The 47,667-nt window shown below is 69.4% G+C and carries 38 protein-coding genes and 1 pseudogene (1 of these 39 cut by a window edge); 15 read left to right on the top strand and 24 right to left on the bottom strand.

Going from position 1 to position 47,667, the window contains the following annotated elements; all coding sequences use genetic code 11:
- Positions 1-892 precede the first annotated feature (892 nt).
- Positions 893-1,462, top strand: a complete 570-nt coding sequence (locus ACZ6ZQ_RS20500; protein ID WP_469769939.1) for a methyltransferase domain-containing protein — start codon at positions 893-895, stop codon at positions 1,460-1,462.
- Here the strand turns inward: ACZ6ZQ_RS20500 and ACZ6ZQ_RS20495 are convergent.
- The 3 genes and pseudogenes from ACZ6ZQ_RS20495 to ACZ6ZQ_RS20485 all read right to left on the bottom strand — a co-directional run.
- Positions 1,432-1,941 carry a hypothetical protein gene (locus tag ACZ6ZQ_RS20495; protein WP_469769923.1) on the bottom strand — a complete coding sequence of 170 codons (510 nt, stop codon included), beginning with the start codon at positions 1,939-1,941 and terminating at the stop codon, positions 1,432-1,434. The genes ACZ6ZQ_RS20500 and ACZ6ZQ_RS20495 overlap by 31 nt on opposite strands.
- Entirely contained in the window at positions 1,938-3,380 is a 1,443-nt protein-coding gene (locus ACZ6ZQ_RS20490) for a molybdopterin-dependent oxidoreductase (RefSeq protein ID WP_469769922.1), read from the bottom strand. Before ACZ6ZQ_RS20490 ends, ACZ6ZQ_RS20495 begins: the two co-directional genes overlap by 4 nt.
- A gap of 252 nt (positions 3,381-3,632) precedes the next feature.
- A pseudogene (locus ACZ6ZQ_RS20485) lies at positions 3,633-4,277 on the bottom strand (DNA repair ATPase); the annotation flags it as partial.
- A gap of 406 nt (positions 4,278-4,683) precedes the next feature.
- Here ACZ6ZQ_RS20485 and ACZ6ZQ_RS20480 point away from each other — a divergent pair.
- The 3 genes from ACZ6ZQ_RS20480 to ACZ6ZQ_RS20470 all read left to right on the top strand — a co-directional run bounded on the left by ACZ6ZQ_RS20480 (position 4,684) and on the right by ACZ6ZQ_RS20470 (position 8,217).
- Positions 4,684-5,001 carry a hypothetical protein gene (locus ACZ6ZQ_RS20480; protein WP_469769921.1) on the top strand — a complete coding sequence of 106 codons (318 nt, stop codon included), beginning with the start codon at positions 4,684-4,686 and terminating at the stop codon, positions 4,999-5,001.
- A gap of 399 nt (positions 5,002-5,400) precedes the next feature.
- Positions 5,401-7,107, top strand: coding sequence for a multicopper oxidase family protein (locus ACZ6ZQ_RS20475; RefSeq protein ID WP_469769920.1), 1,707 nt, complete (start codon positions 5,401-5,403; stop codon positions 7,105-7,107).
- A gap of 402 nt (positions 7,108-7,509) precedes the next feature.
- Entirely contained in the window at positions 7,510-8,217 is a 708-nt protein-coding gene (locus ACZ6ZQ_RS20470; protein ID WP_469769919.1) for a hypothetical protein, read from the top strand.
- 296 nt (positions 8,218-8,513) lie between these two features.
- On the opposite strand, the gene ACZ6ZQ_RS20465 is transcribed toward ACZ6ZQ_RS20470, so the two are convergent.
- Positions 8,514-9,230, bottom strand: coding sequence for a DUF4142 domain-containing protein (locus ACZ6ZQ_RS20465; RefSeq protein WP_469769918.1), 717 nt, complete (start codon positions 9,228-9,230; stop codon positions 8,514-8,516).
- Between the two features lie 109 nt (positions 9,231-9,339).
- Positions 9,340-9,867, bottom strand: coding sequence for a nitroreductase family deazaflavin-dependent oxidoreductase (locus ACZ6ZQ_RS20460; protein WP_469769917.1), 528 nt, complete (start codon positions 9,865-9,867; stop codon positions 9,340-9,342).
- A 245-nt stretch (positions 9,868-10,112) separates the two neighbouring features.
- On the opposite strand from ACZ6ZQ_RS20460, the gene ACZ6ZQ_RS20455 reads away from it, so the two are divergent.
- Positions 10,113-11,117, top strand: coding sequence for a PP2C family protein-serine/threonine phosphatase (locus ACZ6ZQ_RS20455; protein WP_469769938.1), 1,005 nt, complete (start codon positions 10,113-10,115; stop codon positions 11,115-11,117).
- A 93-nt stretch (positions 11,118-11,210) separates the two neighbouring features.
- Complete coding sequence (locus tag ACZ6ZQ_RS20450; protein WP_469769937.1) at positions 11,211-11,711, top strand: MarR family winged helix-turn-helix transcriptional regulator; 501 nt, start codon at positions 11,211-11,213, stop codon at positions 11,709-11,711.
- A gap of 885 nt (positions 11,712-12,596) precedes the next feature.
- Here ACZ6ZQ_RS20450 and ACZ6ZQ_RS20445 read toward each other — a convergent pair.
- The 6 genes from ACZ6ZQ_RS20445 to ACZ6ZQ_RS20420 form a co-directional block, all read right to left on the bottom strand.
- Entirely contained in the window at positions 12,597-13,232 is a 636-nt protein-coding gene (locus ACZ6ZQ_RS20445; protein WP_469769916.1) for a hypothetical protein, read from the bottom strand.
- Positions 13,229-13,420: a hypothetical protein gene (locus ACZ6ZQ_RS20440; RefSeq protein ID WP_469769915.1), complete on the bottom strand. Its 192-nt coding sequence runs from the start codon at positions 13,418-13,420 to the stop codon at positions 13,229-13,231. Before ACZ6ZQ_RS20440 ends, ACZ6ZQ_RS20445 begins: the two co-directional genes overlap by 4 nt.
- Positions 13,407-14,660, bottom strand: a complete 1,254-nt coding sequence (locus ACZ6ZQ_RS20435; RefSeq protein ID WP_469769914.1) for a cation:proton antiporter — start codon at positions 14,658-14,660, stop codon at positions 13,407-13,409. Before ACZ6ZQ_RS20435 ends, ACZ6ZQ_RS20440 begins: the two co-directional genes overlap by 14 nt.
- Before the next feature lie 218 nt (positions 14,661-14,878).
- Entirely contained in the window at positions 14,879-19,789 is a 4,911-nt protein-coding gene (locus ACZ6ZQ_RS20430) for a DNA repair ATPase (RefSeq protein ID WP_469769913.1), read from the bottom strand.
- Between the two features lie 93 nt (positions 19,790-19,882).
- The gene (locus ACZ6ZQ_RS20425; protein ID WP_469769912.1) at positions 19,883-21,928 is read right to left on the bottom strand and encodes a flotillin family protein; all 2,046 of its coding nucleotides are present in this window, start codon (positions 21,926-21,928) and stop codon (positions 19,883-19,885) included.
- Positions 21,929-21,965: 37 nt separating this feature from the next.
- Positions 21,966-22,577: a hypothetical protein gene (locus ACZ6ZQ_RS20420; protein ID WP_469769936.1), complete on the bottom strand. Its 612-nt coding sequence runs from the start codon at positions 22,575-22,577 to the stop codon at positions 21,966-21,968.
- A gap of 270 nt (positions 22,578-22,847) precedes the next feature.
- On the opposite strand from ACZ6ZQ_RS20420, the gene ACZ6ZQ_RS20415 reads away from it, so the two are divergent.
- The 3 genes from ACZ6ZQ_RS20415 (at position 22,848) to ACZ6ZQ_RS20405 (ending at position 25,592) form a co-directional block, all read left to right on the top strand.
- Positions 22,848-23,909, top strand: a complete 1,062-nt coding sequence (locus tag ACZ6ZQ_RS20415) for a PucR family transcriptional regulator (protein WP_469769911.1) — start codon at positions 22,848-22,850, stop codon at positions 23,907-23,909.
- Positions 23,910-24,110: 201 nt separating this feature from the next.
- Positions 24,111-24,542, top strand: a complete 432-nt coding sequence (locus ACZ6ZQ_RS20410) for an NfeD family protein (RefSeq protein WP_469769910.1) — start codon at positions 24,111-24,113, stop codon at positions 24,540-24,542.
- 3 nt (positions 24,543-24,545) lie between these two features.
- Complete coding sequence (locus ACZ6ZQ_RS20405; protein ID WP_469769909.1) at positions 24,546-25,592, top strand: SPFH domain-containing protein; 1,047 nt, start codon at positions 24,546-24,548, stop codon at positions 25,590-25,592.
- Between the two features lie 434 nt (positions 25,593-26,026).
- Here the strand turns inward: ACZ6ZQ_RS20405 and ACZ6ZQ_RS20400 are convergent, their stop codons facing one another.
- From ACZ6ZQ_RS20400 to ACZ6ZQ_RS20360, 9 genes are all read right to left on the bottom strand, one after another.
- The gene (locus ACZ6ZQ_RS20400) at positions 26,027-26,512 is read right to left on the bottom strand and encodes a CBS domain-containing protein (RefSeq protein ID WP_469769908.1); all 486 of its coding nucleotides are present in this window, start codon (positions 26,510-26,512) and stop codon (positions 26,027-26,029) included.
- 506 nt (positions 26,513-27,018) lie between these two features.
- Positions 27,019-28,317, bottom strand: coding sequence for an ArsB/NhaD family transporter (locus ACZ6ZQ_RS20395; RefSeq protein ID WP_469769907.1), 1,299 nt, complete (start codon positions 28,315-28,317; stop codon positions 27,019-27,021).
- Entirely contained in the window at positions 28,314-28,772 is a 459-nt protein-coding gene (locus ACZ6ZQ_RS20390) for a CBS domain-containing protein (protein ID WP_469769906.1), read from the bottom strand. The genes ACZ6ZQ_RS20395 and ACZ6ZQ_RS20390 overlap by 4 nt, the downstream gene beginning before the upstream one ends.
- Positions 28,759-30,000: a cation:proton antiporter gene (locus ACZ6ZQ_RS20385; protein WP_469769905.1), complete on the bottom strand. Its 1,242-nt coding sequence runs from the start codon at positions 29,998-30,000 to the stop codon at positions 28,759-28,761. Before ACZ6ZQ_RS20385 ends, ACZ6ZQ_RS20390 begins: the two co-directional genes overlap by 14 nt.
- A 557-nt stretch (positions 30,001-30,557) precedes the next feature.
- Complete coding sequence (locus tag ACZ6ZQ_RS20380) at positions 30,558-33,041, bottom strand: SpoIIE family protein phosphatase (RefSeq protein WP_469769904.1); 2,484 nt, start codon at positions 33,039-33,041, stop codon at positions 30,558-30,560.
- A 119-nt stretch (positions 33,042-33,160) separates the two neighbouring features.
- The gene (locus ACZ6ZQ_RS20375) at positions 33,161-33,397 is read right to left on the bottom strand and encodes a hypothetical protein (protein ID WP_469769903.1); all 237 of its coding nucleotides are present in this window, start codon (positions 33,395-33,397) and stop codon (positions 33,161-33,163) included.
- Positions 33,397-33,795, bottom strand: coding sequence for a hypothetical protein (locus ACZ6ZQ_RS20370; protein WP_469769902.1), 399 nt, complete (start codon positions 33,793-33,795; stop codon positions 33,397-33,399). Before ACZ6ZQ_RS20370 ends, ACZ6ZQ_RS20375 begins: the two co-directional genes overlap by 1 nt.
- Positions 33,796-33,850: 55 nt before the next feature.
- Positions 33,851-35,338 carry a sensor histidine kinase gene (locus ACZ6ZQ_RS20365; protein ID WP_469769901.1) on the bottom strand — a complete coding sequence of 496 codons (1,488 nt, stop codon included), beginning with the start codon at positions 35,336-35,338 and terminating at the stop codon, positions 33,851-33,853.
- A 130-nt stretch (positions 35,339-35,468) separates the two neighbouring features.
- Positions 35,469-36,194 carry a response regulator transcription factor gene (locus ACZ6ZQ_RS20360; protein ID WP_469769900.1) on the bottom strand — a complete coding sequence of 242 codons (726 nt, stop codon included), beginning with the start codon at positions 36,192-36,194 and terminating at the stop codon, positions 35,469-35,471.
- A gap of 275 nt (positions 36,195-36,469) precedes the next feature.
- Between ACZ6ZQ_RS20360 and ACZ6ZQ_RS20355 the strand changes: the two genes are divergently transcribed.
- A complete protein-coding gene (locus tag ACZ6ZQ_RS20355; RefSeq protein WP_469769899.1) occupies positions 36,470-36,721 on the top strand; it encodes a DUF6158 family protein in 252 nt (83 codons plus the stop codon).
- 125 nt (positions 36,722-36,846) lie between these two features.
- Here the strand turns inward: ACZ6ZQ_RS20355 and fmdA are convergent, their stop codons facing one another.
- The 3 genes from fmdA to ACZ6ZQ_RS20340 are packed head-to-tail and all read right to left on the bottom strand — an operon-like array spanning position 36,847 to position 39,080.
- Positions 36,847-38,106, bottom strand: a complete 1,260-nt coding sequence (gene fmdA / locus ACZ6ZQ_RS20350) for a formamidase (protein WP_469769898.1) — start codon at positions 38,104-38,106, stop codon at positions 36,847-36,849.
- A gap of 23 nt (positions 38,107-38,129) precedes the next feature.
- Positions 38,130-38,768, bottom strand: coding sequence for an AmiS/UreI family transporter (locus ACZ6ZQ_RS20345; RefSeq protein WP_469769897.1), 639 nt, complete (start codon positions 38,766-38,768; stop codon positions 38,130-38,132).
- A gap of 33 nt (positions 38,769-38,801) precedes the next feature.
- Positions 38,802-39,080, bottom strand: a complete 279-nt coding sequence (locus ACZ6ZQ_RS20340; RefSeq protein ID WP_469769896.1) for an FmdB family zinc ribbon protein — start codon at positions 39,078-39,080, stop codon at positions 38,802-38,804.
- Between the two features lie 725 nt (positions 39,081-39,805).
- Between ACZ6ZQ_RS20340 and ACZ6ZQ_RS20335 the strand changes: the two genes are divergently transcribed.
- Complete coding sequence (locus ACZ6ZQ_RS20335) at positions 39,806-40,969, top strand: NAD-dependent formate dehydrogenase (RefSeq protein WP_469769895.1); 1,164 nt, start codon at positions 39,806-39,808, stop codon at positions 40,967-40,969.
- A gap of 302 nt (positions 40,970-41,271) precedes the next feature.
- Positions 41,272-41,694: a hypothetical protein gene (locus ACZ6ZQ_RS20330; protein ID WP_469769935.1), complete on the top strand. Its 423-nt coding sequence runs from the start codon at positions 41,272-41,274 to the stop codon at positions 41,692-41,694.
- Positions 41,695-41,755: 61 nt separating this feature from the next.
- Here the strand turns inward: ACZ6ZQ_RS20330 and ACZ6ZQ_RS20325 are convergent, their stop codons facing one another.
- Positions 41,756-43,471: an ABC transporter ATP-binding protein gene (locus ACZ6ZQ_RS20325; RefSeq protein ID WP_469769934.1), complete on the bottom strand. Its 1,716-nt coding sequence runs from the start codon at positions 43,469-43,471 to the stop codon at positions 41,756-41,758.
- 565 nt (positions 43,472-44,036) lie between these two features.
- On the opposite strand from ACZ6ZQ_RS20325, the gene ACZ6ZQ_RS20320 reads away from it, so the two are divergent.
- The 3 genes from ACZ6ZQ_RS20320 to ACZ6ZQ_RS20310 all read left to right on the top strand — a co-directional run.
- On the top strand, positions 44,037-46,106 hold the full coding sequence (locus tag ACZ6ZQ_RS20320; RefSeq protein ID WP_469769894.1) for a SpoIIE family protein phosphatase: 2,070 nt from the start codon (positions 44,037-44,039) through the stop codon (positions 46,104-46,106).
- A gap of 143 nt (positions 46,107-46,249) precedes the next feature.
- The gene (locus tag ACZ6ZQ_RS20315) at positions 46,250-46,384 is read left to right on the top strand and encodes a hypothetical protein (RefSeq protein ID WP_469769893.1); all 135 of its coding nucleotides are present in this window, start codon (positions 46,250-46,252) and stop codon (positions 46,382-46,384) included.
- Positions 46,385-46,519: 135 nt separating this feature from the next.
- Positions 46,520-47,667, top strand: partial view of an ATP-binding SpoIIE family protein phosphatase gene (locus ACZ6ZQ_RS20310; protein ID WP_469769892.1) — the beginning only. The gene runs 1,348 nt beyond the window's last position; only the first 1,148 of its 2,496 coding nucleotides appear in the window; its start codon is at positions 46,520-46,522; its stop codon lies beyond the right edge, outside the window.

Below are 47,667 nucleotides of genomic sequence, written 5' to 3'. Positions count from 1 at the left end.
CGCGCACGGCAACCGGCGCTCGGAGTGGGACGCCGGGTGCCGCTACGACTTCCCGAACCCCGAGCACCGCTGAAGCGCGTCCCGCGCGCGGACGGAGGTGCGGCTCATACCGGTGACAGGAAACTGGTGCTCCGCACAACCGCCGCCAGAGCCGGAGATGGCCTGCGTAGAGCAGCGGTGTGCCGAACTACGCGTGACAGGCGGTGATGAGCCAGACGGCCGAGTCGTAGAGCACGCCGCTCGCGGTCTGGTGGGCATCGAGACTCGCGCGCAGATCCGCCAGGCCCGGTCCCGGTCGACATTGTCGTGGCCGTCGAGCAGCCAGCCGAGCCGACCGGAGATGAACCCGTACGCCTGCCCGGCATCCGCCCCGAAGTGCATGGGCGCAGAGAGGCCCTCGAATCGCGGTTCGCCGAAGTCGGCCGCCGTCAGCCGGGTCCGTGCTCGTCGGGTCGGACACCGAGAACGGGCCTGGCGCGCCCGGTGGCGGAGACTCGTCCGCCACGGACTGGCCGACCGGCGTCCGCGGACCGGCGCACCGGGCCGGGTCGCGACACTCGCCGAACTCGGTAACTCGGATATACCTGACTGACCGAGCAGGCGGCGCCAACTGCACAGAGCAACCTGCGGATGCCGCGCAGGTCCCCGAACGGCCGTCCATGTCTGGCCGACGACCGTGCCCCCTGAGCATGCTTGTTCTGGCGTGCTGCGGCCCTGCTGTCGTGAGGTGCCCACTGGTCCATGCCGCATCGAACCCCAATCCGGCAAAGGCTGCCAGGTGTCCAGTGTGAGAAGCGCAGCGGCGGATCCGGACGGTTCCCTGGCCGGCTGGACCAGCCGCACCTACGCCGAGGCCCTGCGCTCCGGTCAAGGGAATCTGTCCCTGCGCGACATGAATGGGTGGCTGCTCCCGTTGGACGTCGCGCGGTGGTGTGCCCGTGCCGATGCCTGTGACCTGGTCGTATTGCGGCGGTGCACAGGTCCGGTGCTCGACATCGGCTGTGGGGCGGGAAGGCTGGTGGAAGCACTTACGCAGCGGGGCCGACGCGTACTCGGGATCGACGTCTGCCAGTCGGCTGTCGACTCGACGGTGAGCCGCGGCGGAGCCGCTCTGCGGCGCTCAGTGTTCGACCCTCTCCCGGATGAGGGCCGGTGGGGGACGGCCATGCTCATCGACGGGAACATCGGCATAGGCGGTGACCCGCAGAAACTGCTGGAACGGATCCGGGATCTGGTGCACGACCAGGGCTTCCTTCTTGTCGAAACCGCTTCCGACGACGTCGACGGCAGGTACCGGGTTCGCATCCACGACGGCAACTACGCACTCGATGCGTGCTTTCCCTGGGCCACTGTCGGGACCTCTGCTCTGACCCGGCACGCCCGGGCGGCGGGCTGGAGCGCAGTGGACCGGTGGACCTCTGCCCGAGGGCGTCACTTCGCCGCTTTGCGTGCTGCACCCTGACCGCGGGCAGCCCGCCGTACCCGCCCGGACACCATCCACGTGCGTACGACGAAGCAGAAGGCAGAGGCGGCGAACAGGAGCGCGGTGATCAGCAGCCACCGGCCCAGGAAGACGTCGGCCGGCAGGGCGGTGGCGGCAGTGAAGTGGCTGACCTGGCGGAGGATCAGGGGCCACCAGACCAGCAGCAGGAGGGCAGAGACGAAGGCGGGGACACGGAGGTAGTTCACGCTCATCACCGGCGGCCTCGGGCCTCGGCTGCCCGACCTCTGGACGACGAGCTGCATCGCCCGGTCGGTCACCGAGTACAACGGCAGCAGCACAAGATCGTGGAGGAGTGCTGCTCCGACGAACCAGATGGCCACTCCCAGGCTGTCGCCCTTGAGCAGTCGCACACCGGCGTACAGAGCGAGGGCGAAAGAGCACAGCACGAGAAGCAGGTGAAGCGGCGAGGCGCCGTAGCGCCGGCGGAAGCGGTTCATGCCGGCTCCCCGAAGCTGAGCCGGGTAACCCACTTGGTGTTGTGGACCCCCGGAGCGCCGGGAACCATGATCCGGGCGGGATAGGCGTGGTCGCGCGAGAGAGTGGCACTGTTGACCCCTACCGCAAGCAGTGAGCGCGGGTCCCGGACCTGGTTGTCCCGCAGGACCACCGAACTGAACGATCCGCCGCGCTGCGCGGACTCGACCAGAAGCTGCGGCGGGTCCGTCCCCAGTCCGACAAGGGCGGCGAGGTCGATGAGCCGCACCCCGCTCCACAGCTGATCGGTGGTGGACCAGCCCTCCACGCACTGGATGGGCAACGCGGACTCGGACTGGGGAAGGGCGAGCAGCTGTTCGCGCGTCAGGATGACCTGGCGGCTGCCGTTGCGCACGCTCAGCCGCCAGGCCGGACCGATGTCACTCGCCCGGATCCCGACCGACGCTGCGGTCTTGTTGATCTGGAATCCGTTCGGCCCGGGGCCCGGTTCCTGGCCGTGGGGTGCGAGCAGAGCCGTCTTCCGGAACCGCCCGCCCAAGCTCTGGCCGACTGTCACGACGAGCAACGCTGCGGATCCCAGGCCCACCAGGCCCAGAGCACCACGGCGGGAGATGGTCGGTGCGGACGGGTCGGGTGAGACGAGCCCCATGCTGTCCGCCGCTTCCGGTGCCGTGGCCCCGCCCGTTGCGGCCGTTTTCCCCGCTTTCCCCTCGCCCCGGCGTCCGATCCCTACCGCCTGGAGCGCGCGCCGCAGCCGGAATGTCACGTGCACGACGAACGCGCCGATGAAAACCCAGGCGCCGTAGTAGTGCAGGACGTAGAAGGAGCCGGGAAAGGTGTAGTGCAGCTGGATGTTGAGGATTCCCGTCACGAACTCGAACCCGGCTCCGCCCACCAGGAAGAGCAGCGAGATCCGCTCCAGGCCGTGGCTGACCGAGCGCACGGGAGGCCACTCGAACAACTTGGGGATCACCGACCACAGTTTGGCCAACAGCACGGGGATCAGCACGATACCGAGCGTGACGTGGACGCCCTGAGTGACCCGGTAGAGCCAGTACGGCGAAGTCGGCCACGAGAAGAGATAGAAGCCCAGCAGCCCCTTGTTGGGCGTCTCGTCATTGATCCGCGCGAGATCGGGATTATAGGAGGCGTACGACAGCAAGCCGGTGACGAACAGGATCGTGATCCCGAACAGCAGAATCAGACCGAATACGGCGGTCAGCCACGGCCCCCGCAGCGGACTGCGCCAGAACTCCGGCCGGGACGGACCCGGCGGCGGCTCCGATGGCACAGCGGAGCGAAGCCGGCCCCGTCCTCGAACTCGGGCAGGGGTCGTCGGGCTGCGCGGCACGTCCTGCCCTTCGTCACCGGCCTTCGGCTCCTCGCCCTTCTGGGGAGCGCCGCCAGGCAGGTGCTTGTGTTCGCCCTCGCTGGCGTCCATGAGACCCCTCTGGTTCGCACGGCGTACCCATCGAAAGGTGGGCACGGAGCAGAACCTGCCGCACCGCGAGCCTCCCGGACCGTGTGACACACCGCGACACCCCAGGGGCGGCGATCCGGCCTGGAAGAAACCCCCGAAGGGACCCAACAGTCGCGCCAGGGCGGTTGCCGATCACGATGAACAGGCCCGCGAAGAAGGCGGCCTGGACCATTCGACCGCTCTGACACCCCGCGTCGGCTCACGGGCGCTCAGTCATTTCTTCCGACCCCCACCCCGCGCCGCGTGTCGCCGGTCCGAATTGACGAGCGCGTAGCGGGGATCGGCAGCGCGCACGATCGCCGACTCCACCGCGGCCACCCGGTCGGCGAGCAGGCCCAGGGCGGCGACCGCGCGGGTGAGGGGGTCCCTTCGGGGCCGCCCAGGGCCTGCCGGCGTACGTACGCGGACGTGACCTCTGCCCAGCGGGTGGCCTGGCGGTGGGTGAGGGTGCCGCGCAGCTCCGCAAGCTTGAGGAGGTCCGCCTCGGCGGCCGTGGTGAGGGTCTGGGCCTCGCCCGCGTAGTGGCCGTCGATGACCGCGGCAAGCTCGGCGTCGTTCATGACGGGCACGATGCGCTGGGCGATCTTGTTCATGTTGCGGTACGAGCCTTGGAGCTGGAAAGTCGGCTCGGTGCGGGTGGTGTCGTCCTGGGCGGCGGAGGCGATGTATGCCTCGTTGACCACGAGGACGGTCGCACGTGCGGTGAGCAGATGGCGCAGCACGGCGAGGATCCGGGGCGTAGGGGGCGAGCCGGTCGCGGAGGGCCGTGGGGTCGTCCTCGGCGAGGCGGACCAGCAGGTCGAGGTCGGCGCGGTCACGGGCGGCCAGCGGAGCCAGGACCGGGTTGCCCAAGGCGGCTCCGGCCGAGCCTGGCCAGGGGCGGGAAGGTCTGCTGGGGCGTCGATGCTGACCGTTTCCAACGGCTGCCAGCGAACGTCTCACATTCAGTTGCACGATCGATCCAGACAGGCACCGTCAGGGCACGGGGGCCCAAGACCAGGCTGGGGATGCACGCCTTGGTTAGAACGTCCGGCTGGTACCGAATCAAGCACCGCCTACCGGCGCCATCGGGAGGCTCTTCGCGATCGACGAGCGCTGACAAGCTCGATTTCGTCGTGCTCGTTCCGCATGTGACTGGCCAACCCAGTGGGTCTACGAAGCCGCATCGTGATCCGGGCGATATCTCGCCGGGCTGGCACAACGTGCCCGCCGGTGTGACGGTAACTGGCACTCTCTACCGATATCGAGGTCCATCATGTTCGGCTTGGCCTTTGTCGCCCCCTGGCTGGCTCTTGCCTCCACGCTCTGGGCGATGCTGCCGCTCGTTTGCCCCCGGCGGCGACGGGCGGGCGTCATCATCGCCATCTCGCATCTCATCGTGACGCTGGCGATCACACGGCCCTGGACCGAGGACTGGTACTGGCGCGACGGTGCATGGCTGATTCTTGTCTTCGGGCAGGGCACCTTTATTGCGCTGGGACGGCTGGCCTTCGAACTCAGCCCGCTCGGCGCCCGTCGCCGCCGCGCAGCGCCCGGCCCCCGGGCATCGACTCGGTGGTGGCCCAGCCCCAGCCATGAGTAGGTGTTCTTCAGCCCTGACGCCTCAGTAGGCCGGCGACACGTCTCACGGACCCCGCACGGCTGCTGGATCATTCCTTTGCACCATGCAATCCTTCCGAGGTGCAGGCGGCTCCATTGAGGTGCGGAAAACGCTCGAAGGAGTCGCCCTCACGACCGGCTTCGGACGGGCGCTCGAGCTTCTCCCAGCCAGCCATACGGGGCCGTCCGGAGCCAGGCTCGCATGCTTCAGTGTGCGCGGACGGGAAATGCGCTGCGGGTGTCCGACAGCGGCGCGGGCCCGGGCCCGAGAAGTAGGGCGAGGCTGTGTCCGCACATCGGCTTTGCTCATGTCCCTGCGTCCAGACCCGCCCAGGGCCGGTCCCCCGACCGGGGTGGCGCATGTTCAACCGACAGGAGGGCCATGTACACGCAGGAACACCCGCGTCCGACCTCTCACCCCCGTCGGGCCGTGCTCCGTGCCGGGATTGCTGCCGGGGGATCCGGACTGCTCGCTGCCTGCTCGGGCGGTGCACCCGACATCGGTCGCCGCGAGGGAGCCCCGGGCGCCGCGCCCGCGCGTTCTGCCCTGCCTCCGGACAGCGAGAAGGCGGCGCCTGCTGGGACGCCGAGCCCCGAGCGTCTGACGCGGGGTCTGACCTTCACGGCCACTCCGAGCACGGTCGATCTGGGTGGCGGGCACACCGTCAGGACGTGGACGTACAACGGCCATCTGCCGGGCCAAGAGGTCAGGATCACCGCAGGCGACACGCTCCAGCTGACTCTGAACAACCATCTGCCCGAGGCCACCACAGTCCACTGGCACGGGGTCGCCGTGCGCAACGACATGGACGGCGTGCCGGACGTGACACAGCGGCCGATCCGGGCGGGCACATCGTTCACGTACCGCTTCCACGTCCCGCACGCCGGAACGTACTGGTTCCACCCCCACCTGGGCCTGCAGCTCGACCGCGGGCTCTACGCACCGCTGATCGTGGACGACCCCAACGAGTCCCTCTCCTACGACCGGGAGTGGGTCATCATGCTGGACGACTGGATCGACGGGGTGAACGGCTCGACCCCGCAGGACGTGTTCGCGCAGCTCCGCAAGGGCAAACCCGCGATGGGGCACGGCTCGGGTCACGAGGACGAGCACCACGACGATCGTGGTTGGCGTGAGCGCGGTGACCAGCCCTCCCGGCCCGCGGGAGGTGTGGACGCCGGGTACGGGCCGGCCTGGGCCCAGCCGCCGGGTCTGCGGGGCCGTTCGGCGCCGCCGTACGGCGGTGAGGGCACGTACCAACTGATGAGTGGTGCCGTCAGTGGGCTGCTCGGCGGGCACGCGGGCGATGTCGACTACCCGCACTACTTGGTCAACGGGCGGACTGCGGACGACCCCACGCAGTTCAAGGCCAAGCCGGGTGAACGCATCCGGCTGCGCATCATCAACGCGGCTGCTGAGACGCCGTTCCGGGTGGCGCTCGGAGGCCACCAGCTCACTATCACCCACAGCGACGGCTTCCCCGTACAGCACCAGAGGGTGGACGCGCTGCTCCTGGGCATGGCCGAGCGGTACGACGCGCTTGTCACGGTGAAAGGCGGGGTCTTCCCGTTCACCGCGCTTGCCGAGGGCAAGCGCGGGGCGGCGATGGCCGTCCTACGCGCTGGCAGCGGCGCTGCGCCGAAGCCGTCCGTGCGTCCGGCGGAGCTGTACCGGAACGTGCTGGTGTCGGCCCGGCGGCTGCGCCCGCACGAGTCGGTCGCGATGGACCGGCGCAGACCGGACCGTCAGCTCAAACTCACCCTGACCGGCAGCATGGAGAAATTCGACTGGGGCATCGACCACATTCCGTATTCGCCGGATCGCATTCACAAGATCGAACGCGGTGAGCGGGTGCGCCTGGTGGTCATCAACGCCACGGACATGTGGCACCCCGTCCATCTGCACGGCCACACCTACGGCCTGGCCGGCATTGACTCCCTCGGCGCCCGCAAGGACACGTCCGTGGTGCTGCCGCACCACAAGCTGGTAATGGACTTGGACGCGGACAACCCAGGGCTGTGGATGCTGCATTGTCACAACGTCTACCACTCGGAGTCCGGAATGATGACGACGCTCGGCTACCGGTAGCCACGAGGCTGCCCCCGCGTGGGCCCCGACCGCACAGCACGGCGTCGGCAATCCCATGCGCGCACCTCCCCTGATCGCAGGTGATCCCCCGAGATGACCGGATGGCCTCGCGCGAACGTCAGCTTTCACTGCCTTTCACCGGCAATCTGTCCGCCCCTTTATTGCCTCTGATGCTGCCCCCGGAGTCCATCGGCGACGAGGCATGCTCAGCTCGGGCCACGGTGGCGGGAGTCGGACGCCGGGGCGGATGGTTCGAGTGACCGGGGCGCTGGAGGCGGCCGCGGAAACCGGGACGGCCTGTCCGGCCAGCGACACGCCCGGTTCCGGTGCGTCCGGCGGTACCAGGCAAGAGTCCGGAGGTCGAGCGGATGTACGCCTTGACTTGTTTTGCATAATGCAGAGATGCAGAGCGGGAGGGGCCGGATCCAGTCACGGCATGCGGGGCCGATCAAGGCAGCGCTGTGGGGGCCGGCCGAGTACTTCGGGGGCCCTCCCGGCTGGCTGATAGCGGAGGGACTGGCGGTTGGGCTGGTCGGTGCCGCAGCCGTCGCCGGGCCCGGTATCACCGGGATCCTGACCAGTTCGCCGGCTCTGCGGACGGGAGAAGCTGGTTTGCTCGTCGCTCTGGGGCTCGCGATCTTCCTCGTCGCCATCGGGGCAGGACGGGCACTGATCGGGACGGTGGCCGCGCTGGGGGCCTTTCTGGCACTCCTCGCGCCCCGGGCCACCGCCGAGGCAGTGTTGATCTGGGGCGGCGAGGTGCAGAACGTTGTCGTGACATCGGTCGCGACTCGGGACGACGGATCCTCCGGCAGCAGGCGCTACTGCGCGGTGCGGCAGGCCGACGGCACGCCGATTTCCGTGCGGATCTGGCGAGGATGCGAGAAGACAACAGGTCCTGGTGACCTCATCGGCATGGTGTACGACCCGAAGGGGCGTGTCCCCCCTCGGGGCCTGGAGGCGTCCGGGGATCCCGCACAGCCGCTCACGGAGGCGGCAGGTGTTGCTCTGGGCCTCGTGGCGGCCTGTGTGGTGACGGTCGTGCGCTCCTACCGGCTGACGCCCGACACATGGCAGGCACGCTCGCACGATGCCACGCGATTGGTGTGACGGCCCCGTTGTTCGAGCATGGCAGACACCGTCTTCCCGTGCCGAGGTCGCCTCACGACAGAGTGAGCCACCTCGGACAGGCTTCTCGCCGACCGGAGTCCGCCGGCGAGGAGGGCTCGGGTGATGGGCCGACGTGCCGTGTCGAGCTGCGTCACCGTGCCAGCGCCGAGCTCCCGGGCAGGGGTCGACCATCCGCCGGGCCCTCCTCGCAAAGGAGGATTGCACAGTGCAAAGAAGAGTTCCAGGGTTCGGACTCACTCACCGCAGCTTCCGACCCATAGCCCGGGAGAAATCCCCTACTTCGTCGTCACCGCGGCTTCGACTTCCTGGAAGGTGGTGCTGTCGACGAGCCCCGTGTCCTCCAGAACCTCGAGGTGGTCCAGGACAGTCTGGTTGGCCTGGCGTGCGTGGCGGCGGATGAGGTCGTTCTGGGTGGCCGCCCTGACCTCACCGATCGTGGCGAAGATCTTCCCGTGCGAGGCACGCAGCAGATTGGCGAAGATGCGGTCGAACTCGGCTCCTCGGGCGTTCTCCATCTGCCGGACGAAGTCCTGCTGTTCGGCAGTTGCCTGGTCAGGAAGCTCGACGCCAAGGATCCTGGCATCCTCGCGGACCAGTTGGTCGAGCTTGCTGTGTCCGTCGATCAAGTGCAGTCCGGCGCGCTTGACGGCTTCGCTGGAGGCGTGGGTCTGCGCCAGCCGGCCCGCCGGGATCTCCCACAGTCCGGCCTGCCGCACCTTCACGAGGAAGGTCCTGTCCACGTCCGTCACCGGCTGCGGACCCGACGCTGCCGTCTGCGTACCGGTCTCGTCGGTGCCGGTGTACGCGTCGGAGCCGGCGGAATGGCCACTGCCGTGGCGCGGAACCCCCGCAACCGCCGGACTGGCCGCTGCTTCGCCGTCACCGCCCCGCACCATTATGAGCAAGGTGGTCACGGCGGCGCAGACCGCGACGATGACCGCGATCGCCCGCATCGAGATCCTGGACTGTGCCGCGCGTCGGTTCGGACGCATGATGCCTCCCGGTTCGGCATGGAGAACTCGTCGTTCATGTCGTCGGGAGCTGTCTGCTGGCGGCTGGCACGGCGCGCAGCAAGGAGTACGGATGTGAGCGCTGAGATGTTCAGCGACTCCTGTTACTCAAGGGCTTCGGTGGGGTGGGGCCGGACTCCAGCCGCACGAAGGGGATCTGCTCCCCGGCCCGACGGAAGGCGGCCGAGGTGCCGTCGACGGTGAAGCCCATATAGGTGCACAGACGCCCGGCCATGTACGGGTGGGCCGCTGCGTACCGGGTCATGATGCGTGCGCCTTCCTCTGCCGGGAGGAAGCGTGCCGTGACGGCGTGGTAGCGCCTGCCGACCTGAATGGTGGCCTGAGGGGTCTCGCAGAGGTTCCGGTACCACTGGGCCTGGGGGCCGTATCCGGAGGCCACCGTCCAGGACCGGCCCTGCGGGTCGCGCTCGACGACCTCGATGACCACTCGCCGGGTCACCCCGGAGATGCGTCCCATGTGAATGAGAAGCAGCAGCCGTTTGCCGAAGATCGGTCCCAGGCCGATCCGGTACAGGTGGACGGGAAGCCGGGAGACAAGGCGCCTCCAGCCCGTAGGCGGTTGCGGTCGCCCGTAGGGTTCGGTGCGTTGAGATGCCATGACTCCCCCTGCCCTTGCACGAGATGTTCGGCGGATTTGTCGGCTGCGGTTCGGTAACGGGGCACTACACACGATGCTTCGGCAACCAAAGTTTTGCATAGGCTAAAGCTTGTGGTGGTCTGTGGGCGGTGCCAGGCTGCCGCTCGGAGTCGCCCGCGCCGCTTGTCACGCTGCGGGGAGGGCACGCCTTGGCCGAAGCGACACCGCGACGTCACTCTCTTCTGTCCGTTCTGCCGTACGCCGTCATGACCGTCGTCGCCGTGGCCGACGTCACCGCGGGCCCCTCGGTGGGGTTCCTCCCCCTGGTGTCGCTCGGTCCCGCCTTCGCCGGGCTCGTCGGCGGCTGGCGGCGCACGGCGCTGATCGGCGGGCTCGCACTGGTCCTCTGCCTGGGGTTGGGGATCTACGACGGGCTGTTTGCCGGGCGCCGCGGCTTCACCGCGCTGGCATCGGTGGCGGGTGTGACGGCGGCCGGCTTGTCGGCCGCGGTGATGCGGCAGCGCCGGGAGGCCGAGCTGGCCAGTGTCCGCTCCATCGCGGAAGTCGCCCAGCGGGTGCTGCTGCGGCCGGTGCCGCGCAGGGCCGGACAACTGCGGGCGGCCGTCTCGTACACGTCCGCTGTCACTGAGGCCCGGATCGGCGGGGACCTGTACGAGGTCGTCGCCTCACCAGGCGGCGTACGCGTGATCGTGGGCGATGTCCAGGGCAAGGGCCTGGAGGCGGTCGAGACGGCGGCTGTCGTACTCGGTGCCTTCCGGGAGGCCGCGTATGACGAACCCGATCTGAGCTCCGTGGGCGCACGGCTCGAACGGGTTGCCGACCGGGAGCTGCAGGGCGAGAAGTTCGTCACCGCGGTACTGGCGGAGGTGGGTGACGATCGGAGCGTCACTCTGCTCAACTACGGCCACCCGGCCCCCGCGATCGTGCGTCCCGACGGCACAGTGGACTTCGCCGAGCCCCCGCGCAGCGCGCTCCCTCTCGGCCTCGGAATACACGGCACAAACGGGCCGGAGCCGTACGAGGCGGACTTCACGCCCGGTGACCAACTCCTGCTGTACACCGACGGTGTCACTGAGGCCCGCGACCACACGGACCGCTTCCATCCCCTCGGCGAGCGTGCCGTCCTGCTCGAGGACCCGGACCCCGAGGCGGCTCTCCGGACTCTGCGGGCGGACCTGGTCCAGCACGTCGAGGGGCCGCTGCACGACGATGCGGCCATGCTGCTGCTCCGGTACCACGATCCGACGTAGGTCGTGGCGCTGGTGTACCGGGGTACGGGCCGTGGAGCAGCCGGGGCACGGTAGAAAGGGGGTGTGGCCGAGAGCTCGAAGCCCCCGCGGGGCATAGAAGACGTCGATGCGGTGACCCGCGCGGTGCTGACCGCGTCCCGTCTGCTGGTCGCAGTCTCGGCACGCTCCCTCGCGGCTGTTGAGGACCGTGTGACGCTGCCCCAGTTCCGACTGCTGGTGGTGCTGTCCACCCGTGGTTCGGCCAAGCTGGTGGTGCTCGCCGACCTGCTCAGTGTCAATCCTTCGACCGCGATGCGCATGATCGACCGGCTGATCGCGGCCGGCCTGGCGGACCGGCAGACCAACCCCGACAACCGACGCGAGACCGTACTCAGGCTGACGGACGAGGGGCGCAGGCTGGTGGACGAGGTCACCGCCAGGCGCCGGCAGGAGATCGCGACGATCGTGGAGCGCCTCGCTCCAGAACAGCGCTCGGCTCTGATCGACGCCCTGACCGCATTCACGGAGGCGGGCGGAGAACCGGCGGTCATCAACGGAGACGGTGGTTTGCATCCACTGGGCTGGATCGACGGACCCCTGAATCGGAGAGGGTGAGCTGCCCCATTCGAGTGCGGCGGGCCCGGAACTCCGGAACCGCCGCGGACACGAGGAGACCTGCTCCGCCCCGTCCTCCTGCGTACTGCCCCCGCGAACACCTGCTGGCCACCGCTTCCGTCGGCCGAAGCGTCCCCGGCCGCACGCACAGTTGCGGACTCCACCGCGGCCACCCGGTCCGCGAGTGGGCCGAGAGCGGCGACCGCGCGGGAGAGGGTCCTCCTCGGGACCCCCAATGCCTGGCGGCGCACATATCCGCCGAATCCCTCAGTCGAGTGGGTGGCTCACCTCACTTGCCACGTTCAGGGAGTGTGCCCGCGCTTCGGCTCTGGCCCGAGTCTCTGCCTCGGGTCCAGAAGTGTCATGTGCCTCACCGATCCACCCACACTCGCAGGACGCCATGAAATACGGGGCATGCAAGTGGCGCTTCCGGCGCGGTGGATTCCTGTGCCGCACGAACCAGATGTCCACCCGGCGTTCACACGGAACAGCAACTCCGTCTGCGCGCCGTGGTCCGGCCTGGGTCGGAAGCGCTCCCGCGTGGAGCCGGCGCGGATCGGACTTGAGGCATGCATGGGCCTTCCATCCGTACACGAGCAGGAGAGCGCAGAAGACCCATGACAGCAATACTCCGGCGTAGGAGCCGTATTCCAGGGTCCTCGCGGTGGCGCGCGCCAGTCGGGGGACCGTGTTGACCACGACGACCGCATAGAGCACCAGCCCGGCCGCACCCATCAGCCGGACAGGGCCGCGCCGCCCGCGAAGCCAGGGCAGCTGCCGGCCGAGGCTCTGGGCGATGGCCATAGGGAGCCAGAGCACTGTGAAGGCAGTCAGGAAGGCCCAGTTCAGGTACGGGTTCACACGCACTCCTCGCTCTTGGGCCGCTCACCGGTGGAGGAGATCCGACACGGCGTACAGCACGATTGCCGTGGGGAGTGCCCACCGGACGAACGGTGTGCCGGTCAGGGCTTTCCCCGCCTGTGCACGGGGGCGCAGAGCAGGGTGCTGTGCCAGCACTGTCAGGGTGTCGGCCGCCGAGGTTCCGGTGCTGTTCTGGCGAGCGATGCGGCACGCCCACGGGGGCATGAACAGGCCGGCCATGGCATCCACGCCGGGACCGAAGAACTCCAGAAGGCCGTCGTGGCGGAATTCAACTCGGCGGATCACCGACCACGGCACGAACTTCACCGTCCACATCCTGCGCATGTGGACCCCGTCCTGGTCGGCGGTGATGCGCCAGAGACCGAGCCGGCAGCACAGCCACGCGGCAACCAGGGAGGTCCACACGGCGAAGAACAAGTCACCGGGCTGGGGGTCGGTCAGGCTTGCTCCGGCCGGACGGTCGGACAGTGCCGCGAACGCGGCGCATGCGACGGCAGCAACTCGACCCGGCCATCGGGCCTGCCAGACGAGCGGGAGGGACGGCGCCTCCATGACCACCGCCAGCGCGTCCTGACACAGGCGCCGCTCGCGGCCTCGCGCCTTGCGGCGGGGCTCCTGCTCGCTCCGCTCCGTCCTCACTTCTGCCTCCGGTTGAAGAAGCGCAGCATCGCCGCACACAGCAGAAGCAGCACTCCGACGCCCAGCACGGGGACGCCGGGTCCAGGCAGCACGTACATCACGGCACCCGCCCCGCCGAGCGCAGCACCGGCTGCGGAGAGCGACCGCACCGCACGTCGCCTGGACCGGTCGAGGTCACGCCCGTACATCTACGTCCTCTTTGCTGCCGGTCTCCGGTCGCTCCGCCGATACCGAGTCCTGGGAAGCCGGGATACCGGCGAGGTCATCGACGTGGAAGATCCGGGCGATCGGGACGTCCGTGCTGCTGTGGGCGACGATCGAGAAGGCGATGCACACGGCGATGAGGGTGTACGCCTGCTCTCCTTGTGGGATCCCGGACTGGAGCACGAGCAGTCCGTACACGACCGAGGCAAAGCACTTCGGGCCGAACCACGCCGCCACGAGCTTTTCACGGCGGTCGAAGCTTGTTCCGTGGAGCGAGATCAGCATCGACGCCGGTCGGATGAGCACGATGGCCAGGATCACCGCGACGTATCCGCCGAAGGACAGGTCTGCGAACAGTTGCGGTGTCAGCAGCGCTCCGAAGACCAACAGGGCGGCGAACTTGGCCAGCTCCGCAAGTGCCTCGCCCAGCGGTTCGAAAGCGGTCTTGGCCTCCGGGGACACTGCGGTGACGACGGCGCCCGCGGAGAAGGCCGCGAGGTAGGGGTTGGCATGCGTCAGGTGGCACAGGGCGTAGAGGATGACCCCTGCCGCCAGTGGTAGCAATGGCTGCAGCTTGGGTTCCGCGCCCAGCAGCCGGAAGCGTACGAGCCCGCTGACAATCAGGGGCAGCAGAACGCCGAACGCCAGGCCCAGTCCGAGCTCCAGGCCGATCATGGCGAACGATGCCTCGGCGTGGCCGCCGGCCGGGCCTGCCGCAGCGATGAGGATCAGGACGATCGGAAGCGCCAGACCGTCGTTGACCCCGCTCTCCACGTTCAGCAGCTGGCGCAGCTTCGCAGGAACCTCCTTGCGCCCCACGATCGCCGAGGCGAACACCGGGTCGGTCGGGGCCAGCACCGCCCCGACGAGGAAGGAAATGGTCCAGTTCAGGCCGACCAGGTAGTGGGTGACCAGTGCCATGCCGACGAAGGCGAGCGGCATGCCGAGGCCCAGAGCGCGAGCGGGGTTCTGCCAGTTGGCACGCAGCTTGGTGAACGAGACGTGCATGCCGTCGGTGAACAGCACGGCGAACAGAGCCAGATCGGCGGTGACCGCGACGATCTCGCTGTCCGCACTGATGTGGATCAGCCCGAGGAAGCCGTCGCTGACGAGCGCGCCTCCGGCGAGGAACAGGAGCGATGTCGACAGTACGGTCCGGGCTGCGAGGCCGGAGAGCAGAACCGCGATGAGCAGAGCGGCACCGAAGACGGCGACCAGCACCATGAGTGGAACCCCCGATCGGCAAAGACAGCTGTCCTCTGTTCGCCGACCAGGCTTCCCGGCACTCCGCAGCAGACTTTATACGTCTCTTACGCTCTTCTGACAGACCCTTGACGGGCACGGGAGAGTGCCGGAGGTTGCCGGTCGTCGGCAACATCGTTCGTGCATGAGACGCGCCGTGAACAATGCCCGGCGCGGTGCTGGCGGTTCGCTCCAGTCGCTCAGGAAGGTCTCCCCTCGCCTGTGTCCCGTGCGGTATGGCGCGCGTGTGAGTGGGCGCGCGCAGGGTGCGGATCGGCTGCCCGGACGATCGCTGACTCCACTGCCGCAATCCTGTCCGCGAGGAGGCCGAGGGCGGCGATCGCACGCGTGAGGGGGTCCGCGTCCGGGCCGCCCATCACTTGGCGGCGTGCGTATGTGGAGGTGATCTCGGCCCAACGGGCGGCCTCGGCCGGGGTGAGGGTGCCGCGGAGCTCCGCGAGCTTGAGGAGGTTCGCCTCGGCGGCGCTGGTGAGGGTCTGGGCCTCGCCGGTGTAGTGGTCATCGATGACCGAAGCGAGTTCGGCGTCGTCCATGACGGGCACGATGCGCTGGGCGATCTTGTTCATGTTGCGGTACGAGCCCTGGAGCTGGAAAGGCGGCTCGGTGCGGGTGGTGTCGTCCTGGGCGGCGGAGGCGATGTACGCGTCATTGACGGCGAGGACGGTCCTACGGACGGTCAGCAGGTGGCGCAGGACTGCGAGAACGCGGTCGAGCTCGGCAGCGACGTAGGGGTGGATGAGCTGGTCGCGTCGGGCCGTGGGGTCGTCCTCGGCGAGGCGGAGCAGCAGCTCGAGGTCCGCGCGGTCGCGTGTGGCGAGCGGCGCGAGGACCGGGTTCGAGGTCAGGGCGTTCTCGACGAAGCTGAGGGCGAAGGCTTGCTCCTTGCCGGTCAGGACGTCGCCGAGGTTCCAGACGTCGGCGCGGTTGGCGAGCATGTCGGGGATGCGGAAGCGCTGCCCGGACTCGGTGTAGGGGTTGCCTGCCATGCACACGGCGAACCGCTTCCCCCGCAGGTCATGGCCGTTCAGGGTGCGAGTCGCGTCGCACAGCGGGATGAACTTCTGCAGCAGTTCGGGAGAGGTGTGCTGGATGTCGTCCAGGTACAGCAGGACGTTGTTGCCCGCCGCGAGCGCAAAGTTGATCTTCTCGATCTCCCGGCGGGCGGTGGCGTTCGGGGCCTCGGCCGGATCGAGCGACGTCGTCGCGTGGCCGAGCGCCGGACCGTCGACCTTGACCAGGAGCAGGCCGAGGCGGTCCGCGACGTACTCCATGAGGGTCGTCTTGCCGTAGCCGGGCGGGGAGAGGAGGAGCAGCATGCCGTTGTTGTCGGTCCGCCTGCTGTCCCCCGCGGCGCCGAGCTGTTTGGCAAGGTTGTCCCCGATGAGAGGGAGGTAGACCTCGTCGACGAGCCGGTTGCGTACGAACGAGGACATGACCCGGGGGCGGTACTCGTCCAGGCGAAGCCTGGTGTGCTCTGCGGCGACGAGGGTGCCGCGCAGCCGCTGGTACGCACGGAAGCCGGGCACCACCCGGTCGGCGAAGTCCGCCGTCCCGACGAGGAATTCGTCCAAGCGGAGGGGGAGGTTGCTCCGGGTGATGCGCGGGTGCGTACCGAGCAGGCCGCTGACGGTACTGACCAGCGGGGCTTCGACATCGCGGCGTGGGAGGTCGGGGCAGAGCTCGATGGCGACGGCCTCGGCGAGGTCGCCTGCGTCGACGTCCTCCCCGCAGGCATCGGCGTACGACCTGAGCCAGCCTTCGACGAGCCGGTGAGCGGCGGCCGGGTTGTTGTCCTCGACGTGTGTGCGTACGTCTTCGTCGTACGGGGAGGAGCCGACGGCACGGCGGAACTTGTCGAGCAGGGTGCGGGCCGTGGTGCCGGTGGCGAAGGATTCCCCGGTGGCGAGTTCCTCGACCAGGTATTCCGCGGCGACCGCGTGGCGGTGTGATCGCAGGCGGGGCAGTCCGGATGCGAAGGCGGCCATGGCGTCGGCGAGTTCGGTGCGCAGCGCGTCGAGACCGGATGCCGTCCCGAAGGTCTCGCGTGCCCGTACCAGCGATACGGCGTGGCGGGCCCATGTCTCGCGTGCCGACGGCGTCGTTCCGTACGTCCAGAAGAGCTGGGCCGCGGCGCGGGCGGCGGCCGGGTAGCGCAGCAGCCCGGCTTCCTCGCGCAGCCGTAGCACGGCTGCGAGGATGACGGCCGTGTCGTGGTCGTGGATGCCGCGCTCGTACCCCTCGTCGTACGCCGATTCGGCAGCCTCACGGGCGAGGGCGGGAAGATCGGTTCCGGCGAGCGTTTCGGCGCCGTGCTCGGCCAGCAGCCTGGCGGCGAGGTGTTCGGCCCGGTAGACCTCGCTGTTCTCGGACGGGAAGAGCTGGCCCCAGTAGGGACGGGTGTTCTGGAAATCCGGGGCTGTGACGGGCGAGCGGTAGTCGGTGCCGGTCAGGGCGAAGGCCATGCCGTCCTCGTGCGGGACGAGGGTGAGTTCGGTGGCCTGTGTGCTTACGGTGAAGCGGTGACGACCGAGTCTGATCGTTTCGCCGCCGTCCGCGTACAGCTCGGTACGGTCGCGCAGCGCCCGGCCGGCCTCCTGGCGTGCTGCCTTCAGTCTGCCCTCGAGCTCCTCCGCGTGTACCTGGTCGCCGAGTGCACGGAGCTCTCCGGCGGTGCGGCGGACCTTGGCGGTCATCGGGTCGGAGGCGAAGTACGTGTTGACCGCGTCCAGGGTGTCCAGGGAGGACGCCCGTCGGGCGACCGTCTCCAGAACCCTTGTCGCCGACGCCGCCAGCCGTTCGGCCCGCCGGGCACGGGTGTCCTGGAGCGTCTGCCTGCGGGTGGAGAACGCTTCGTAGACCTCGGTGCGCTTGTCCGCGATGTCGGTGAGGAAGTCGTCGTGGTCGGCGAAGCGCGACTCCAGGTTCTCCAGTTGGAGCAGCAGCCGGGCGAGCTGCGCGTCGCAGCTCTCCGGGGAGTCGGCGGCGGCCAGCGCGCCGGTGACCGACTGGCCCAGCAGCGCGAATTCGGCGGCGAACTCGGCCCGGCCCTCGTGTTCGAGCAGGTCCTGGCGTCGGCCGGCCAGGGTGGCGCGGGCGCGGTTGACGCCGGCGAGTACCTCGGCAATCCGTCCCAGGATGGAGGTGCGCGCGGTGGCGTCGCCGATCTCCAGGCCCGCGACAACCTCGGTGAGCGACTGCAGACCGGAGGCCTGCTCGTCCAGCCGCTGGTTGACCGGCCCTGCCTCGGCAGCAGTCGTGATCGCCTCGGCGTCGGCGGTCAGCCTCTCGATCTCCGCGTCGTAACCGTTGAAGGAGTCCTCGCGCTGCAGGAAGGCGACGGCGCGCTGCGCCGCGGAGGCGACGTCGGCCTCCACATCCGCCGCGAGGTCGTCGATGCGCTCGGTGTCGGCGTACCGCATCTCCTTCAGCGTCAGCAGGTGCCCGTGCGCCTGGCGCAGTTCGGTGATGCGCGCGACCCATTCCCCGGCACTCGCGGGGGCCTCGCCGCGGATGCGCCGGACCAGGCGGGCGATGCGCCCGGCGGACTCGGCGAGAGCGTCGGCCGCCTTCCGCGTCAGCTCCTGCACGCCCCGGAACTCGTCCAGCACCTGCTCGGCAGTGACGCGTACCTCGTCCAGCGGGGTCCGCAGATCACCCGTCTCCGGGTCACCCAGCCAGTGGTGGGCGTCGGCGGTACGGGTGCATGCGGCGACGAGTGCCTCGTACGTTTCGGCGGTCGCGGCTGTCTCGGCGACCTGCCGGGCGACGGCCAGGCAGTCGGACAGGCCGCGGACCAGGTCGGCGTTGCCGATTCTGGCGAGCGGCCCGGAGCCGACCGGAGCTGCGGCGGCGTACGTGTCGGATGCGTACGGGCTCCGCCACACCTGCACGACGTGCACGTGGGCCGGGCCCTCGGAGGCGGGTGTGCGCAGGAGGACGAGTGTGCCGTCGTCGAGGAGGGCGTACCCCTGGCAGGAGAGGGGGCTGGCGATCTCCTTTCGGATCTGGTTGTAGGAGAGGAGCAGACGGCGGCCGTCGAGGCGGGAGTGAAAGGCGTACAGCACGTCCTCGCCGTTGGGGGAGTGCAGAACGCGCTCGAACTCCAGGTCTTCCACAGCATCGGTGTTGAACGTCTTCACGGTGCCGGTGGCCAGGCAGTATCCGCCGGGGAAGACGATGCCCTGGTCATCGGGCAGCCGAAGGCAGGACTGACCGATGCCGTCGAGCCTGACGACGGACTTGGTGAGGGTGTTGAACACCAGATGGCGCTCGGCGTCCTCCTTGTAGGGGCGGACGCGCAGCAGGATCAGCGCGCCTGCGCGGGCGTACGCGACCTCCGCGTCGGCGAGCGACTGCAGCGGCTCGTCGACGGGCTCGCTGTATACGCCCTGGTCGGACTCCGTGTCGTCCTCGGTCTTGACGGTCAGGCTGCCACCGACCGTCGTGACGAAGACGTCGCCGTCGGCCACGGAGATGTGCGGATGCCGCCCGAGAACGTGATCGTCGCGGGTGGTCTCCACCCAGGCCACGTCATGTGCGGGCGGAAACACGTGGTTGCGCTCCCCGCGCGCGTCCAGGAACCGCGCCCGCCCGTCCGCGGTGAGCTCCCAGCGCAGGACGCGGATGTCCTCGACCTTCTTTCCGGTCCGGAAGACGGCCAGCAATCTGCCGTCGACCACGCGCAGCCGGTGCAGTTGTGCGTCCTGGAAGTAGCGGCACAGGGCACCGAATTCCCGTACGAAGTCGGCGTCGTCGAGAAGACCGGGGCAGGCGTCCTCCGCCAGCCGGTTCAGATCACCGTCGTACAGCGAGAAGACGTCACCGACCGTGGTGCGGGCGGTCAGGGCCGTGGAGGTGTTGTGGCCGAGGAGGAGCCTGTCATCGACGGCGACGATGTCGCGTGCCACGCAGGCTCTGTCGGTGCTGATGCGCTCGGTGCCGGCCAGGGCGAGCTCGCCGGCTCCGAACTCCGCTGTGCGGGCCGAGTTGAGCGCCTTGGCGCGCCGGGCGAGCTCGGTGGCCTGCCTGCCGAGCCGGTCGCGCAGCACCTCGTACGTTCCGGCGTCCATGCCACCCCCGCCGTTGTCCATCCCGTTCACGCTCCCTCGTACGTGTGGTTGAGGTTCCGGAGCCGCTGACCCCCGTCCGGCGGCTCCGGAACCGGACCGCTCCCCCCGGGGCTGTCAGCTCTTCGCGGTGCCGTTCAGCGCGGTGAGCGGGGTGTCGGCGAGGCCGAGTTCGCCCGCCCTGTCGAGCAGCTGGCTCAGCTGAGCCGTGGGTGCCCCGCCCGTCTTCATGAGCTGCATCAGCAGCGCGGACACGGTGAGGTTCTGCACGTCCGCGGTGGAGACCGCGCCCAGCATCTTCGTGAGGTCGTCGGTGAAGGACGCGGAGCCGTCCAGCCACGGTCCGGCGAGGGCCTGCGCGGTCTGCGAGTGCTCGACGAAGCCGTCGACGCTCTTGCCGAGGGAGATGGACTGCACGAGCCGGTCGAAGAAGACGGACTCGCCGCCGACGATGTTGATGTCGGCGTTCTCCAGGCCGGTGGCGAGCACGGTGGCCTGCGCTTCAGCGACCTGGCGCTGTACGTCGAGCCCGGCGAGCCGGACGGCCTTCTCCGCCTCCAGGCGCAGCCGGAATTCCTCGTGGGTGCGGGACGCCTCGTCCAGGGCAGCCATCGCGGCCGCCTTGTCGGTCAGGCCTGCGGCTTCGGCCTTGAGCTTCTCGCCGATGGCGGTGGCCTCGGCGAGGGCCTTCTCGCGGGTGCCTGCCGCCTCGGCGCGCAGCCGGGCCTCCGTTGCCCCGGCCTCCGCGCGGCCGGCCTTCTCGATGGCGTCGGCTTCCTTCTCGCGTACGGCGACGGCGGCCAGGCCCTCGGCCGCGGCCTCGGCCTGGATGCCTTCGGCGAGCCGGATCTTGGCGCGGGCGTCCATGTCGGCGGCCTTGTTGCGAGCCTCGGCGAGCGTGAGCTCCTCCGCCGCCCGGTGGACCGCGGCCTGTTCGGCGGCCTCCGCCGCCTTGATGTCCTTGACCAGCTTCTCCTGCGCCTCGGCCTCGGCGGCGATGACGACGGCCTGCCGGTTGCGTTCGGCCTCCTCGACCGCCCGCAGCTTCTTGATGGACTCCTCCTGCTCGGCGACCGTCCGGTCCACCGCGACCCGCTCGCGGATGACCTCGGCGATCTCCCGTCGCTCGGCCTCGACCTCCTTCTCGGCCGAGATCCGCGTCAGTTCGGTCTCCCGGTCCCGGGCGATGACCTCCAGCAGCCGGTCCTTCTCTATGCGCTCGTTCTCGATGGCGATGACCCGCTCGCGGTTCTTCTGCGCGACGGCGACCTCGCGGGCCTGGTTCTCACGCTGGACGCCGAGCTGTTCCTCGGTCCTCAGGAAGGCACTCTGCGCACGCAGCCGCTCCTCCTCCGCCACCCGTGCGGTCTCGGCCTCCTCGCGGGCCCGGACGGTCTCGATCTCCCGCCGCTGCTTGATCTCGGCGTCCGCCTGACGGCGCTCCAGCTCCAGGATCGCCTCGCGCGCATCGACGTTCTGGCGGGTGATCTCCTTCTCCTCGTGGCGCTGGTACTCGTTGGTGCGGACGTGCTCGACCGCCGTCAGCTCGGTGATCTTGCGGATGCCCTGGGCGTCGAGGATGTTCGAGGCGTCCAGCTGCGCGAGCGGGGTCTGCTCCAGGTAGTCGATCGCCGCGTCCTCCAGGCTGTAGCCGTTCAGATCGGTGCCGATGACCTGGATGATGCGGTCCCGGAACTCGTCGCGCTTGGTGTAGAGGTCGGTGAAGTCGAGCTGTTTGCCGACGGTCTTGAGGGCCTCGGAGAACTTGGCGTTGAACAGGTCCTGCAGGGTCTCCTTGTCGCTGGCGCGCGCGGTGCCGATGGCCTGGGCGACCTTGATGACGTCCTCGACGGTCTTGTTGACCCGTACGAAGAACGAGATCCGGATGTCGGCGCGGATGTTGTCCTTGCAGATCAGCCCGTCCCGGCCGGTCCGGCTGATGTCGATGGTCTTCACCGAGATGTCCATGACCTCGGCCTTGTGGAGCACGGGCAGGACGACCTGCCCGGTGAACGTGACGTCCACCTTCCGCATCTTCGACACGATCAGCGCCTTTCCCTGCTCCACCTTGCGGAACAGCCGGCTGATCACGAAGAGCATGGCGATGGCGATGAGCAGGACAACGGCGATGAGCACACCGATGCCCAGAGTGATGGCATCCATGAGAAGTCCTCGGGTGAGAGGTGGGAACGAGCGGGGCTCAGGCAGCGGCACGAGGGTCGAGCGCCGCGTCGTAGGGCGCGACCCAGAAGAACTCGCCGGCGTCGTCGTACGCGTACAGCAGCCCCGTGCTGCCGAGCGCCAGGGCGTCGCTGCCGCTCTGGCGGACCTGGACGACGGCCGTGGAGCCGTCCCGCGCGACGACCTCCGCCTGACCGAAGCCCGCGTCCACCCGCCCCGTGCGGATGGTGCAGGTCAGCCCCACGAAGTCCTGCCGGGACGGCCCGGGTTCATCGGGGAACAACTTCGCCAGCGGCCGTACGAGCAGCCGCGTCACCCGCCAGGCGACGAAGAGCGAGGCGAACAGCAGCACCGCGCCGAGCAGATGGAACGCGACGCCGGACACACCCGTGCGAGCCAGCACGATGGAGCCGGTGAGACTGCAGAACCAGCCCAGGGCGATCAGCAGCGAGACCGACACGGCGACCGGCACTCCCCCGAGATGCAGCGCGTCGGTGTCCACGTCGGAGTCGAACGCGTCGGAGTCGGCGGCACCCAGCAGCACGAGCAGCCAGAAGGCGATGACGACCACGAGCGCGGACGTGAACAGCACCGCGGGGAATCCGGCAGCGGTCTCCAGGAACTCGACCATCGTCATCCCCCCTCGTGACTGGACCGAGGCCACGTGACGGCATCGGAACGGCCACAGCTTCTTTCCGGCTTCCGGCAGGTAGCTGTCCGCTCTCGTCCGCTCTCCTCGGTGTGATGGATCCTGACAGCCCAGCACTCCTCTTCGCATTGCCGTCCACCGGCAATCATTACGTATCCTTGATGCCGGTCACCACACGCTGGGAGCACATGCCACTCTTGACCCCCGCGTGTCAGGAAGTCGTCATTGGCGTGCCAAGAAACGGGAGGGGCCGTGGCGGAGCAGGAGATACCCGAGAAGTATCTGGAGGGGTATGCCCAGGCTCTCGCGGATGCCTGCGCCACCGGCCGCAGACTGACCCGCGACGAGCTGGAATCGCTACGGAGCCAGGGTGAGCGGGCCGCAGAGGCAGGCATGGGACTGCGCGTGCTGGTCCGGGCCCATCTCGCGGCCGCCCAGACGGTCCGGCCCGGCCTCACGTCTGCCGCTGCCGAACACCTTCTTGCCGCTGTCGAGCAGGCCGTGGACGCCTTCGCCGAGGGTCACGAGCGAGCCCAGCGTCTCGCGGTGCGCCAGGAAGAGGCGGCCCGCCGGGAGTTCATCGACGACCTGCTCCACGGGCGCAGCGACCTGGGCCGTCTCGCTGAACGCGCCGAACGCTTCGGACTGCTGCTGTCCCATGCCCATGCGGTCGCCGTGGCGGAGGGCACCGATCCGCACGACGACGGATCCCCCGTCACGCGGGGAATCGAGTCCTCGCTCGTTGCGCGCTTCGGGAACCGCCGCATCCTGCTGACCACGAAGGACGGCAGGCTGATCTGCATCGCTCCGGGTGACCAGTCCGACGTGCTCAGCTTCTTCGCCAAGCAGGCCTATGCGGCGACGGGCGGCGGCCAAGTGGCCGTTGGCCGCGCCCACCCCGGCGCCGGAGGAGTCGTGCACTCATACGAGGAGGCGCTGAACGCCCTCGAGCTGGCCGACCGCATGGGCTTGGAGGACCCTGTGCTGCACGCCTCGGATCTCTTGGTCTACCCGGTGCTGACCCGTGACCGGCAGGCCATGGCCGAACTCGTCCGCAGTGCCCTCGGCCCGCTCAGAAGCGCCCGTGGCGGGGCCCAGCCGCTGATCGACACGCTGGCAGCGTACTTCGACACGGGCTGTGTGGCCGCCGAGGCGGCCCGGCGGCTCTCTTTGAGTGTGCGGGCGATGACGTACCGGCTCGACCGGATCCACAAGCTCACGGGCGCCGACCCAGGAGACCCCGTCCACCGCTACACCCTCCAGACGGCGGTCATCGGCGCCCGCCTGCTCGGCTGGCCGAACCAGGACCTCTGAGGAGTCAGGGCCTCCGCGGGGCCCGGGCGGGGTGCAGTCTTCTGTCCTGTGTGAGGAAAGGTCCGATTTCCGGCATTCAGTACGGGTAAACCCTTTACAGGAAACCGCGGAGTAGTCGCCCGGAGTGCGATTCACCGTTACAGCTCAGCGTGCGGCAGCAGGTTCTTCGCGCACCGCACACGTCAGAAGGGGCACGCCCCGATGGACCTATGGCTGATCTGGTTGATCGTCGCAGTGGTGCTGGCTCTGGCCGAGATCTTCACGCTCACCGCCGTGCTGGGATTGCTGGCCGGTGCCGCGCTGATCGCGGCGGGCACCGCCGCACTCGGGCTTCCGCTGCCCTTGCAACTCCTGGTCTTCGCCCTCGCCGCCGCGGTCAGCGTGCTCTTCGTCCGGCCCGTCGTGGTGCGCCACGTGCTCCGGCCTCAGGTGGAGCGGTTCGGCGTGGACGCGCTGGTCGGCAGCACCGCTTATGTGGTCTCGGAGGTGACCGGCCTGGGCGGCAGGGTCCGCATCGGCGGCGAGGAATGGTCGGCCCGCGCCTATGACGAGACGCTGGTGATTCCTCCCGGAACGAGCGTCGATGTCATGGAGATCAGCGGCGCCACCGCGCTCGTCTACCCGCGGGAGTAAACCATGGAAGCTTCGGCCCTCCTCGTCGCCGGACTGATCCTCGCGCTCTTCGCGGTCATCACCGTGGTGCGCGCGGTACGCATCGTGCCCCAGTCCCGCGCCCGCAACGTCGAGCGGCTCGGCCGCTACCACCGCACCCTGCGCCCCGGCCTCAACGTCGTCATCCCCTACGTCGACCGCGTCTATCCGGAGATCGACCTGCGGGAACAGGTCGTCTCGTTCAAGCCGCAACCGGTCATCACCGAGGACAACCTGGTCGTCGAGATCGACACCGTCGTGTACTTCCAGGTCACCGACCCACGAGCCGCCGCCTATGAGATCGCGAACTACCTCCAGGCGGTCGAGCAGCTCACCGTCACCACCCTGCGCAACGTCGTCGGTTCGATGGACCTGGAAGTGACCCTCACCTCACGTGACACCATCAACAGCCAGCTCCGCGGCGTGCTGGACGAGGCCACCGGTAAATGGGGCCTCAGAGTCAACCGGGTGGAGATCAAAGCCATCGACCCCCCGCAGTCCATCAAGGACGCGATGGAGAAGCAGATGCGGGCCGAGCGGGACAAGCGGGCCGCGATCCTCGGAGCCGAGGGACAACGGCAGGCGCAGATCCTCACCGCAGAAGGCGACAAGCAATCTGCCGTCCTTCGCGCGGAGGGCAACCGTACGGCCGAGATCCTCAAGGCCGAGGGCCAGTCCCGAGCCATCGACGAGGTGTTTCAGGCCGTGCACCGCAACGACCCCGACCCCAAGCTGCTCGCCTACCAGTACCTCCAGGTACTGCCCCAGCTCGCCCAGGGGCCGGGCAGCACCTTCTGGGTGATCCCCGGCGAGGTCACCTCCGCGCTCCAGGGAGTTTCGCGCGCCTTCAGCGAGCTGCTGCCCCAGTCACCGGCCACCCGCGAGAAATCCTCGGACGACAGGTCTGCCCAGGCCGCCGATGACGCGGCGCGGGCCGCAGAAGCCGCCGCCGAGGCCCTCGCCGACGCAGCCAAGACCGATGGGATCGCCTCCGGCACCCTCCCGGCCGGCCCTGTCGCTGGCGGTGAATGAGAACCGACAACCGACCGGCCCTCAACGACCGGCTGGAACGCCTCCTCTGCCCGACCACGCTCAGGTAGGCCAAGCGCTGCGCAGCTGCCGGCCTGTCCTTGCATATCTGTTCACAGCGTGGTCAGAGAGGACACCGTCCCGAGCACGGGGCGTTCCGCTGGATGAGGGCCGTGGGGGCGGCCTCGAACTCTTCGCGGCGCTGGTCACGCTCGACTGGGGACGGGGAATCTCTCCCTCCAACGGGTTGGTCTGTGGTCCAGCCTCGGGGTGCTGCTCTTCGTCTTCCTGCTGCCGCCTCTGATGACCGTGGGCGAGGGATGGCTAGTGCCCCTCCCGGCAATAGCGTCGCGCGGTGTCCTTCGGGCGCGGGAGGTGCGGACCGACTGCCTGGTCTCGGTGAGGCTGAGTCAGCTCGTGCGAGCCATCGCCGGCCGTCAGGGCCGTTGCGTACCGCTGTCGCCGCCCACGGCGCCGAGGAGTTCGTGCAGCAGATGGGCGGCGGTGATCACGCCGAGCAGGCGGGTGCCGTCCTTGGCCTTCTCGGCCACGGCCACCAGCGGGCTGCGGACCCGGGCCATCAGCGCGGCCACCTCCAGCGCGGTGTCGTCGGGGTCTGCGATCGGTGGCGGGACGGCGGTGGTGGGCAGGCAGTCGCCGACACTGCGTCCGACCAGCGCCTGGCACAGCCGGTCGGCGTGCCTCTCGTCGACGACCGCAGCCAGCGTCGGGTCCTCGATCACGTACTCGGGCACCAGCACCTTGACCATCTGCGAGGCCGGGAGGATCGCCTTGGGCTCGCCGTGCTGGTCGAGCACCAGGAGGCCGGGGAGTCGATGCTCGGCCATCAGCCTGGCCGCCTCCAGCGCGTCGCTGTCGACGCTGACCGCTTCGTACTCAACCGCCAGATCTCGTGCTCGCACGGCCTCTCCTCGTCTGTTCAATGTCCCTGCTCCCAGCGTCGTCCACGTCCGGGATTCCAGCGAGGACCTTGACGCGACACATACGGACCCCGATCGACCGCTCCCCTGCTCCCTGCCCCCTCCGCGGCACGAGGACGGTTCTCAGCTCCTGGGCCTGTGCCGGTCCTCGCGATCCTTCCTGCGCCGTTGCCGCCGTCGCGCTGTGCCGTCGTGCAACCTGTCGGGGGTGCTGCGGTCCATCATCCGGTCCACGATGAGCGCGGTCAGGACCCCGCCCAGCAGTGCCCAAACGGCACGGCTCGGATCCACTCCCGTCACGGCCGCCGCGGTGCCAAGGGCAGCGGCGGACGCGGCGCCTGCCACCACTCCGCTGTCCTGTTCGTCAGGAACCGCCCTTGCCGTCGGGCGGTGTCGGGCCGGCGTATCTCGCCGAGTGCGGTGCGTATGACGAGAGCGGCGGCGATGATGCCGCATCCGAGTGCCGCCTGGGTCCATGTGGTCATCGGTCACGCCCAGGTGAAGTAGCGCAGCCAGACGTACCCCGCGGAGATGACCACGGTCACGGCGGTGACGACCAGGCCGTACTTCGTGAACTGCCAGAAGGAGATGGGGGTGCGGTTGCGTTCGGCGATGCCGAGGACGACGACGTTCGCGGAGGCGCCGATCGCGGTGGCGTTGCCGCCAAGGTCGGCGCCGATGGCCAGGGCCCACCACATGACGTGGTTGGCGTCACCGCCCATGGCCTGGACGAGGTCGCTCGTGATCGGGGCCATGGTGGCGACGTAGGGGATGTTGTCGATGATGCCGGACAGCACGGCGGAGGCGCCGAGCAGCAGCATGGAGCCGCCCAGTTCGTTGTCGCCGATGGCGTTCGCGAGGGTCCTGGACACCTCGCCGATCACGCCGGTCTCGATCAGGCCGCCGATCATGATGAACAGCCCGGCGAAGAAGGCCAGCGTGGGCCACTCGACCTCACCCAGCACATCGCCGGTCTTCGCGGTGGACAGGGCGATGAGCAGCCCGGCGCCGAGCAGGGCCACCACGCTGGGCGCGTAGTGCAGAACCGGATGCAGCACGAAGCCGACGACGACCAGAGCGAGGACGATCAGACCTTGGACGAGGAGCCTGGGGTCGCGGATCGCCTCGCGCTCCTCCAGTGCCATGACCTCCTCGGCGCGTGTCTCGTCGTACTGGAAGGACTTCCGGAAGAGGAAGCGGCACAGGGCGATCAGCACCAGTATCAGCAGCGCGGACAGTGGGGCGAGGTGGACGAGGAAGTCGTTGAACGTCAGTCCGGCGCGGCTGGCGATGATGATGTTCGGCGGATCGCCGACCAGGGTGGCGGTGCCGCCGATGTTGGAGGCCAGGACCTCGGCGATCAGGAAGGGGGCGACGGGCAGCGCGAGCCGCTCGCACACCAGCAGGGTGACGGGGGCGATCAGCAGGACCGTGGTGACGTTGTCGAGGAGCGCCGAGGCGACTGCGGTGATCACTGTCAGCATGACCATCACGCGGAAGGGTCTGGCCTTCGCCCTCTTCACGGACCAGATGGCCAGGTACTCGAACATGCCGGTCTTCTTGAGCACGCCGACGATCATCATCATGCCCATCAGCAGGAAGATGACGTTCCAGTCGATGCCGCTGTGCTCGGAGTAGAAGGCCGACTTGTCGTCGGTCGCCCCGATCGCCAGCATCAGCCCGGCTCCGCCGAGCGCGGCCCCCACGCGGTGGATCTTCTCGCTGATGATCAGGGCGTACGCGCCGGCGAAGACGACGATCGCGGCCCAGCTCTGCCAGTCGTTCACAGTTCTCCGATGAGTCGTTCCATCAGGCGGGCGGCCGTGATGGCCCCCACCAGCCGGGTCTGGTCCCCGTGACGCTCGATGACGGCGACCAGCGGACTGTGCGTCCGGGCCATGAGTGCTGCTACCTGAAGGGCTCCCGCGTCGGGCCCGACCACGGGTGGTGCGAACGTCCGCGGTGGCAGCCACTCGGTAACGGTCAGTCCCGCGAACTTCTCCGTGACCTCGGCGAGGGGCCGGTCGTCGATCACGGCGGCGACGCGCGGGTCTTCCAGTACGTAGTCGGGTACGAGCTGCTTGATGAGCTGGGAACCCGGCACGATGGCGTAGGGCCGCTGGTCCGTATCGAGCACGAGCAGGGCAGGGAGCTTGCGTTCGGCGAGCAGTCGCGCCGCCTCCACGGCGGGATCGTCCGTCGAGACATGGGGGTAGGGCTCTGCCAGGTCATGCGCGCGCATGGCCGACCTCCTTGCTGTGGTGCGGTGCTGCCGTCTCGTTGTCGGCGGGAATGCCCGTCAGGTCCTCGACGCGGAAGAGGCGGGCGATCGGTACGTCGGTGCTGCTGTGGGCGATGATCGAGGCCGCGATACAGACGGCGATGAGGGTGTATGCCGCTTGGCCCTGCGGGATGCCGGACCGGAGTACCAGCAGGCCGTAGACCACCGATGCGAAGCCCTTCGGCCCGAACCAGGCGGCGACCAGCTTCTCCCGGCGTTCGAAGCGCGTCCCGATGAGCGATATCAGCAGCGATGCCGGCCGGATGAGGACGATCGCCAGGACGACGGCGACGTATCCGCCGAAGGAAAGGTCACCGAAGAGCTGCGGGGTGAGCAGAGCACCGAACACGAGCAGCGCGGCGAACTTGGCGAGTTCGGCCAGCGCCTCTCCGAGCGGCTCGAACGCCGTCTTCGCTTCCGGGGATACCGCGGTGAGTACGGCACCGGCGGAGAAGGCGGCGAGGTAGGGGTTGGCGTGGGTGAGGTGGCACAGCCCGTACAGGATGATCCCGATGGCCAGCGGCAGCAGCGGCTGCAGCTTCGGCTCCGCCCCCAGCAGCCGGAAGCGCACGAGGCTGGTGACGAAGAAGGGCAGCAAGATGCCGAGGGCCAGCCCGAGGCCCAGCTCCAGCCCGATCTTCGCGAACGAGGCCTCCGCATGTCCGGCGGTGGGGCCGGCCGCGGCGATGAGGATCAGGACGATGGGCAGCGCGAGGCCGTCGTTGACGCCGCTTTCCACATTCAGCAGCTGCCGCAGCTTGGCCGGGACCTCCTTGCGGCCCACGATCGCCGACGCGAACACCGGGTCGGTGGGCGCGAGCACCGCGCCGACCAGGAACGACGTCGTCCAGTCCAGACCCACCAGGTAGTGCGTGACCAGGGCCATGCCGACGAACGCGAGCGGCATGCCCAGACCCAGCGCCCGTGCCGGGTTCTTCCAGTTGGCGCGCAGCTTCGGGAAGGAGACGTGCATGCCGTCGGTGAACAGCACCGCGAAGAGTGCGAGGTCCGCGGTGACGGCGACGATGTCACTGTCGGGCGTGATGTGGATCAGGCCGAGGAAACCGTCGCTGACCAGTGCACCGCCGACAAGGAACAGCAGCGAGGTGGACAGGACCGTCCTGGCGGCCAGCCCGGAGAGCAGCACCGCGACGAGCAGTGCGACTCCGAAAACAGCGACGAGCACCATGAGGATGTCCCCCGATCGGCAAAGAGAGCTCTCTCGAATTCGCCGACCAGGCTTCCCGGCACACCACGTGGGACTTTACACGCCCCTTACGCGTCTTTGACGGGTTGCTGACGGACGTTTCAGGCGGCTCACGCTTGCCGGGAACCGGCAACCACAGGCTGAGTTCCGCACATGGGAGGGTTATGCAGAGGCAGGCAGGCTCGGTCTTCTCCTGGCCTCGGCTCTGCTGGGGTTGGTCATCGCACGCGTCACCGACGCCGTCGGGGCGAACCGCCGCGTGGCGCCGTGCGGATCCCGCCTGACTCGATGGAGTGATCTTCAGCGAGGGCCCTTGCCTGCCTGATGAGGCTCACGCCGTCCTGATGGTTTCCTCACGCGTGGCCGCCGTTCGCCGGGAGACCGGGCGGGCCTTCGCCATGCCCACCTATGGCTTCGTGCTCGGCATTTCTGTGCCGCCGGATGTGCGTCGCTTGGCCGGTGGCCGGTGGCCGGTGGCCGGTGGCCGGTGGCCGGTGGCCGGTGGCCGGTGCCGGTGGCGGGGGCCCTCCCGGCGTCCGCTACGCAGGCGCTCCGCCGAGGCGCTGCTCGGTCCAGATCGTCTTCCCCTCGCCGCCGAAGCGCGTTCCCCAGCGCTCGGCGAGCTGCGCGACGAGGAGCAGCCCGCGGCCCCCTTCGTCGGTGGTGCGGGCATGCCGCAGACGGGGTGCCGAGCTGCTGCCGTCAGAGACCTCGCAGGTCAGCGCGCGGTCACGGATCAAACGCAGTCGGATGGGGGCGCGGGCGTACCGGATGGCGTTGGTGACGAGTTCGCTCACGATGAGTTCCGTGGTGAACGCCTCCTCCTCCAGGCTCCAGGAGGTGAGCTGCCGGGCGGCGAGGGAACGGGCCGTGGCGACGACGGCCGGGTCGGCCGGCAGGTCCCACGAGGCGACGTCGTCGTCGCTCAACGCATGGGTTCGGGCGACGAGAACGGCCGCGTCGTGGCGGGGTGTCCCTGGCAGCAGCCGTTCGATGAGCACGCGGCAGATCTCCCGCACGGAACCGGGCAGCCGGGTCACGAGGCTTTCGAGCACGGCCCGTCCCGCGCCGCCTTCGTGGGCCTGGAGGAGCCCCGGGGTGTACAGCGCGAGCAGTGCGTCCTCGGGCAGGTCCAGCTCGGCCTTCCCGAACTGCTGCCCGGGACGGCCCAGTGGCTCGGAGGCCGGGGGTTCGAAGGCCGCCACCGTCCCGTCCGGACAGCCGACGACCGGGCCGGGATGGCCGGCTCCGGCCATGGTGCAGTGCCGGGAGACGGGATCGTAGATCAGATACAGGCAGGTCGAACCGGTCGCGTCCACCCGATGGGGTCCGCCGTCCACCTCGGGGGATCCGTTGTCCGCCCGCTCGGATCCGTCGGGGGAGGTGGTGCCCGCACGGCTGTCGTCGCCGGCCAGACGGAACACCAGCTGGTCGAGCCGGGCGAGCAGTTCGTCAGGCTCCAGGTCGAGGTCGGAAAGCGTGTGTACGGCCGCGTGCAACCGCCCCATCGTTGCCGCTGCTCCCACACCGTGACCCGAGGAGCTGCCGGCGACCAGAGCCACCCGGGCGCCGGACAGCGGGATGACGTCGACCCAGTCCCCACCGGATCCGGCGTGGACGTACTCGTGGGCCACCTCGACTCCCTTGTGCTCGGGGAGTTCATGAGGGAGCAGACCGCGCCGCAGGGCCAGCAGGGAATTGTGCTCGTGGACGTAGCGGCGGGCGTTGTCCAGGCATACGGCCGCGCGGCGGACGAGCTCCGTGGCCAGGGTCAGATCGTCCTGCTGGAACGGGCCCCGTGGCCCCCAGCGGTAGAAGGTGACCACCCCCAGGACGAGGTCGTGGACGACCAGCGGCACGAGCATCAGTGAGTGAATCCTCTCCTCGAGAATGCGCCGCCCTCTGACGGGATCACGGAGAACCCAGTCGCTGTCGTCGCGCACCCGGCTGACCAGACGCGGCCGCAGATCGCTCAGGGCCTGGGAAGACGGTGCCGCGAACGGGAAGGTGCTGACCTCACCGACCTCGTAGGTGCCGGGAGGAAGGTCTGTCCCGTGGGACCGTGAAGCGGCCCGGCGCAGCACCGCGCCGGGACCGACCGGGCCGGGCTCGAGCTCTCCGCCCAGCAGCACCGGCTCCAGCACTTCGACCGCGACGCCGTCGGTGAGACCCGGCACGACGACATCGGCCAGTTCCTGAGCGGTGCGGACCACGTCGAGGGTGGTTCCGATGCGTGCGCCGCCCTCCGCCAGCAGCGAGAGCCGCTCCTGCGCGCGGTGGCGGTCGGTGACGTCCACGGCCACGTCCGCGACTCCCAGGATCCGGCCGTCGGCGTCCTCGAGGCGGAACACGGAGGCCGAATAGGCATGCTCATGCCCGGGATCGCCCGGCGGACGGCCACGCTTCTCGAAGCTGATCAGCGGCTCGCCCGACTCCAGCACCTTGCCCATCACCCGTTCCGCCTGCTCTGCCACGAAACCGGGCCACACCTCGGTGGGGCGACGGCCCACCGCCTCCGCGGCCGGAGCGCCCTGCATCCCTTCCGCGGCAGGGTTGAACCGCAGCAGCCGGAGCTCCGGGTCGAGTACGAACAACCCCACGGGGGACTTGGTGAACAGCGCTTCCAGGAGTGCCCGGTCGGCCTCCGGGACCGTCCGGCCCCCGGGGGCGAGGAGCACGGCCCAGCACGCCGCGGTGCCGTCGTCCGCCTCGGGGCGGACGGCCAGGACGCAGCTCACCGGCCGACCGACGCGATGCCGCAGCAGGATCCGCCCGCCCGCCGGCCCGGCCCCGGGACGCTCCGTGTCTTCCAGGTCCGTGGCGGCCCCCGTGTCCTGGGCCGTGGCCAGCAGAGCGGCCACGGACCCGCCGACCACCTCGTCCGCCGGGTAGCCGAGCAGCCGCTCGGCCGCCGCGCTCCACTCGGTGACCGTGCCTCGCGCGTCGACCACCACACGGGCCCAGTCCCGCACCGGGAGTTCTTCGCGTTCGCCGCCGCCGTACGCGGCATCGGATGCACCCATGGACACCAGCCTTGTCCTGCGTCGACACCCCCTGTTTCCTCCCAGTGTTACCGCCCCGGGGACGGTCTGCGAGCAGACCGTCCCCGGCGGGGCCCGAGACGACGGCGAACGCGGTCGGTTCAGTCCTCCTCAGCGGCGGATTCCGCCGCGGCGGCAGCCGATTCCGCGGCATCCACCAGTTTGCGCATCTCCGTCACGTCCGACGGGCCGGTGGTTGCCGACCCGTCGGCCGCCCCGCTGCTCGTCCCGTCGCTGCGCTGCTCGTCGCCGCCCTGCCCACAGCCGGTGACGCCCGTCAGGCCGGTGAGGCATATGACAGCAGCCGCGGCCGCGACGGCGGCGCGTCGCGGGGCCATCACTTCTCGGCCCCGTCGTTGTTCGCCTTGCACCAGGACTTCACCGAGGCCAGGTCCTTCTGCCGCTTCTCCAGCGTCGGAACGAGAGAACGGCGGAAGGTCAGCTTGTCGTTGAGATACGTTTCGATCTCGGTGTGACCGGCCTTCCTGGCGTTCTCGACGCGCTTCTCCAGGCGGCTGATCGACCCGCGTTGTGTCGCGTCGCCGTCGAGGCGGTCCAGAGCCCGCTCCAGCCGCTTCTCGATCTCCGGCACCCGCTTGCACAGCGCCTGCGCACCGTCACCGGTCGGCGTGCCTTCAGGCGAGGGTTTCCCGGTGTCGGCCGAGGCTGCGGCCGTCGCGGTGAACAGGGCCGTGACGGCGGTGAGTGCCAGGGCGGCGGTCTTGACGGTCCTCATGACGGTGTCCCTCCTGGAGCCGGGCGAGGCCCATGTGCCTGCGCCCGGACAGAAGTTAGGAGCCGACTTTGTGGAAACCTTGTGGGTGCCGGGCCGTTGCGATCAGCCAGCCCCGGTCCGACGGCAACGTCGGCACGGTCTCTCCTCGCACGGGGAGGCGGACCTCGAACCGGGCGCCGTCGCCCGACGGCCGGTCCTGGACCCGGACGCGGCCCCGGTGCAGGGCCGTCTGCTGAGCGACGAGGGTGAGGCCGAGTCCGGAGCCGGGGCTGGCCGGTCCGCGCCGGAAGCGCTGGAACACCTCGTCGCGCTGCGAGGGCGGGATCCCGGGCCCCTGGTCGTCCACCGTCAGCACCGCGACCGGTGCCGAGCCGTGCCCGCCCGCTCGCAGCCCCACCTCGATACGGGCCCGGCCGTCGCCGCTGCGCCCATGGACCAGGGCATTGGCCAGGAGGTTGTCGACGAGCGTACGCAGCCCTGGCTCCCATCCGTACACGATCGGACGCGGCACCGCCGACACGCTGATCTCCGCCGTGGGGTGTCTGCGCCGGGCATCGGCGACCGAGGCGTCGATCACCTCCGCGAGGTCCACCGGGCCGAACGCGTCGGCCTCCACCAGGTCGCCCCGGCCCAGCTCCCGCAGCATCACCAGCAGGCCCAGCAGCCGCGTGTGCTCACTGTGCAGATCCTTCACCACCTCCGTCCGGTCCGCCGGTCCGAGTCCGGGGTGCTCGGTGAGGATGTCCAGATTCGTCTGCATGCTCATCAGCGGCGTACGCAGTTCATGCGCGGCGGCGGCCGCGAACGACCGTGCGGTGGCCAGGGCTCCGGTGGTTCTGGCGGCCTGTTCGTCATAGCGGGCGAGCACAGTCTGCAGGGTCCGGGCAAGGTCGTCGACCTCGGTGACGCCGGTCGGGACGTGCTCGAGCCGCGCCGCGTCGGCCCTCGGGTCGAGTCCGCTCGTCCGTTGCTGCAGTCGGCGCAGCGGACGGCCGGCCCGGGAGGCGACCGCCAGGCCCAACAGGCCTGCCACCGGAGCGGCCGGCAGCGCCACGGTCACCACGCGCCTGCGGACGAGAGCCAGTTGGTCCCGGCTCGCGGTGTCGGGCGAGAACAGCCACAGCGTGCCGTCGACGCCCGGCCGCGATCCTTGTACGCGGACCGACAGGACCCGCCAGCCGTCGTCCCCGTCCTCGACGGTCACCGGCCTGGCCGCGCTGGCCGGAAGGGCTACGGAAGCGCTGGGCTGAGGACCGCCCGAGACGGTTCCGTGCGGCCCGGCGAGCCGGATGCCGACATCCAGGGCCGAGGCGTACAACTGCCGCTCACGCGCCTGCTCGACCGCGGCCGGCCGGTCGGCCGCGGTGACCCGCAGCAGTCGGCGCGCGTCCCCGACGACCTGCGTCGCCCGCTCCCGCAGATGAGCGTCCTGCTCCGCGTGCAGATCGCGCGCGACGAGCTGGAGCAGCAGCCAGCCGGCCGCCAGCACCAGCACCGGCACCGTGACGGCGACGGCGAGCGCGATACGCGTGGAAAGCCTCATGCGCCCTGTCCCTTCATGTTCCGGGCCCCTTCATGTACCGGGCTCCGTCATGTTCCCGGCTCCTTCATGTGCTCGTCGCCATGTGCCCTGCGCTGCGCCCATGTGCCCTGCGTCCATGTGTCCTGAACCCTCATGCGTCCGCTGCCTTGTCGTCGCAGCGCAGGACGAAGCCGACTCCCCGTACGGTGTGGACGAGCCGCGCACGGCCGCCGCTCTCCAGCTTGCGCCGCAGGTAGCTGACGAAGGTGTCGACGGCATCGGTGCGGACGTCGAAGTCGTACCCCCACACGCGGTCCAGCAGCTGATCTCTCGTCAGCACGATGCCCACGTTGCGCGCGAGGACCTCCAGCAGCTCGAACTCGCGCCGGGTCAGCGACAGTGGCTCCCCGTCCAGACGTGCCTCGCGGGCCGCCGGATCGAGCACGAGCGGACCGACGCGCACCACGTCCGTGTCCCTGGGCGGCCGCCGGCGCAGCAGCGCCTCCAGCCGCAGCACCAGTTCCTGCAGCGCGAACGGCTTGACCAGATAGTCGTCGCCACCTGCCTGAAGTCCCGCGATCCGGTCCGCTGTCTCGTCCAGCGCCGACAGCATCAGGACGGGTACGTCGTTGCCGTCGTCGCGCAGCGTCCGGCACACCTCGATTCCGTCGATGTCCGGCATGGAAATGTCCAGCACGAGGACATCGGCGGCCCGCTGCCGTACATGCGCCAGAGCGGGCCGTCCGCCCTCGGCCAGGGACACGGCGAAACCGGCCAGCCGCAGTCCTCGCTCCAGCGACCGCCGGATCGCCGGATCGTCGTCCACGACGAGCACGCGTCCCTGGCCCGCGCGTCCCCGGCCGATGTCACCGTCCATCCGCTCGCTCCCGTCCTCGCCGCTCCCGCACCGTGCCGTGCAGATGATCGCACCGGGACCGCCGACGGGCTACGGTCGGTCACGGGTGACCGGTCCCCGGTCGCCGTCCGGCACCGCCGGCCCGATCGGCTGGCCCCACCGGCACCGGACAGGCAAGCTGGGAGCGTGGCAATCCATGAGCCCGCAGCCCATGCCATGAGCATGTGGATCACCTCGATCCTCGTACCGGCGGCGGAGAGGCGATTGCGCGATGCACCGATCAGGAGGTCCGAGTCATGAACGAGCAGGACCGCGGGGTGGCGCCTGAGCAGCTGGAGGACGCGCTGCTGCTCAAGGAGCTGGAAGCCGTTCATCGCACACGCCACGAGACCCTGCTGCACGGTTCCGCGGACGCGTTGGCCACCCACACCCAACGGATGGCCGCGCTGGAGAACGAATACCTGCGGCGTCATCCTGAGCGCGCGCCGTCGGCCGGCCGTACCCGCGCAGGCGCACGTGCCCGCGAAGCGAGCGGCGGACAGCCGTGAGGTGAAGGCCGTTGGCCTCGGCGAAGGCAGTGCGGATCGGGAAGGCAGTGCGGATCGGGTCGAGCACCCGGGTACGGAGCCGTCCCGGCCGCAGGACGGGGCCGGGACGGCGAGGTGTTGTCCGGTCAGGCCGGGGCGCCGGAGGTCACGGCGCACTTGCCGCGGTCGGCCTTCACCGGGCCTGCGGCGCTGGGCCGGACGTCGAAATCGAACATGGCGGTGGGTACGTACAGCGAGCAGCAGGCGTTGGGGATGTCGACGATGCCGCTGATGCGTCCCTCTATGGGGGCGGAGCCGAGCAGCAGGTAGGCCTGCTCTCCGCTGTAGCCGAACTTCTTGAAGTACTCGACGGCGTTGAGGCAGGCCCGGCGGTAGGCGAGCGTCGCGTCCATGTAGAAGTTCGTGTCCGTGTCGTGGTCGACGGAGACCCCGACGAAGGAGATGAACTCCGTGTACCGGGGGTCCACATTGCCCGGCATGAAGAGCGGGTTGGTGGAGACGCCGTACTTCTCCATGCCGCCCTTGATCAGGTCGACATGGAAGTCGATGAATCCGCCCATCTCGATGGCGCCGCAGAAGCTGATCTCCCCGTCGCCCTGGCTGAAGTGCAGGTCGCCCGCGGAGAGCTTGGCGTCCTTGACGTACACGGGGAAGAAGGCCCTCGAGCCGCGGGTCATGTTCTTGATGTCCTGGTTACCTCCGTTCTCACGGGCCGGCACCGTGCGTGCGCCCTCCGCGGCGATGCGCGTGGCGAGGTCACCGGTGGCCGTGCCGGCGAGCGCGTTGTTGCTGTCCGGCGGTACCGCGAGGGGCGGTACCCGGTTCGGGTCGGTCTCGATCAGCGCCTTCTCGCGGGCGTTCCAACGGGTGAGCATCTCGGCGGACGGGGCCGTGCCGAACAGCCCGGGGTGGGTGATGCCGGTGTAGCGGATCCCGGGAAGGTGGCGGGAGACTGCCTGCTGACCGTGGAGGTCCCATATCGCCTTGTAGGAATCGGGGAAGTAGTCGGTCAGGAAGCCGCCGCCGTTGGCCTTGGCGAAGATGCCGGTGTAGCCCCAGCCCTGGCCTGCCGCGTCCCCGGTCTGCTGGGGAACGGGGCCGAGGTCGAGGATGTCGACGACGAGCAGGTCGCCGGGTTCGGCGCCCTCTATGCCTATCGGGCCGCTGAGCATGTGGGGGATGGTCAGATCGATGTCGCGTACGTCGTTGGCGGAATCGTTGTTGCCGACCTGGCAGTCGGTCCAGTCACGGGTCTCCAGGCGGAACTCGGCCCCCGGCTTCACCATGACGACGGTGGGAACGTCCGGGTGCCACCTGTTGTGTCCTGGGACGTCCTGGTCACGCATCGACTTGCTCTGGTCCACGTTGAATATGACTTCGGGCATGACAGCCCCTCTTTCTGGTCCTTTCAGGATGGTGCGGTCGCACTTCCGGCCGCCGCGGCGGCTTGGGCCGCCTGGCGCGAATTCCGGGTGAGCGGCCAAAGCGCTCCGAACACCACCACGCCGAACACCGCGAGCGCGATGGCGGTTTCGGTGGGGGTCACCCAGTAACCGGATAGCAGCAGCGCCGCGGGAATCACGCCGGTGACCCAGCCCTGGATCGCCGTGACCCAGCCCGTATAGGTTTGGAGGCTGTCCATCTTGAGGCCGAGCAACAGGAAGAACAGGAACCACAGGAATGCCCAGTAGAGCCAGATGACCCCGAACGGGTAGTCCCTGAAGAGCCGGAAAGTGACGAACGAGTACCCCAGGGCCGCAACCGCGACGAACAGCGAATAGTAGCCGACGCCGGTACTGTCGAGACCGGCGAGGAGGCCCACGCCTACATACAGGTAGGTGAAGCCGAACAGATAGATACCGGATGCCGCCAGGATCCCTCTGGGGTCGCCGGCGGCGGCGAAGATGAGATAAGTCGGCGTCAGCACCTGCAGTGCGCCCACGAAGAGGTTGAACACCGCTGCCGCCTTGGCGTCGACCTTCCCGAGCAACAGCATTCCGTTGATGAAGAGCACCGCACCGACAAAGAGCAGTCCCACGTTTCCCACGGGGACGCACCTCCTAAGTCCGCGTGGACGCCCTCAGGGACGCGGCAACCGCGAGAGCGCGGGGTGTGGGTGCCGTGGCACCCTTCTGCGTGGCGGCACTTCGGAGACTACTGCCGGGGCCTCACGGGCCCGCTCCTCCTGGTCATGAAGGGCGGCGACCGCGTGCGAGGTCAGCGTGAGACCGGGCGAGGTGTACACACGTCTCGCAGCGCCTGTGCAAACAGGGCAGCCATATGTGCTGGGCGCCGTTCCGATCGCCAACTTCACGTCGAATGGCCCACATCGGCTGCATAGATATTCATAGGTTGCCATCAGCAGCCTCCGGATGCCGGTGGACGCTGGCCAACCCGAGTGCGTGCGGTGCGCCCCGATTAGCGCACGCCACAGCGCATTTCCTACCTTCAAGGAGACGTCTCGTAAATCGACGTGTCAAGTGCCGGACGGCCGGGCCTGGACCTTCTCGGAGCGACCCGACGGCCGGCCCGGCAGCTGCTGCCGCAAGACCCACCGCGAGACTCGAAGCGGCATACAGCAAGGATTTGCCGACCTGCCCTTTCTCGCACAGGTGGACCAACTCGTAACTGAATGTGGAGAACGCCGTACGTAACGCGCAACTGCCCCGACGGCGCCGCCGCACTGACGGCGAGCAGGATGATCAGCGCACCCACCAGCCGTATCGGCGGGAGCGCCCGACGCCGCGCGTCGAGCCGTATGCGCCGGGCCACCGTCAGCCTGCCGATGACCGGGCCCAGAACGGTGGCGGCCGGGCCGGCGATGAGGCTCCCGAAAATGTTCAACGCCGCGGCTGCGTAGTGGCCGTGGCCCAGCAGGCGATCGGTGCGGAACGGCTCCCGGATTCCCGTCACAGGCCTCATCGAAATAGCCGTATCCCTATCCACCGGAGCGCCTCCCCGTTATCCCTGGGGATTGCAGCGCCGACGCACGCTCGACTAAAATTCAAGATCATCGGTGTTCGACCGGTTTACCGGTGCCCTACCCGTTCACCGGAGCAGTGGCCCCACCGATGGAGGACGGCCATGGCAAAAATTCTTGCGGTGCTCTATCCGGATCCCGTGGGCGGTTATCCTCCCGACTACGCCCGCGATGAGATTCCCACCATCACCGGCTATCCGGGCGGTCAGACCGCGCCGACCCCGCAGGCCATCGATTTCACCCCGGGGCACCTCCTCGGCTGCGTCTCCGGAGAACTGGGACTGCGCCGGTTCCTGGAGGACCGGGGTCACACCTTCATCGTCACGAGCGACAAGGAAGGGGCGGACTCCACCCTGGACCGCGAGCTTCCCGACACCGACGTGGTCATCTCGCAGCCGTTCTGGCCCGCCTATCTGACCCCCGAGCGGATCGCCGCGGCTCCCCGGCTCAGACTCGCGATCACCGCGGGGATCGGGTCGGACCACGTCGATCTGCCGAGCGCCATCTCCCATGGCATGACCGTGGCCGAGGTGACTTTCAGCAACAGCATCAGTGTGTCGGAGCACGCCGTGATGCAGATCCTCACCCTGGTGCACAACTACATGCCGGCTCATGAGTGGGTGACCACCAAGAAGGGCTGGAACATCGCCGACAGTGTGTCGCGCGCCTACGACCTGGAAGGTATGCACGTCGGCGTGCTCGGCTCGGGCCGGATCGGCCAGGCGGTACTGCGTCGCCTCGTGCCGTTCGACGTCACCCTGCACTACTGCGACGTGCACCGACTGCCTCGGGAGGTCGAGGAGGAGCTCGCGCTGAACTGGCATCCCGACGTCCGTTCCCTGGCTCCCGCGATCGATGTGCTGTCGATCCACACGCCGCTGCATCCGCAGACGCAGAACCTCTTCGACGACGACCTGATCGGGGCCATGAAGCGCGGTTCGTACATCGTCAACACCGCACGCGCCCTCATCGTCAACCGGGACGCCGTGGTGCGTGCCCTGGAGAGCGGCCAACTGGCCGGCTACGCGGGTGACGTCTGGTATCCGCAGCCGCCGCCGCCCGACCACCCCTGGCGCACCATGCCGCACGAGGCGATGACGCCGCATGTGTCCGGGTCGACCCTCTCGGCGCAGGCGCGGTACGCGGCCGGCACCCGGGAGATTCTGGAGTGCTGGCTCGACGGACGCCCCATCCGCCCGGAATACCTGATCGTCGACGGTGGCGGACTGGCCGGGGCGGGAGCGCGCTCCTACACCGTCGCCGGATAGCGGAGAATTGACCAGCTCAGTTCAGTTCGGAGCTCAGTTCTGCTCGGCTCGGCTCGCCAGAAAATGAGTGAAGATCAACCACGTGGGTGGCCGCGTGGGCGGGCAATGACACCTCTCAGGGCGCCTTGACTCCTGTGAGCCGGTTCACTGCATTTTTTACTGGACGGGGGCGGCGAAGAGCTTTAGCGTCGTTAATTACATTTTTCTTTTTTGAATGCAGTGGCATCGGCGCCGCGCATATCCGAGGAGATTGGCGCTTCGCAGGAATACCAGGGTGAGGCCGGAGAGGTGGATCAGTGAGCATGGACGCCGTGTGGGTCCGGGGCGTGAACGGCATTCAGATGCATCACGTGACCGATCTTCAGGATGCCGGCAGGTTCCTCGGCAACGCAGCAATGGCACTGCGGGCCGCGCACGTACGGACCGGCGCCGACCGGTACTCGAACATCGCCGCCGAGCTCAAGGCCCTGGTGGCGCGCGTACGGGAGCTGGAGGACGAGGCGCGGTCGAACATGCACGACCTGCACGCCACCGACCCCGAGCGGTTCATCCGCTGCCGGGACGGTCACGAGGCGTGGCCCGGTGAGATCCAAGCCGGCTTCATCCCGCGCCACACCTGCAAGGACGAATGCCTTTACCACGATCGCGACGTCCTCGACGCCATCATGCAGTGCACCTGCGGCCGGCCGCCGTGCCAGGCGTGCGAGGTCGGAGGAAAGCTCTGACGAGCCGGATGTGAAGACGGATCCCCCGCCATGGCGGGGGATCCGCTTTTTTCGCCTCAGGTCACTGGTCGGCGGTGGCGAGGAACTGGGTGGCGGCGAGCTCGGCGTAGAGCGGGTCGGCGGCGACCAGCTCGCGGTGGGTACCCACGGCGCGTACCCGGCCCGCGTCCATGACGACGATGCGGTCGGCCATGGTGACGGTGGACAGCCGGTGGGCGACCACCATCACGGTGGTGGTACGTGCGACGTCGGCGACGGTGTCACGGAGCGCGGCTTCGTTGACGGCATCGAGCTGGCTGGTGGCCTCGTCGAGCAGGAGCAGCCGGGGGCGGCGCAGCAGCGCCCGGGCGATCGCGACGCGCTGGCGCTCGCCGCCGGACAGCTTGGTGCCGCGATGGCCGACGAGGGTGTCCAGGCCCTTCGGGAGCCGATCGACGAGACCGTCGAGCCGGGTGGTCCTCAGCACGCGGAGCAGGTCGCTGTCGCCGGCGTCGGGGTTGCCCAGCAGCAGGTTGTCCCGCAGCGTGCCGGAGAGTACGGGGGCGTCCTGTTCGACGTAGCCGATCGCGGAACGGAGCTCGGGTATGTCCCACTGGGCGAGGTCGCGGCCGTCGAGCGTGATCCGGCCCGCCCCGGGGTCGTAGAACCGCTCGATGAGTGAGAAGACGGTGGTCTTTCCCGCACCCGAAGGGCCGACGAAGGCCGTCATACCGCGCGGCGGTACGGCGAAGCTCACGCCGTGGTGGACGTACGGCAGATCGTCCGCGTAACGGAACAGGACGTCCTCGAAGGCCAGCGCGGCGGGTTCGGCGCCGGCGGCGGGCAGGGGTGCGGGACGGGCCGGCGGCTCGGCCGGCAGCCGCAGCGCCTCCTGGATACGGGCGAGGGCGGCAGCTCCGGCCTGGTACTGGGTGACGGCGCCGACGACCGACTGGATCGGGGACATCAGGTAGAAGACGTACAGCAGGAAAGCGACCAGAGTGCCGACGTCGATCGCGTCGGTCGCGACCCGGGCGCCGCCGACCGCGAGCACGGTGATGAAGGCGATCTGCATCGACAGGCCGGCCGTGTTCCCGGCCAGCGCCGACCACTTGGCCGCCCGTACGCTCTGCCGCCAGGACTCCTCGGCGGCCGCGTGCACGGTCTGCTCCTCGCGGTGTTCGGCGCCGGAGGCCTTCACGGTGCGCAGCGCGCCGAGGATGCGTTCCAGGGACGCGCCCATCGCGCCGACCGCGTCCTGTGCCTGCCTGCTGGCCTTGTTGATACGGGGCACGATCACGCCGATCACCGTGCCCGCGCCCAGCACCACGCCGAGAGTGACGGCCAGCAGGACCGGGTCGACCAGGCCCATCATCACCAGCGTGGCGACGAGCGTGAGCCCGCCGGTGCCGATGCCCACCAGGGAGTCGGTGGTGACCTCGCGCAGCAGCGTGGTGTCGGAGGTGACGCGGGCCATCAGATCGCCGGGTTCACTGCGGTCCACGGCGGCGATGCGCAGTCGCAGCAGGTACGACGACAGGGTGCGCCGCGCGCCGAGTACGACCGACTCCGCGGTGCGCCTGAGGACGTAGGAACCGAGCGCGCCGATCCCTGCGTTCGCGACGACCAGAGCCGACATCAACAGCAGAGCGCCCGTGATCGAGCGCTCGTGGGAGAGTGCGTCGATGAGGGACTTGGCCACCAGCGGCAGCGCCAGCCCGGTGGCCCCGGTGACCAGCGCCAGCACGGCTCCGGCGAGCAGCGTCCAGCGGTGCGGTCGTACGTATCCGAGGAGCATGCGCCAGGCGGGCGTGGAGGGCTTGGCGGGCCCGGTGGCCCGGGTGGCCTCCGTGCGCGGGGCCGGTGGGGCGGATTCTGCCGTGGTGGCCACGGGCGCTCCTCGTCGTGGTGGTGTCGGTGGGCCGGGGACCGCCTGGGCGGGGAGGCATCAGGCTACGTCCACGCCGGGGCGGGGCATGGACGCAGGGTGCCGCCCACGCGAATCGAGACGCGCCGCCGGGCGAGGTGGTTGAGGGATGGGGGCGACCGGTGCCGTCGCTGTGGCGGCCGCGGCCCCACTCGGTTGTACTCGTCGCACGTGCGTTCTTGTCGCATGTGGCGGAGACGGCGACCGGGCGACCGGGTGCAGCGGACATGGCAAGGCATCCGCTCCTGCCGCGTCGGCCCGGCGGGGGCAGGGGGCGGCCACCGGCCGCTCCGCATCCCCGCCTCGGTTAGTGTGATTTTGTATGAATTGCGCCGAGGTGCTGCACTCGCCGTGTGCCCGTAGCGCTCGGCCGGAAGTGCGCCAAGAGTGCCCGGCAGGCGGAGCGCCCCACGCTCCCCGGGGTTAGGTCGATGCGTTGGACACACACGAGCCGGCGAGCGATGTGCCGGACCAGCCCCTGACGGCGGTCGGGTACGCGGGAGTGCTCCGCGACCTGCTTCCGATCGCGCTGTGGAGGACCGATGCGCAGGGGCTCCTCGTGGAGTGGTCGCTCGCCGCCCAGGACCTGCTGGGCCACCTGCCGGAAGAGGTGCTCGGCCGCCACGCCGTCCCGGCTCTGGTGCCCGAGGCCAACTGGGAGCTGGCCGAGGAGCTCGCGGAGCGGGTCCTGGACGGTGAGGCGGTGATCGGGACGCTCCCGGTCCGCCACCGCGACGGGCACTTCGTGCAGATGGAGATGTGGATCTGCCCCTCCGGGGATCCGCACGGGGAGACGGGCGTCATGGTCATCGCCGCGGAGACGTCCGCGGTACTGCGCATGCGGGATTCACTGGCGGCCCTGGAAGGCCTCTTCACCCAGTCACCCATCGGGCTGGCCATGCTCGGGCCCGATCTGCGTTATCTGAGGGTCAACGACGCCCTGGCGCGTATGAACGGCGTCCCCGCGGCCCGGCACCTCGGCAAGCGGCCCACCGAGGTCGTGCCGGGGGTGAAGGTCGAGGCACTCGAAACACTGATGCGAGAGGTCCTGAAGCGCGGTGAGGCGGTGGTCGACGAGCGGGGCACCGGTCGTACGCCGGCCGATCCCGATCACGACCGGATGTGGTCCTGCTCCCTCGCCCCGCTGCTCGACGGCGGCGGGCGGAGCCTGGGCCTTGTCGTCTCCCTGATCGACATCACCGATCGGCAGGAGGCGCAGGTCCGGGCCGAGCGGGCCCAGCGGCGCTTCGCCCTGCTGGCCGAGGCCGGCGCGCGCATCGGGACGACCCTGGATCTGCGGCAGACCGCCGAAGAAGTCGTGCGGATGCTGGTGCCCCGGGTGGCCGACTCGGCCGACGTACAGCTCCTGGAGGAAGTGCTCGGCCCGGATGAGCCCGCCGCGTCCTGCCAGGGGGTCCTGCGCCGGATGGCGGCCGTGTTCCCCGATCCGGACGCCCCCACCGCGAAGCTGGATGTGGGCGCGACCTTCCAGGTCCCGCTCGGCTCGGTGTACGAACGGGTCATCGCCGAGGGGCGCCCCATGAACCTCTACCGGAGCGATCTCCCGACGCTGTTCCCGGGCCGGCAGGGCGAGCGGCTGCGTACGTATTTCGGTACCCGCATCGGCTGCGCGCGACTGGTCCCGCTGGTCGCCCGCGGCACCGTGCTCGGCACTGTGGTGCTGACACGCACCCGCGACCGTGAACGGTTCGACGAACAGGACCGGGTGCTCATCGACGACCTGGTCGCCCGTGCGGCACTGCACATCGACAACGCGCGCATGTACACCAGCCAGCGTGAGGCGGCCCTCACCCTGCAGCGCAGCCTCACGAACAACGCGCTGCCCGAAGTGACCGGCCTGGAACTCACCGGGCGGTACCTCCCGGCCAGCGGCCACGAGGTCGGCGGCGACTGGTTCGACGTCATCACCCTCCCCGGCGGCAGAACCGGGCTGGTCATCGGGGACGTCATGGGGCACGGAATCCATGCGGCGGCCGTCATGGGCCAGCTGCGCACCGCGGTGCGCACGCTGGCACGGCACGACGTCCCCCCGGCCCGGATGCTCCGCTCCCTGGACGCGGCCGTGGCCGACCTGGGGGAGAACGAAATGGCCACGTGCGTATACGCGGTCCACGACCCGGCCGCCGACGGCTGCGTGATCGCCAGGGCCGGCCATCCACCACCGGCCATGGTCGACGTCGGGGGGACGATCGCGTTCCTCGACGGCTCCTCGGGCACGCCCCTGGGAACGGGCGGACAGGACTTCCGGACCGAGCAGGTGCCGCTGCCCCCGGGGAGCCTGCTGGTGCTCTACACCGACGGCCTGATCGAGGCCCGCGACAGAGACCTCGACCAGGGCATGGGCCAGCTCGCCGAGGCGCTGGCGCACCTCGGCCACCCGCTGGAGGAGATCTGCGACGAAATCCTCGGCCGACTGCTGCCCACGGCTGCCGAGGACGATGTGGCGATGCTCCTCGCAAGAACTCTGCGACCTCAGGCCGGCTAGGGCGAGCCCGGCAAGATCCGAACGACAGCCCTTAGGCCCAAGACCGCTTCCACGCCATCGGCCCCGAGCGAGCGGCACAACTTCCCTGCTGGTGCGGCAACTTCCTGCTCACATCGGCCGAAGTACGCCAGACCCTGCCACGTGTGGAGCGCGCGCCGACATTCGGCCCACGGGAACGCACGGCCGTCGAAGGCCAGGACTGGCTGGACTGCACGAAGGACGAGGAGAACGTCATCGACGGCCTCCGCGTCTGGCGCCGAGCCGCCGCCGGGGCCTGAGCCTGTGCGGACTGGCGCTGCACATCCCCTGAACGGGGACGCGTACGGGGACGCGTACGGCGTAGTGCGCCTGGCCTCCGTTCCGGGCATGGAGGATCATGAGAACGGCCGGAACAGCGGACGGGACGAACCCGCATGGGCGCCATCGACGACAGCCAGGACTACCCCTTCGCCATCACCAACACGGCCGCGGCCCTGCTGGACGATGCCGGGACGGTCGTGGCCTGGACGGCGGCAGCCGAAGCCCTCCTGCAGCTGCCGTCCAGCGATGTGTGCGGCAGGCCGGTACGCGATCTCCTGGCGGACGTGAACAGCTGGGACGCGGTCCTCGCGCAGAGGGATTCGTCGGCGCGGGACGGATGGGACGGCCGGGCCACCCTGCGGCACGGGTCCGGACGCGACCTCAAGGTCGGTTTCCGTGTCCTACTGCTGAACGACGGCGGACGCGACGGCGGGGCGCGCTGTCTCGTACTCTGCGCTCCCACAGAGCTGGTCGCGCAGTGGCGCCAGGACCGTGCCTTCACACAAGAGCTGTTCCTGCAAGGGCGGGTGGGGCTGGCCGTTTTCGACGCGAGCCTGCGTCTGCTGCGTACGAACACCCATCTGCTGCCGTACACCGGGGTGCCCGCCGCATTGAGCGGCCATCGCCTGGAGGACTTCCTGTACGCCGACGACGCGCGCGCCATCGAGGACCCGCTACGAGAAGTGCTGCGCACCGGTAACCCGCTGACCGGCTTCAACGCCGTCGTGCGCACCCTGGAGGACCCCAGAGGCGGCCGGATCCTGGCCATCCAGGCGTTCCGCCTCCAAGAGCCCGAAGGACATCCGATGGGGGTGGCGGCGGTGTTCACCGACGTCACCGACCACGAACGGGCCCGTGGCCGACTGGACCTGCTGTACCGCGCCACCACGGCACTGAGCGGTTCCCTGTCCGTCCTGCGCACCATCGAGGACATGGCGGGCGTCCTGGCGCCGGCGCTCGGTGACTCCGCCGCGGTGGATCTTGCGGAGACCGTGCTGACCGGCGGCGAGCCGGCCGCCGACGGGCGTCATCCGCTCGTTCTGCTCCGGACGGCCGTGGCCGGAGCGGAAGCCGGTGCGCTGCGGACGGGCACGGCTCATGTCCTGATCCCGGCCCCGGTCGAGGCCCCGTCCGCGGCCCCGGCCGACTCCGCTCCAGCCGCCGCCGCGGAAGAGCCGCCCGGTCCGGCGCGGCACTCTCAGGGCGTACTGATCACAGGGATCGACGGACAGACGGCCGCGATGCAGGACGGCGCACCCCC

The organism is Streptomyces sp. NPDC053673 (assembly GCF_055585225.1).
The sequence above is the reverse complement of the archived record's forward strand: the minus strand, read 5'-3'. Positions and strand labels throughout refer to the sequence as shown.

Coding starts and splice junctions, on each gene's coding strand:
- ACZ6ZQ_RS20500 (WP_469769939.1), top strand. CDS start 893: ATGAATGGGTGGCTGCTCCCGTTGGACGTCGCGCGGTGGTGTGCCCGT.
- ACZ6ZQ_RS20495 (WP_469769923.1), bottom strand. CDS start 1,941: ATGAACCGCTTCCGCCGGCGCTACGGCGCCTCGCCGCTTCACCTGCTT.
- ACZ6ZQ_RS20490 (WP_469769922.1), bottom strand. CDS start 3,380: ATGGACGCCAGCGAGGGCGAACACAAGCACCTGCCTGGCGGCGCTCCC.
- ACZ6ZQ_RS20475 (WP_469769920.1), top strand. CDS start 5,401: ATGTACACGCAGGAACACCCGCGTCCGACCTCTCACCCCCGTCGGGCC.
- ACZ6ZQ_RS20470 (WP_469769919.1), top strand. CDS start 7,510: ATGCAGAGCGGGAGGGGCCGGATCCAGTCACGGCATGCGGGGCCGATC.
- ACZ6ZQ_RS20465 (WP_469769918.1), bottom strand. CDS start 9,230: ATGCGTCCGAACCGACGCGCGGCACAGTCCAGGATCTCGATGCGGGCG.
- ACZ6ZQ_RS20460 (WP_469769917.1), bottom strand. CDS start 9,867: ATGGCATCTCAACGCACCGAACCCTACGGGCGACCGCAACCGCCTACG.
- ACZ6ZQ_RS20455 (WP_469769938.1), top strand. CDS start 10,113: ATGACCGTCGTCGCCGTGGCCGACGTCACCGCGGGCCCCTCGGTGGGG.
- ACZ6ZQ_RS20440 (WP_469769915.1), bottom strand. CDS start 13,420: ATGTACGGGCGTGACCTCGACCGGTCCAGGCGACGTGCGGTGCGGTCG.
- ACZ6ZQ_RS20435 (WP_469769914.1), bottom strand. CDS start 14,660: ATGGTGCTGGTCGCCGTCTTCGGTGCCGCTCTGCTCATCGCGGTTCTG.
- ACZ6ZQ_RS20430 (WP_469769913.1), bottom strand. CDS start 19,789: ATGGACAACGGCGGGGGTGGCATGGACGCCGGAACGTACGAGGTGCTG.
- ACZ6ZQ_RS20425 (WP_469769912.1), bottom strand. CDS start 21,928: ATGGATGCCATCACTCTGGGCATCGGTGTGCTCATCGCCGTTGTCCTG.
- ACZ6ZQ_RS20420 (WP_469769936.1), bottom strand. CDS start 22,577: ATGGTCGAGTTCCTGGAGACCGCTGCCGGATTCCCCGCGGTGCTGTTC.
- ACZ6ZQ_RS20410 (WP_469769910.1), top strand. CDS start 24,111: ATGGACCTATGGCTGATCTGGTTGATCGTCGCAGTGGTGCTGGCTCTG.
- ACZ6ZQ_RS20405 (WP_469769909.1), top strand. CDS start 24,546: ATGGAAGCTTCGGCCCTCCTCGTCGCCGGACTGATCCTCGCGCTCTTC.
- ACZ6ZQ_RS20390 (WP_469769906.1), bottom strand. CDS start 28,772: ATGCGCGCGCATGACCTGGCAGAGCCCTACCCCCATGTCTCGACGGAC.
- ACZ6ZQ_RS20385 (WP_469769905.1), bottom strand. CDS start 30,000: ATGGTGCTCGTCGCTGTTTTCGGAGTCGCACTGCTCGTCGCGGTGCTG.
- ACZ6ZQ_RS20380 (WP_469769904.1), bottom strand. CDS start 33,041: ATGGGTGCATCCGATGCCGCGTACGGCGGCGGCGAACGCGAAGAACTC.
- ACZ6ZQ_RS20375 (WP_469769903.1), bottom strand. CDS start 33,397: ATGGCCCCGCGACGCGCCGCCGTCGCGGCCGCGGCTGCTGTCATATGC.
- ACZ6ZQ_RS20370 (WP_469769902.1), bottom strand. CDS start 33,795: ATGAGGACCGTCAAGACCGCCGCCCTGGCACTCACCGCCGTCACGGCC.
- ACZ6ZQ_RS20365 (WP_469769901.1), bottom strand. CDS start 35,338: ATGAGGCTTTCCACGCGTATCGCGCTCGCCGTCGCCGTCACGGTGCCG.
- ACZ6ZQ_RS20360 (WP_469769900.1), bottom strand. CDS start 36,194: ATGGACGGTGACATCGGCCGGGGACGCGCGGGCCAGGGACGCGTGCTC.
- ACZ6ZQ_RS20355 (WP_469769899.1), top strand. CDS start 36,470: ATGAACGAGCAGGACCGCGGGGTGGCGCCTGAGCAGCTGGAGGACGCG.
- fmdA (WP_469769898.1), bottom strand. CDS start 38,106: ATGCCCGAAGTCATATTCAACGTGGACCAGAGCAAGTCGATGCGTGAC.
- ACZ6ZQ_RS20340 (WP_469769896.1), bottom strand. CDS start 39,080: ATGGCAACCTATGAATATCTATGCAGCCGATGTGGGCCATTCGACGTG.
- ACZ6ZQ_RS20335 (WP_469769895.1), top strand. CDS start 39,806: ATGGCAAAAATTCTTGCGGTGCTCTATCCGGATCCCGTGGGCGGTTAT.
- ACZ6ZQ_RS20330 (WP_469769935.1), top strand. CDS start 41,272: ATGGACGCCGTGTGGGTCCGGGGCGTGAACGGCATTCAGATGCATCAC.
- ACZ6ZQ_RS20325 (WP_469769934.1), bottom strand. CDS start 43,471: ATGCTCCTCGGATACGTACGACCGCACCGCTGGACGCTGCTCGCCGGA.